Annotated in this window: 32 protein-coding genes and 1 tRNA gene (1 of these 33 running past the window's edge); 18 read left to right on the forward strand and 15 right to left on the reverse strand. The window is 52.8% G+C overall.

All coding sequences use genetic code 11. The features are described from left to right. The coding region (locus HUU59_09865) for a hypothetical protein (GenBank protein ID NUO19742.1) at positions 1 to 558 on the reverse strand (558 nt) is incomplete at its 3' end. Between the two features lie 393 nt (positions 559 to 951). On the opposite strand from HUU59_09865, the gene HUU59_09870 reads away from it, so the two are divergent. Then, positions 952 to 1,860: a PD40 domain-containing protein gene (locus HUU59_09870; GenBank protein ID NUO19743.1), complete on the forward strand. Its 909-nt coding sequence runs from the start codon at positions 952 to 954 to the stop codon at positions 1,858 to 1,860. Between the two features lie 112 nt (positions 1,861 to 1,972). Here HUU59_09870 and HUU59_09875 read toward each other — a convergent pair whose 3' ends face one another. The 6 genes from HUU59_09875 to HUU59_09900 all read right to left on the reverse strand — a co-directional run bounded on the left by HUU59_09875 (position 1,973) and on the right by HUU59_09900 (position 11,968). Further along, on the reverse strand, positions 1,973 to 3,067 hold the full coding sequence (locus HUU59_09875) for a histidinol-phosphate transaminase (protein NUO19744.1): 1,095 nt from the start codon (positions 3,065 to 3,067) through the stop codon (positions 1,973 to 1,975). 140 nt (positions 3,068 to 3,207) lie between these two features. After that, positions 3,208 to 4,989: a T9SS type A sorting domain-containing protein gene (locus HUU59_09880; GenBank protein NUO19745.1), complete on the reverse strand. Its 1,782-nt coding sequence runs from the start codon at positions 4,987 to 4,989 to the stop codon at positions 3,208 to 3,210. Positions 4,990 to 5,170: 181 nt separating this feature from the next. Continuing rightward, a complete protein-coding gene (locus HUU59_09885; GenBank protein NUO19746.1) occupies positions 5,171 to 7,102 on the reverse strand; it encodes a T9SS type A sorting domain-containing protein in 1,932 nt (643 codons plus the stop codon). A gap of 136 nt (positions 7,103 to 7,238) precedes the next feature. Beyond that, complete coding sequence (locus HUU59_09890) at positions 7,239 to 8,075, reverse strand: DUF4249 family protein (protein NUO19747.1); 837 nt, start codon at positions 8,073 to 8,075, stop codon at positions 7,239 to 7,241. Between the two features lie 3 nt (positions 8,076 to 8,078). Beyond that, complete coding sequence (locus HUU59_09895; GenBank protein NUO19748.1) at positions 8,079 to 10,334, reverse strand: TonB-dependent receptor; 2,256 nt, start codon at positions 10,332 to 10,334, stop codon at positions 8,079 to 8,081. Between the two features lie 122 nt (positions 10,335 to 10,456). Further along, positions 10,457 to 11,968 (reverse strand): carboxypeptidase M32, encoded by a 1,512-nt coding sequence (locus HUU59_09900; protein ID NUO19749.1) that lies wholly within the window; start codon positions 11,966 to 11,968, stop codon positions 10,457 to 10,459. Between the two features lie 412 nt (positions 11,969 to 12,380). On the opposite strand from HUU59_09900, the gene HUU59_09905 reads away from it, so the two are divergent. From HUU59_09905 to HUU59_09930, 6 genes are all read left to right on the forward strand, one after another. Further along, positions 12,381 to 17,270 carry a hypothetical protein gene (locus tag HUU59_09905; protein NUO19750.1) on the forward strand — a complete coding sequence of 1,630 codons (4,890 nt, stop codon included), beginning with the start codon at positions 12,381 to 12,383 and terminating at the stop codon, positions 17,268 to 17,270. Positions 17,271 to 17,318: 48 nt separating this feature from the next. Further along, entirely contained in the window at positions 17,319 to 19,199 is a 1,881-nt protein-coding gene (locus HUU59_09910; GenBank protein ID NUO19751.1) for a M14 family metallopeptidase, read from the forward strand. Between the two features lie 11 nt (positions 19,200 to 19,210). Further along, a complete protein-coding gene (locus HUU59_09915; protein NUO19752.1) occupies positions 19,211 to 20,764 on the forward strand; it encodes an aminotransferase class V-fold PLP-dependent enzyme in 1,554 nt (517 codons plus the stop codon). Positions 20,765 to 21,469: 705 nt separating this feature from the next. Continuing rightward, positions 21,470 to 22,534, forward strand: a complete 1,065-nt coding sequence (locus HUU59_09920) for a 4Fe-4S binding protein (GenBank protein ID NUO19753.1) — start codon at positions 21,470 to 21,472, stop codon at positions 22,532 to 22,534. A 428-nt stretch (positions 22,535 to 22,962) separates the two neighbouring features. Next, positions 22,963 to 25,371 carry a sodium-translocating pyrophosphatase gene (locus tag HUU59_09925; GenBank protein ID NUO19754.1) on the forward strand — a complete coding sequence of 803 codons (2,409 nt, stop codon included), beginning with the start codon at positions 22,963 to 22,965 and terminating at the stop codon, positions 25,369 to 25,371. A 170-nt stretch (positions 25,372 to 25,541) separates the two neighbouring features. Next, positions 25,542 to 27,167, forward strand: a complete 1,626-nt coding sequence (locus tag HUU59_09930) for a tetratricopeptide repeat protein (GenBank protein NUO19755.1) — start codon at positions 25,542 to 25,544, stop codon at positions 27,165 to 27,167. Positions 27,168 to 27,250: 83 nt separating this feature from the next. Here HUU59_09930 and HUU59_09935 read toward each other — a convergent pair whose 3' ends face one another. From HUU59_09935 to HUU59_09955, 5 genes are read right to left on the reverse strand one after another with little or no spacing between them, the layout of a single operon-like run. Then, on the reverse strand, positions 27,251 to 29,983 hold the full coding sequence (locus HUU59_09935; protein NUO19756.1) for a CHAT domain-containing protein: 2,733 nt from the start codon (positions 29,981 to 29,983) through the stop codon (positions 27,251 to 27,253). A gap of 15 nt (positions 29,984 to 29,998) precedes the next feature. Then, complete coding sequence (locus HUU59_09940) at positions 29,999 to 30,613, reverse strand: hypothetical protein (protein ID NUO19757.1); 615 nt, start codon at positions 30,611 to 30,613, stop codon at positions 29,999 to 30,001. A 29-nt stretch (positions 30,614 to 30,642) separates the two neighbouring features. Further along, positions 30,643 to 31,470 carry a hypothetical protein gene (locus tag HUU59_09945; protein ID NUO19758.1) on the reverse strand — a complete coding sequence of 276 codons (828 nt, stop codon included), beginning with the start codon at positions 31,468 to 31,470 and terminating at the stop codon, positions 30,643 to 30,645. Beyond that, positions 31,467 to 32,252: a sigma-70 family RNA polymerase sigma factor gene (locus HUU59_09950; GenBank protein NUO19759.1), complete on the reverse strand. Its 786-nt coding sequence runs from the start codon at positions 32,250 to 32,252 to the stop codon at positions 31,467 to 31,469. Before HUU59_09950 ends, HUU59_09945 begins: the two co-directional genes overlap by 4 nt. Positions 32,253 to 32,255: 3 nt before the next feature. Then, on the reverse strand, positions 32,256 to 32,594 hold the full coding sequence (locus tag HUU59_09955) for a hypothetical protein (GenBank protein NUO19760.1): 339 nt from the start codon (positions 32,592 to 32,594) through the stop codon (positions 32,256 to 32,258). A gap of 146 nt (positions 32,595 to 32,740) precedes the next feature. Here HUU59_09955 and HUU59_09960 point away from each other — a divergent pair, with 146 nt between their 5' ends. The 4 genes from HUU59_09960 (at position 32,741) to HUU59_09975 (ending at position 35,581) form a co-directional block, all read left to right on the forward strand. Continuing rightward, on the forward strand, positions 32,741 to 33,220 hold the full coding sequence (locus HUU59_09960; protein NUO19761.1) for a hypothetical protein: 480 nt from the start codon (positions 32,741 to 32,743) through the stop codon (positions 33,218 to 33,220). A gap of 197 nt (positions 33,221 to 33,417) precedes the next feature. Further along, positions 33,418 to 33,490: transfer RNA gene (locus HUU59_09965), tRNA-Glu, on the forward strand. A gap of 451 nt (positions 33,491 to 33,941) precedes the next feature. After that, positions 33,942 to 34,586, forward strand: a complete 645-nt coding sequence (locus HUU59_09970) for a DUF47 domain-containing protein (GenBank protein NUO19762.1) — start codon at positions 33,942 to 33,944, stop codon at positions 34,584 to 34,586. Then, a complete protein-coding gene (locus tag HUU59_09975) occupies positions 34,586 to 35,581 on the forward strand; it encodes an inorganic phosphate transporter (protein ID NUO19763.1) in 996 nt (331 codons plus the stop codon). Before HUU59_09970 ends, HUU59_09975 begins: the two co-directional genes overlap by 1 nt. Positions 35,582 to 35,655: 74 nt before the next feature. Here HUU59_09975 and HUU59_09980 read toward each other — a convergent pair whose 3' ends face one another. Next, the gene (locus tag HUU59_09980; GenBank protein ID NUO19764.1) at positions 35,656 to 37,461 is read right to left on the reverse strand and encodes a hypothetical protein; all 1,806 of its coding nucleotides are present in this window, start codon (positions 37,459 to 37,461) and stop codon (positions 35,656 to 35,658) included. 489 nt (positions 37,462 to 37,950) lie between these two features. On the opposite strand from HUU59_09980, the gene HUU59_09985 reads away from it, so the two are divergent. From HUU59_09985 to HUU59_10000, 4 genes are all read left to right on the forward strand, one after another. Beyond that, entirely contained in the window at positions 37,951 to 40,191 is a 2,241-nt protein-coding gene (locus HUU59_09985; GenBank protein ID NUO19765.1) for an OPT/YSL family transporter, read from the forward strand. Between the two features lie 34 nt (positions 40,192 to 40,225). Beyond that, positions 40,226 to 42,472 carry an OPT/YSL family transporter gene (locus HUU59_09990; protein NUO19766.1) on the forward strand — a complete coding sequence of 749 codons (2,247 nt, stop codon included), beginning with the start codon at positions 40,226 to 40,228 and terminating at the stop codon, positions 42,470 to 42,472. Between the two features lie 139 nt (positions 42,473 to 42,611). Further along, complete coding sequence (locus HUU59_09995; protein ID NUO19767.1) at positions 42,612 to 43,100, forward strand: transcriptional repressor; 489 nt, start codon at positions 42,612 to 42,614, stop codon at positions 43,098 to 43,100. 12 nt (positions 43,101 to 43,112) lie between these two features. After that, positions 43,113 to 44,621, forward strand: a complete 1,509-nt coding sequence (locus tag HUU59_10000) for a catalase (GenBank protein NUO19768.1) — start codon at positions 43,113 to 43,115, stop codon at positions 44,619 to 44,621. Positions 44,622 to 44,697: 76 nt separating this feature from the next. Here HUU59_10000 and HUU59_10005 read toward each other — a convergent pair whose 3' ends face one another. After that, positions 44,698 to 48,345 (reverse strand): fused MFS/spermidine synthase, encoded by a 3,648-nt coding sequence (locus HUU59_10005; GenBank protein NUO19769.1) that lies wholly within the window; start codon positions 48,343 to 48,345, stop codon positions 44,698 to 44,700. A gap of 225 nt (positions 48,346 to 48,570) precedes the next feature. On the opposite strand from HUU59_10005, the gene HUU59_10010 reads away from it, so the two are divergent. Then, on the forward strand, positions 48,571 to 50,772 hold the full coding sequence (locus tag HUU59_10010; protein NUO19770.1) for a T9SS type A sorting domain-containing protein: 2,202 nt from the start codon (positions 48,571 to 48,573) through the stop codon (positions 50,770 to 50,772). A 74-nt stretch (positions 50,773 to 50,846) separates the two neighbouring features. On the opposite strand, the gene HUU59_10015 is transcribed toward HUU59_10010, so the two are convergent. Continuing rightward, entirely contained in the window at positions 50,847 to 53,183 is a 2,337-nt protein-coding gene (locus HUU59_10015) for a TonB-dependent receptor (protein NUO19771.1), read from the reverse strand. 290 nt (positions 53,184 to 53,473) lie between these two features. On the opposite strand from HUU59_10015, the gene HUU59_10020 reads away from it, so the two are divergent. Together HUU59_10020 and HUU59_10025 are read left to right on the forward strand one after the other, a co-directional pair. Then, positions 53,474 to 54,607, forward strand: coding sequence for a lipopolysaccharide biosynthesis protein (locus tag HUU59_10020; GenBank protein ID NUO19772.1), 1,134 nt, complete (start codon positions 53,474 to 53,476; stop codon positions 54,605 to 54,607). Positions 54,608 to 54,810: 203 nt separating this feature from the next. Continuing rightward, on the forward strand, positions 54,811 to 57,671 hold the 5' portion of the coding sequence (locus tag HUU59_10025; GenBank protein ID NUO19773.1) for a right-handed parallel beta-helix repeat-containing protein. 850 nt of this gene lie beyond the right edge of the window; 2,861 of the gene's 3,711 nt are visible here — the first part of the coding sequence; the start codon lies at positions 54,811 to 54,813; the stop codon falls past the right edge of the window.

Genomic DNA, 57,671 nt, shown 5'->3' on the forward strand with positions numbered 1-57,671 from the left:
AGCCGTCCACGAAATCGTCACGTTGGCGCATGAATTGTCCGAAGCCAGTACACCCTGTACAGCCGGCGGAGCCTGACAGCCGCCGCACACCGTATCCTCCACGCAGGTCCAGCCGCCGATTGTGCTGATGTCATATTCATTCAAACCGTTTGCTATCGTAAAAGCAGTTGAAATCCACATGATCGAGTTGGCGTCATCGCATACTCTCAGCCAATACCGAGAAGGCAGAGGAGTTCCTGTCACGATTGTGAAGGCCGGATCTGTTAGAAATCCCCCTGCGCAACCCAACATTTCCTCACCATTGAGAAGTAGACTATTGAAGTTGCATTCATTAAATCCTTCGCCAACCACCGGCTGAACGTCATCAGCCGTCGGACCGTTGTTGTTCGCATCCCAGAAAATCTGAACGGTCTTCGTCCCGTCCGGATAACCCGTGCCGCCCACACAAGCGTCCGCCAGCTCGCAGCCCGTGTTGTAAATAATCGCATTGAATTGCGCGTTTGCCAATCCTGAAACCAGCAAGATGCATCCGGCGAAAAGCAATGTCTTAAACTTCATCACATAACCTCCAAAGCAAAAAACTTCTCACGAGATGGACACGTACGGAACTCAAGTCGAGTCGCCGGGGTATAGGAAACAGAACGGCCATTCAGCCCGGTCGGGCAATGCCAGTCCGCCTCAGGAACAGGGGAATTCCCATTCCTCCAGACGAAAAATACAAATTTCCGCGCCATGTCTTGCAAATCCTCGCTCAGGTATTTATATTCTATTGATTTAGACAAATGATATAACCCCCGGCACAGTATCGAAACCATGCAGGGCATAGAAAGATAACCAATTCTTGTGAAGCAGTCAACCCTCACGACCCCGCAAGTTCTACGAAAATCAACTGTTGAGATGTTCAAACTCCGTTTACAAGATTTCCTGGATTCCCCCGCAGGCCTGTTTCAGGTGCATCGTCTGCCACTTTGGCTGACCCTACTGTTCACATCTGTTTTTACTGTGCTTAGCGTCGCAGCACCCAAGAAGGCCGCTGACTTCACCGGACGTGGTCTCTCTGCCCCACTTTGGAGCCTGGATGACCGCTTCATCGCCTACACGACAGCCGATCAGGACGAACTCTATGTCGTTGAACTTAACGAGATAAAGGCGAAGCAAAGTTTGTACCGGGTCGCTAATCTTGAAGGCGTCGGGCGGCGCTTCGTTTTCTCCCCCGGAGAGGAGCGAATAGTCTATCGCAGCATCGCCGCTGCCATCAAGGGCCGCCCCGACCGGCTGGTCTCCTGCTCCTTCTACCAGCAGGACAACACCATGCTGACCGGAAACTCCAGCCCGATTCTTGGCCCTTATTTGATTGAAAACAAGGTTATGTACCGCGAAAATCTGACCGCCCCGCTGAAAACTTTGGACAACCAACCTTGGGACAAGGGCGTTTATCTGGATAACGGTGAACTGACCGTCACCAACACGGACGGCAAGACCGTCTTTAAGTCCGGTTCAGGTGAAGAGGTCAGAGGCTTTGAGATTTCTCCCGACGGCGAAACAGTCGCGGCCGTGTTACAGACGGGGACAAAGAAAACCGTTCGCTTGATTCAAATTTCATCGGGCAATGTAATTGACCTTGGCGAGGGCCGCTGGCCATCGTGGTCAGCCGACGGTAACCGGGTTGTAATTCTGCGCGACAAGCCTGACATCGAATACGCCGAACTGATTGTCCACGATCTCACCGTTGGCCAGTCCCGGTCCGTCATGGGAATCAACCAGTTTTGGCCGGACGAACCCGCCTTGAACCGTGACGGCACACGCGTCGCGTTTGTCCACAACGGTGAAATCTACATCACGGAAGTCACAGGATTCTGAGACTGTCTCCCGCACGGTTTTTCGAGGGTCAAACAGCCCGGCAATCACCAACAGATGATTGACATAAAAAAGCCCGCACGGATGCGGGCTTTTTCCTTTCTGACCGGGACCACTACGCGCTTTGCAGACAAATCTCCCGCAGCGCGTTTGCCAAAATCTCATTCTGTTCCGGTGTGCCGATAGTGATTCGCACACAATGCGGCAGCATGAACCCGCGCAGAGGACGAACGATGACACCGCGTTTCTCGAGTTCCTCTGAAAACTTCAGCGCTTGCGCTTCCGTCTCAAACGGCAGCATGAAGAAGTTCGCCGCCGATGGAATATACTTCAAGCCGAGCTCGTCGTAAATCTTCGGCATCAGCTCGCGTCCTTTGCGATTCGTGTCCTGAGTTAATTTCAGAAACTCGGTGTCCTCCAGCGCGCCCGCTCCGGCGGCTTGCGCCACAATGGAGGGTTCGAACGGCAGCTTGACCTTGAGCACGTTGCGGCACAAGTCTTCATGGCAAAAGCCGTAGCCGATGCGCACCGCCGCCAATCCGTACGCCTTCGAGAATGTCCGCAGCGTAATCACGTTGTCCAGCCGGTAGGTCATCGAGTCGGGGTAGTCCGGAAAATCCTCGGCGAACTCACAGTACGCTTCGTCGAGTATAACCAGCGTCTTATCGGGCACCTTCGTCATAAAGTGCTCGAATTCCTGCCTTGTAAAATACGTGCCGGTCGGATTATTCGGATTTGCAAGATAAATGATTTTCGTTTTCGGCGTAATCTCCTTGGCCATCGCCTCGAGGTCAAACGCGAAATTCTTCAGCGGAACAGTAATCATTTTCACACCGCGCGACCATGCCGCGACGTAAATGCCGATGAATGTGCCCTCCGCAGTCAGCACCTCTTCGTCGTCGCACATGAACGTGCGAACGATGTTAGCCAGAATGGATTCCGACCCGTTTCCGACAACCACATTGTCCAGCTTCACTTCATAAAGTTTGGCCAGCCTGTTCCGCAGCATCAACCCGCCATCGGGATAAATGTTGATGTCGTGATAGGAGTCCTTCGAAGCGGCAATTCCTTTCGGCGAAGACCCGATGGGATTCTCATTCGATGCAAGCTTGATAATGTCCTTGAGCCCATACTGCTCACGAATCTGCTCGGGGGATTTCCCCGGCTTGTATGGAATTAATGATTCAATGTAAGGTGGTACAAGTGTCATATTAGTATGATTTCCCCCCAGTCTTCTAGGGGGATTAAGAGGGGTAAAATGTTCAGCAACTCGACAACTCTACTCGCCGAGCGGGGATTAAGCGAAGCGGTTCCCCGCCGGAATCTGACTATTTCCTGTTTTCAAATTTCCTATTTCAACAAAACCATCTTCCGCGCCATCGCCAAGCTCCCCACCGACAACCGCGCAAAATAAACTCCGCTCGCAAACTTCTCACCGTCAAACTCCACTGAATGCGCACCCGCACTCATTCTGCCATCAACAAGCCTCGCAACTTCCTTTCCCAACACATCAAACACAGCTAACTTAACAACCCCAGCTTTCGCCAAATCAAACTGCAAAGTCGTAGCAGGATTAAACGGATTGGGGTAATTGGGATAGAGCATGAACGTGGAAGGACCAGCCACATTTCGGTCATTAACTGTGGTTTCCGTCGCTCGAAACTCCCACTCTTCTTGCAACGGAAATGCTGCTATGTCTGAAGTCGGAGTTCGCATGTACACAAGGTCATTCTCGGTTGGAAGACCTTCCTGCCAGAAGTACGTTCCGGCTGAACGGTCGTGCATATACAGAGCGTGAATCCCACCTTCATTCACATACTTGGCGATGGTAATATCGCGCTCACTTGGATGATTCGCGATTTCGGGCATGTTCGTCTCACCCGGCGTGTTACTCACGTTGGTGGGCACAGCCCAACTTCGCCCATTGTCACGTGACTTACTGCAGTAATACTCCCCCATTGCCCAACCACTCACGCTGTAAGCATGACGGTCAAATTGCTGAAAAGCGCAATATAGAAAACCTGTCGTCGTATCAATTGCAAGACTCGGTTTCTGGCACATCAAATCGGCGCTACCAATAGACATGATATCAGGCGGTTCCCAGGCTTGACCGATCAAGCTGAATTGCTCTGTCTCGTCACACCAATGCCAAATTGACGACAGAATTGTCCGGACAGGATTCGCTTCGCCGGTTTCGTCGAAATAGTAATAACCACTTGCGGAGAACGAGATATGCACGTTATCATCCTCATCGAAGAGGATTGAAAGATCGCGGTAAGGTCGAAACGTATCGCCATTGCAAATCTGCGGAGAAAGCGTGCAAGTCGTATCAATCGGCGGCAAATTCGTTACCGGAGTAATCTCACCCCAATTCAGGCCGCCGTCTTCGGATACTTGCATCACAATATTTTCTGGGTCATGACTACCCGGAGGATCAACAATCCAGGCAATTGCGACTCTCTCGGATATCCGCGAGCAGGCAATGTCCTCGGAATTGTAAACGAAGTCCCTCGAATCGAAAACCTGGTATGGAGAATCCCAATCAACGAAGAGCCCCATTCCCTCTTCGTAAAAGGGTGTGCCGCCCACGTGAAACATCTGTACTGAGTCTCCATCTGCTGTCCCGACAAGATGCAATCTACCGTGCGAATCAACATCCGACCTTCCGTACATTGTCAACTCCGTTTCAGGAAAATAGGGAGGAGTGGACTGCTGAAAGGCTCCTGTGCAGGGCAGAAACTCGATTAAGCCTTGAAGGTAAGTGCTGGTTGTTCCATTAACGTGATAAACAGCAATCGCATGTCCAAACGGCCCGGAATTAACCGTTGGAAAACCAGATCTCCACTCACCCCCCATCGCCGCACCTGTATCAAAGACCAGATTTCCAGCTTCAGTATTCCAACAATTGTAATAAGCTTCTCGAAAAGTCTGTGTTGAACCGCTTTGAGTCCAGACAAAATGTACTTGTCCGCCAATTGCAACCGCAATCAGCCTTCCGGTTGATCCGCTCGTCTGCGCATCCCACCACGTGCTCCCCACATACATCCACACCGAATTGGGCGTACCGCCCTCTTGGGCAAAGACGGCCGAAACCAACCCCAAAACTAAACTGAACAAAACCACGCGCTTCACAGGACACCTCCGGTGAAAAATGGACGCGGGACCCATGCTCTGAATTTAGACCGAAACTCCACAAAAGTCAAGCACCCCCGTTATCCGGAGGTGCTTGTGTGATATTGTTCCGAAACCGTTGTCAGGCAAATGGTTCACTTTTAGCGCAGGCGACAGCGCAATCAGTCCAGCGGCACGCCAGCTATTTAAGAAGTACCATCTTCCGCGTCATTGAAGTTCCGCCCATTTCGAGTTTCGAGAAATATACTCCGCTCGCCAGGCCGGCGCCGTCGAAACTCACCGTGTGAACTCCAGCACCAAGCGATTCACCATCCAATAACGCCGCCACTTCGCGGCCCGTTACGTCAAACACCGTCAAACTGACGTTGCCGGATTTCGCCAAATCAAATTGGATGTTTGTAGTCGGATTAAATGGATTCGGATAATTCTGATGCAGCATGAATCCCTGCGGCACCTCGGCGCGCTCATCACCAATGGCACCAATATTCGGGAAGCCTGTCGAGTCTGAACGGAATGCCCAAATCTCCTGCAGCGGAGTCGTCGGAATATCGCCCACTGGAATCCGCATGTAAATCATGTCATTGTTACTTGTCGGACCTTCAGGACCACTCGAAGCCACCGCGCTGCCCGCAGCGTAGTCATGCAAATACAGCGTGTGAATAATCCCGTCCGTCACGTACTTCGCCGTCGTAATATCCCGCTCGCTCGGATCATTGCCCGTCGGTTGGTTAGGTTCTCCCGGTGTGTTGCTGACATTCGTTGGCACCGCCCATGTCTGCCCGTTATCCGTCGAGACACTCATGTAAAATTCGCCCATCGGATAGCCTGCATCGCTGAAAGCATGCTGGTCGAATTGCTGGAACGAACAGTATAGATAATCGTTCGTCGTGTCAATGGCCAGACTCGGACGATGGCACATCAAATTGTTCACACCCAAAGCCACGGAATCATTGGCAAAATAGGCATGATTGATAAGGTTGAACTCCTGTCTGTCCTCGCCCCAGTGCCACAGAGTCGCATACACAAAGCCGAACGGTCCGTTGGCGCCCGTTTCGTCAATCGCAAAATACGCTTGCGCCGTGAAGGCAATATGCACATTGTCTTCGTCATCGAGAATAATGGACAAATCAAGCCACGGACGGAACGTGTCACCGACACACTCTTCATAGGTGCCGCCGTTCCCGAAGCATGTCGTGTCCACCGCCGGAATGTTTGTCACGGGAATCGTCTCTCCCCACGTCAAGCCACCGTCGTTGGAGATTTTGAGCATGATGTTCTCGTCATCCACGAATCCCGCCGGGTCGACTGGATCGGCAATCCACGCCACCGCCACCTTGTCTGAAATCCGCGAGCACGCCACATCAATCGTAATGAACGTTGCCTCTTCCCACGGCGTCTGGAACGACTGCTCCCAATCAATCTCCAGACCGAATCCACTGTCGTAAATGGGCACGCCGCGCGCGTAATACTCTGCGCCTGCGCCGCCGCTCTCAGTGGCCACCATGTGAATCTTGCCGTGGCGGTCCTGATCAATATGCGGCCAGATAATCTGCGGCTCACCCGCCGGATATGGTACCTCAAAACCGGTAAATGCGCCACTGCAGTTGAGGAAGTCTATGGATGCCGTGGCATGCGGCAGCGCTCCAATGATTTCATGAAAACCCGGAAATCCAAACCCGTTCGGCGCCGCGACAACATTACAGAAGCCCGCGCGCGTTCCGGCGTCCACGCGGACTCCGCCGTTAAAAATGAAGCTGTCAATGCCGGACGGCCAGCAGTTGTAATAGATGTGCCGCTCCGCCGAGCCGTCCTGCTCTCCATTCGTCCAAACGACGTGCACATTCCCTTGTGCATCGACGGCAATTTGCTTGCCATGTGTTCCGTTCGTTTGATAGTCATACCACGTTCCGCCCGCTCGCGCCCATGTCGAGTTCGGCGTCCCGCCTTCATCATCCAGCGTACCTCCCGGAACGCGTTCAATGGAACCTGCCAGGACCTGTTCAAAGGCCGTTGTCGCAACAGGGCCGACGATGAGGTCCTTCGCGCTTTTTGCCACGGCAACCGCAGCTACTGAACAAACAATCAACAATGCCAAAAAGATTCGTCGCTCCATGGGACACCTCCGCGGAGTATGATTTGGGACCCGTTTTCCAAGTTTCCAGAATGTAGAGCGAAACTTCAGGAAAGTCAAGCAAAAAAACACCCTCCGGATTTTCCGCAGGGCATTTTACATTAAGCAGACCGGAATGCTAATCTTCCAGTGTGTCGGTCACCATGATTTGAAAGGTGTCGCAATCCACAGCACAAAAGACTCCGAGGCCGCCGCTGATATTGGAGACCGGGTCGTTGCGGAAATCACCGATTAAGATGGTCGAAACGTAGTTCCACCACATTGAATCACACGAAAATACTCTGAACTGCGTCGGACCGGAGTAACAGAAGTTCAGCCATGGAATGTCCTGCGAGTTGATGAACCGCGTGCTCCAAATGGACAAATACGTTCCCGGTCCGTTGTCATCACCAAAGTCACACTCTTCACCAAATTTCCCTTCTTCCAGACTTTCCGTCAGAATCGCATATCCGAAATTCGCCGGATCTGTCGTCCAACTGAGCCTCAGCTCATCCCCGCCGTATTCGAGCGTGTCGGGTGCCGAATCGGTTATCACACCATTAACATCGACCAGCACGGTTTCCGTCAGTTCAATCGGTGCCACTGCGGTTGAATAGGCGCGCAGAGTGTCACCGTCAAGCGCCACGAGCAAGTCATACCGCTTGCCTGTCGTGACAACTTGCACCGAGTCCGCCGCCGCATAGGAACCCGGCTCCCCCGAATTTGCTTCAGTCAGTGCGTGCGTCACGCCATCGACCGTCACAAACACGTTCGCTCCGGTCACCTTGACCGAATCCGCATAGTAAGGGTCAGTCGTCGGCACAGTGTGAGTCAGTCGAATTTCCATTCTCTGCCCGATCCACATGAAACCGTCAACGACAATTTTCTCTTCGTAGACAGATGGAGCTTCATCGTCACACGCCGAAAACAGGATGGTGCTGAACAGAGTCAGCAGGATGTACGAAATGTATTTCATAGTTTAGAACTCCGCTGTAAAGCCGAATGTGGGCAGAAACGGCAACTGGCCGTTTTTCTCGATTCCGACCGGATTTGTCGTGAAGTCCGGTGACAGCGTGAGCGGGTTCTTCCGCCCCAGAACATTGATAATCTCAATGTAGGGCATAAACGTGCACCAGTTCCACTCATACTTCAGTCGATATGCCACGTCCACTCTCACATATGCGTCAAACCTCTCACCGTTGGTTCTGCCTTGCAAGAAGTAATGCGGCGGCAATTCTAATCCGGGGCTGTAGGCGCCTTCAGGCTTAGTGTAAGGCAGTCCGGACTGGTAGTTCAAACGCGCTTCCAGACTTCCGCGGTTGCGCACCTTTCTGCTCATGAAGATATTCGTATTGTGCTGGCGGTCAAAGAATGCAGGAAACGAGAGACCGTTGTCAATGGGCTCAAAGCTGCTGAAGCTCTCATAGATTCTCCGCGAGCGTCCCCAGCCATATCCCCAACTCATGTCGTACGCTCCAAAGGACCCTCCGATTGTGAAGTCCATACCGTAAGCATATCCTTTGCCCATTCGGACATAGTCCTCCAAATCGGTGTCTCCGTCGTCCTTGGCATTGAACAAATCAAGCTGCGCGATATTCTGAAAATTCTTGTAGTACGCGCCGCCCGATACTTTGAACCGTCCCAGACTGTCATCGACAAATGACACGGCGAACTGCTGTCCACGCGCGATACCGAACCTCTCGGACAACGGTACGTACGAGTCAAACAGCGAGGCGAAGTCCTCACCCACGCGCATCTGCTGCAAGTATTGAGTGTAAAGTCCCCATGCTCCGCTGACGTACATTCCGGGAGCCAAATCACGGCGCGCAGCCAATCGCGGAGTCAGTTCTTCTGAATTGTTAATGCTGTAATGCTCCAGCCTGAGCCCGGGGCTGATGGTCCACTTGTCCGTCAGTCGGTAGTCGTCGGAAACATAAACGGACAACAGATTTCCCTTGTAGTCGTTATGTCCGACAAGATAATCCGATGAAACTCCCTCCAGAAACGAATCGAAGAACTTCGCCTCGGCACCGAAATCCAAGGTGTTGCGCGCATTCGCGTAATAGGTAAAGTCGGTCTCGGCAGTGACGTCTGTGATTTCATTGTTCCACTCAAACCAGGAGTCCGTCGTCTCAAACCGCTGCCGTCCGTAAAACTTGCTTCCGGCAACGGTCGTGTGCGAATAGAGCTTGGGTGAGAAAATATGGACATAGGGCAGACTGAACGTGCGGTTTCCCCACTTCAGTCTAAGCCGGTCACCCGTCGCGGAAGACAATTGCAGAATGTCATCGCCCCAATATCCGGACGGCGAAAGTCTGTCACCGTTCGCAAAGTCGCGTGTGAGCTTGGCATTGAAGTCGTAGAAATAGTACGGGAACTCGTCTTCAATGATATCCATACTCTTGAACAATTTTGTCGCGGCATCGATGTAGGTTCTGCGTCCTGCCACAAGCCAGGAGCCGTGCGGCAACGGCCCTTCCAGCAAACCTGTCGACGACAACAACGACAGACCGACCTTGCCTTCGACCTTGTTCCGGTTTCCTTCGCGGTCTGCAACATCGACGACAGCCGATAGTCTGCCGCCGTACTTCGCGCCGAATCCACCCTTAATCAGCTTCACATCTTTGACGGCATCCATGTTGAAAATCGAGAACAATCCGCCCAAATGCGTCGGCTTGTATACGTTGATGCCATTCAATAGGATTAAGTTCTGGTCGCCGGAACCGCCCCAGATATTCAAATCTGCGGAGAAATCGCTCGATGGGAGAATTCCGGCCGTCGCCTGAAGTGCCCGGAACAAATCCGGTTCTGCAAGCTGTGGCAGCTTCAAAAGCTCGCGCGGATTCACATCAATCTGTGCAACCTTTGGCGCATACTCCGGTTCACGGTCCCGCTCTGCAAGAATCTCAACTTCCTTGAATTGCAGAGCCGCATCCTTCATTCTGACGTCAATGTTCTGATTTTCTCCGTTTCGTACCGTGATGGACCGGCGCAGCGTCTCATAACCAAGCGAGGTGAATACTAACGTGTACTCTCCGTCCTCCAGATTCGGGAGCGAGAAGAACCCTTCCACATTGGCTGCCGTCCCGCGATTGGCGCCTTCCACGACAACCGCCACAGCAGGAATGGATTCCCCCGTTGCTTCATCTTTAATCTTGCCCGAAATCGTTGCCCGGGCGAACGCTGCCGTAAACGGTACGGCTAACAGCAGCGCGATTGCAATCCACTTTCTCATTTCTCTCCGTTTAGAATGTGCCTTGTATGGCGGCCAAGTTGCTCCTCTACGAACTGCAAAGGCGGCTTTTTGTTTCCGGAATCACCTGCCGGCCGCCGCGGGCCGCGAGGATTAAATGTCAATTAAAGTTGATAAAGAGAACCGAACTTCTCAGTCAAATAGTTGAGATAGCCGTCCGTCCCGAGCGGTTTGCCCGTGGCCTTGATGAGCAGCTCGTCTCTTGAATATCTTCTTCCCAGCCGGTGCACATGGGTTCGCAGCCATTCGAGAATCTCGGCGAAATTCCCCGTTTCAATCTGCTTGTTCATCGCCGGCATGTCCTGATTCATCTTCTTCCAGAGCTGCCCCGCCGCAATATTCCCCACGCTGTAGGACGGGAAGTAGCCGAAAGCTCCGCTGCTCCAATGCACGTCCTGCATTACACCCTGCTTTCCATCGTCCGGCGGCGTTACGCCGAGATAAGTCTCAACCTTTTTGTTCCAAACCTTTGGCAAGTCTGAAACCGAAATGACTCCAGCGAACAAGTCGCGCTCAATTTCGAATCTAAGAATAATATGTAAGTCGTATGTGAGCTCGTCCGCTTCAACCCGCACAAGACTCCGCTCGACGTGATTCACGGCAAGCACCCAGTCTTCTACCGACATGCCGTCAAGCTCTTTGGCAAACTGCTGCAGCAAAACGGGATAGAATTGCTTCCAGAACGGAAGACTGCGGCCGATGTAGTTCTCCCACATTCTGCTCTGGGATTCATGCAGGCCGTAGCTCAGCGCTTCAGACAGCGGAGTGCCGTAAGTCTCCGGTGCGACTCCCTGTTCATACAATCCGTGCCCCATTTCGTGAATGATTCCGAATATCGCCTGCTGTGGAGCGTGCTCGTTATAGCGGGTCGTGAGCCTTACATCTCCCAATCCGCCCGAGCAAAACGGATGAATTGAGGTGTCAAGTCGTCCTGCCTGTTTGTCAAAACCGATTTTCTCAATCAGTGTTTCTCCGAAAGCTTTCTGCTTCTCGGCGGCAAAGCGGTTCTTCTCAAACTCAAACTTCGCCTTCACTGGTGAAGAAATGACCTTTTCAGCCAGCGGCACCGTCACCGCCTTTACTTCATCGAACAGTCTGGTCAGCGAATCCACCGTCGCTCCCGGCTCAAACCCTTCAATCAGAGCATTCAGCGGCGTCCCCTGCCAGCCATATGCGTCGGCAAGCTGCTTGCTAAGTTTCACGAGCTTCTCGAGCTCAGGTGCGAACATGGCAAAGTCCGCTTTTTCGCGCGCCCGTCCCCAGACTTCGTGCGCGAGCGATTCCTGCCGGGAAAGTTCCTCAACAAGTTCCTGCGGCACTTTGGTCGCACGCTCATAATCCCTTGCCATCTCCCGCACATTGGCTCGTTCCGCTTCGTTAAGCTCACCGTTTGCATTCTTCAAAGCGGCAATCATTTCGCCGACTTTCGGCGACGTCAACCGTTCATGTGCCAGACCGCTGATCATGGCAATCTGGTCTGCCCGCTTCGGCGCTCCCTTCGGCGGCATGTTCACCTGCATGTCCCAACCCAGCACTCCGCTGATGCCGGACAGGGTTGAATACTGCTTGAAGTGCGTCTCAAGCTCGGCATAAGTCTTTCTGATATCTGCTGCCATATGTTTTCCTTTCCTGAACAACCGGGCGGGACCGCCTCTTCCCGGCCATAAAAAACTCTGATTTCGGTTTGCCTCCGATTTTGCTCCGGCCAGCCCGGTCATTACGATGTATTCATGCAGAATCGATTGGTTTCGATGCGATTTTGCGCGATACCGCTAAAAGGCGATTCGATAGACAAACCCTTTTGAATTACTGAAAATACAGAACTAAGCGACAAAAATACGTAAATTTGACCAGATTCTCAACTATTTAATCCACCTAAATTAGGGTCAGTTGTAGTGAATCGGCAACTCTCGCGAAATGTGGATATTTTTCTAAAATTTTCCCGCACCTCTTGTCCCGAGATACTTCATGTATTACTTTATGGTGTGTAAAAGATTTCGCAGTTTTGATGACTACCAGAGATATCGCATGATACGTTGGCTATCGCCTGCTTGCCTGTTCTGCATCCTCAACTTTTCCCACACCCCGCCTGCTTGGGCAACTTTGTCCGGCACGTTTGTCGTTGGTCGCGACGGCGATTTTCCCACCCTTTCTGCCGCCCTTGATACCATCAATTCCAGTGGTATCGGGGGCGATGTCCTGTTGAAAATCGAACCCGGTCAGCAAACCGGCCCCTTCAGTTTGGGGGCTTTCCCCGGCACGGTCTCACACACACTCTCCATATCCGCAATTGAGGACGGTTCTGTCATTTTGGCCACGGATGATTCCTCAATTCCGTTGTTTAGTGTTCACGGTGCGCAAAATGTCTTGCTGGAAGGCCTGATACTCCGTGGCGCAACCTCCTCCGCACCTCTCTTTCGCATCGACAGCACAAGTTCCAACATTAGCCTCTCCGCCTGCACACATGAGGGGGGCGGCTCAGGCCGTTTGGTGGAAGTGCTGGGCTCATCCGTCCGCGCAATTCGTTGGAACAACTCTTCATTCCGCAAGGCCGCCTACGGTGTTTATTTCGACGGAATGGAAAGTTCCGCTTCGGACAACAGAGTTTCAAGCTGCGTGTTTGACAGCGTGCAGCACGGAATATATGTCAGCCGTCAGACAAATTTTTCCGTTGTAAATTGCGAAATTCGGCCAAACCTCGGCACAGGCAGTGATGGTGCATCGGGGGTTACCATTGCCGCACAGAACCCCGCCGACAGCGTTTTTGTCAGCGGCAATGAATTCTCCGGCATACGCACGTCCACGGGCTACGCGGTGGCGATTCGCCACAACCCTCTGAACTCGACGGCATTCCTGCGCGCATCAAACAATTTTATTTTCGGGTTCCAAAATACAGGTTCCTCGCAGGTGCGCGCCATCTACGTTTCCGGCGGACAGAACCGGATTTTGAATAATAGCATTCTGGTCAATGATGTCGCCGCGACCGGAGCCGCCTACTCACTCTATAACGGTCTGGTGGCTGCCGATTCCCGTTTGACCTTTGTGAACAATATCTTGGTCAATCTCGAAGCGACTCGCCCGGCCTACAATGCATTTATGCTGACACAGGCTGCCGCAGTCGATTGCGACAACAACATCTACTATGGCACCGGCACGGGCTACCGGCTTGGCTGGCTCTACCAAGCGTTCCAAACCCTGGCATCATGGCAGAGTGGAACCGGGCATGATGCCAATAGTTACTCGGGCGATCCACAATTTGCTTCTTCTGCCGATTTGCACTTACAGGAAACTTCGGCAATCGCACACCAGAACGGCGCGGTCGTGCTGGACGTTCCCGTGGACATAGACGGTGAATTTCGCTTTCAGCCGCCGGATATCGGGGCGGACGAATTCACCTATCTGGCTCCTCCGGTTGACGCAGCCATCCTGAACGTCATAGATCTGCCGACGGCCTTCCCGGAACACTCTCTGCTCCGGATTGAGGTCGTTGTGCAAAATCGCGGTAGGGAACGGCTCTCCGGGCTGCCGTTGCGACTTTCCTATGCCGACACGGCGCGGGCGGAAGTGATGATTTCACTTTCTCCGTCGGAGGCGGACACATTTTCACTGCTGTGGAGCACGGTCGGTGCGCATGAATCAGCCGAACTCATCATTGAGGCCGTGCTTGGCGCGGACGCAAACCCTTCCGATAACGCGCGTGCGTTTCAGTTTGCAGTCGTGGACCAGCCTTTGCAGGGCACCTACCGCGTTGGTGGATTCGATGCGCACTTCAATTCACTCCTCGAAGCATCGACTGCACTCTCGTCACAAGGTGTTTCAGGTCCGGTGACCCTTGAGCTGGCGCCCGGCATATATAATGACAATCTCGTGCTCGAGTCTGTCATCGGACTATCCGCGGAATCTCCGCTGCACGTCAAGCCTTCACCTTTGGATGAAGGAATCGTGCAGCTCTCGCCGATTTCGGGACAGCGCGTGATACTTCTGTCCGATGTTTCATATGTAACCATCGAAGGCTTGATTCTGCAGGGCAGCTCGGGCACCCTCGAAGGAATCGCCATTATTAACGGCAGCCACAATAATACCATTCGCAACTGCCGCATTCTCTGCACGTCGCAAGAGCAGTCCAATGCGTCGGGAGTGTATATCGGACAGAATTGCCGCGATAACACGCTGTCCGAGCTTGACATCAGCTATTCATACTCGGGCATACGCCTTGACGGCAGCAGCAGCGGTGACCAGCGAAACAATGTCATCCGCGAGTGCAGAGTGTACAACGTACGCTCTTGCATCACCGCATCTTGGCAGCGCAGCCTGCAAATTCAGGAATGTGAACTTCGCGCGGGGTACTCCGGTGCACCCGCCCCTTGTTACGGGATAAGAATTTCCAGCCTTTCACCGCAAGACACTGTGACGTTGGAGCGCAACAGCATCATTGGAGCACTCGCTTCAGGTTCGCTGACGGCTCTCTCCTGTGAAGCGGGGAACGGAGTCTTGCTCGCCGTGAACAATTGGATTGGCAACTTCGACTCCGCGAACTTGGGACCGCTCACGGCGGTGTCTGTGATAAGCGGAACGGCGATGCTCTACTTCAATACGATTCGTCTTGGCGATGTCAATGCCCAAACCGTCACCGGAATCGCAGTGTCAGGAACTCAAACGTATGCGAGCTTGGTTAACAATATCGTGGAGATTTCCGACCCGGACGCCACTGCGCGCTTCATAGAATGGAATTCGGGCTCCATCACCGCAAATCATAATCTCTATGACGCTCCGGGAACTAACACAGCTTTCCGCTTTGCTTCCGGCTCGCTCGACAACGAATACCAAACGCTCGCCGCGTGGATTGCCTCCACTGCACAGGACAGCAACAGCGTTTCGGCCACGGCGGGATTTGAATCAAGCACGGGGTTTCATGTTCGGCCGGATGCTTCCGGTCCGTCCAATCGCGGCCTGGGTATACCATCGTTCATCTATGATTTAGACGGCGAACCGCGGGACTCCCTGCCTGACATTGGCGCGGACGAATACACATTCCTGCCTGCCGTGACGGACTTGGCGGCCGAATCGGTTGAGCTGGCAAACATGCCCGCGCCGGCAGGAGAAATTGCTCAGGTGTTGACAGTCGTTTCCAACATCGGACAGACCGCCGTGACCGATGCGGAAGTTACGCTGCTCTACAACGAAGTGCCGCTTGAGTCACGGACAGTTACACTGGAACCCGGAGCGCAAACAGAGCAGATATGGAATTGGGTCGCGCCGCAGACTTTGCTGGCTTTTGGCACACTAAGACTTCAGGTGAATGCTGTTTCCGACGTCGTCAACGCCAACAATTCCCTTTCCCAATCGATTGTCATCGCCGGTGAACCGCTTGCCGACACGGTTTATGTTGGCATGAGCCGCTCCGAGCTTTCCACGCTTGACGAATTGACAAACCACTTGAAATGGCGGGGCGTCAGCTCGCGGGTAACGGTATTCCTTGCACCCGTTCTTCACGTTGGCCCGCTTGTCTTGTACAATATTCCCGGCGCGGATTCTGTTAACCGGGTAACGATATCGCCCGCAGCAGAATCCGGAGCGGCCATAACGGCCGGGAACAGCACAGCGGTGATTGAATTTCGCGACGCTGACTTTGTCACAATTGACGGTGTTGAAATACTTGCCGGTCCGGGAACGGCAGCGGCCGTTCTCATGGACAACATGTCCTGCCACAATGTTGTCACCAACTGTCAAGTCTCCGGCAGCGGTTCAGAGATTCTGAACACGTTCGGGATCAGAGTCTCAGGCACGTCATCACATGGAAATGAGATTTCCGGCAACACCATTTCCGGCTGCTATATCGGAGCCGCGTTGAGCAACAGTGAGAACATCAACTCGCTCGGCAATGTCGTAATTGATAACAACATATCGGACGTCTATTACGGAGTTTGGGTTGACCATCAGCATAACGCGCTGGTCAAAGGAAACGACATAATTCCCGGCTCGTCAGCGGGTCCGGCAGGAGGCTGCTACGGCGTCTACATACTTCAGCTCGGAGACGAGGGCTCAGTTCGTGTCGAAGGAAACAAGATTCACGGCTTTCTCGATTCACCCGGTCCGCGCACAAACCGCGCGTGCGGAGTCTATTCCGCTCCAGGAATCACCTCGTATGTGGAAATCGTGAACAACTTCATTTACGGATACTCGCAATTGACCTCGCTGCGCTCGCGCGGGGTGTATCTGTCAAGCGGCAATCATCTCGTCGCCAATAACAGCATTCGCATCGGCGATTCACCCGCCGACAATGACCACGCGGGAATCTACGTTTCCACCGGAACGCAGCACGAAATTTACAATAATTGCGTAATGGGTTATGAGAATGATATCGTGGGTTACGGCATAGACGTTGAGACGGGCGCGAGTATCCTCTCTGATTACAACTGCATGTGGGGAAGTTCGCCGAGCTTTAAATTCGCGGCATTGGGAACTCAGGACTTCTCTTCGCTTTCAGAGTGGCAATCCACCGGTCAGGACCTGCATAGTCTCAGCGCGCATGCCCGCTATGTGTCATCGTCGGACTTGCACATACAGACTACGGACACAGTGCTCTACGCACGCGGTTTGCAGTTACCGGAAATCCCGCAGGACATTGACGGCGACATGCGGGCGGCAGTGCCGTGTATTGGCGCCGACGAGTATACGCTCTTGACTCAGCTTCAACCTCCGGCAGGACTGACCGTAGTTGTCACAAGTGACTCAGAAGTTGTACTGAACTGGCAGCCGGTGGCCGGTGCATCGCAGTATCGAATCTATGGCGCGACCACGAACAATGAACTTGAGACGTCACCGCAGGAGCTGGGAACCAGCACGACAGCCTCATGGATTTGGGATTTCTCCGCCGACCCGACCGGTTTCCGTTTCTTTCAGGTCAGAGCAGAATAAGTCTGACCGGGAAGTAATTCAAAGGCTGTCTGCTCCAGGCAGCTTTTTTTGTTTAAGAACTTGACTTGGCTAAGTTTAGAAAAACGTGATTCCGGTCTTGCCGCTCCGCAGGAGAATATGTATCTTAGGATTATGCACATTCGCCCACTTTCGTACCTACTGGGAGTCCTGACTCTCATTGGACTGACGCATTCGCAAACGGTTGCTCCGCAGTGGCAAACCCGCTTTGAGCTTTCGGACAGTCTTGAAACATCCGGTTATGCCGAGTGTTTGACCTACTGCCGCAGGCTCGACGGAGCAAGCGAACAGATTGAGTGCCGCATTTTTGGCATCAGCGCCGAGGGGCGCGGCATGCCACTCCTGCTCTTTGGTGGCAGTGATGAAGCAAAGCCTCTGGTATTAATTGTAGCGGGAATTCACCCCGGCGAAATTGACGGCAAGGAAGCGGGATTGATGTTTCTGCGTGACCTCGTGCTGACTTCGAGATTTCAGTCGGTCGAGGAGAATTTGCGCATCGCGTTTGTGCCGATTTTCAATGTGGATGGCCATGAACGAACAGGCGAGTTTCATCGAATCAATCAGATAGGCCCGAAGGTTCAGGGACGGCGAACCACTTCACAGAATCTGGATTTGAATCGCGATTGGCTTAAAGCCGATGCTCCGGAAATGCGGGCCATGCTGAAACTGATTGATGAGCTTGACCCGGATTTTCTGATGGACATCCATGTCACCAACGGTGCGGAATACGAATATGTGATCACATGGGGACTGGGTACCGAGTCGGGCGAAGTTCCGGCGGTTCAGGACTATTCGACTCAGGTCTATTTGCCTGAAATCACAAGCCGCATGGCAAAGCGTGGTTACGATTTTGTTCCCTATGTGACATTCTCGAACTATACCGATCCGAACAGCGGATGGACGCGGGAGGTCTATCCGCCGCGTTATTCAACAGGTTTTGGAACTCTCCTTGGCCGGCCGTTTCTGCTGATTGAAACACACAGCCGCAAACCTTTTGCGGAGCGGGTTGTCGCGACCAAAGTGTTTCTCGAAGAGACGTTGGAGCAGTTTGCGCAAGAGAAGGATGCCCTGCTCACGATGTCGCGTGAGGCCGATTTACAGATACAGACTCTGGTGGACACCTTGCGCGCGACCGGCAGAGAATATCCGCTCGACTTTGAGATTTCCAATGATACGTCGTGGGTGGACTTCAAGGGACACCGTTCCGAATTGCGAGATTCAGAAATTGCCGGAGCGACTATCCGCTACTGGACACAGGAGCCGGAAGCACAGAAGATGATGACTCTTTTCAGCAACCGGGTCAAGCACTCCGTTGTTCCCCCGCTTGCGTATGTGATTCCTCGTCCGTATTATTTGAAGGTCAGGGACGTGCTTGAGGCGCATCAGATTCCGGTGCTGGAGTTTGACACGACGCTCACGCTGCTCGTGGAAACAATGTACTTGGACAGCGTGAAGTTCGCCGGAAAGCCCTATGAAGGGAGATTCCGTGTGAACTACAGGACGGAGCCTCCCGTTGAACAGGAATGGACAATAAACAAGGGTTCGGTATTCGTGCCGCTGAATCATCGAAAAGCTTTGCGCGTAATGCATTTGCTGGAAGCCAACGGGCCGGACAGCTTTTGCAAGTGGGGGTTCTTTCCGCAGATTTTTGAGCAAAAAGAGGGTGGCGACGGGGACATCATTGATACGATGGCGCAGCGGCTGATGAAAGAGGACACGCTGGCGGCGAGTGAATTCTGGAGCAGAGTGAAGTCGGATTCGGTGTTTGCCAGGTCGGCAAACGAGCGGCTGAACTACTGGTACAAGCATTCTCCGTATTGGGACGAGCGAACGAACCTCTATCCAATCGGCAGAATCATTCACAAAGACATATTCAGGCGGGCTGCTCAGGCTTGCGGAATTCAACTCTAAGGAACGGTCACATGCAGACGGAATTACCAGCAGCGCCATTTTCGCACAGGCTTTGCGACTGTACGTCGGCTTCGCCGCGCGGTCCGGTGGTTACTCGCGACGAGGCAGACGAGCGCAGGTTTCTGGAGCGGCTTCGAGCCGGAGTTTACGGCAGCGGCGCGGAAATCGAGACACCTTATGGCCGCAAGCCGCTCAGGTATTTTGATTTCATCGCATCGGGCAGATTTCACCGCGATGTGGAAGAAGAGATATCCGAGCGTGTGCTGCCGTACATGGCCAATACACACACAGAGAGTTCATTCACCGGGCGGCACATGACACGGCTGTTCGAGAACGCGTTTCAGAGAATTGCCAAGTACATGAACGCGAGCGAAGACGATGTGGTGATCCCGGTGGGTTCGGGTTCGACGGGTACAATCAACCGGCTGATTCACGTGATGGGGCTCAGGCTTCCGGATCAATTGGACGAGAAGTATCATTTGCGGGAACGCATACCGGCGGACGAGCGGCCGGTGGTATTCCGCTCGATGATGGAGCATCATTCGAATGATATCTGCTGGCGCGAGACAATCGCGGAAACGGTTTATGTCGAGCTGAACGAGCACGGCTGTATTTGTCCGAATGACCTGGCAGAGAAGATGCGAGCCTACAAGCATCGCAGAGTCAAGTACGGGACCTTCAGCGCGGCTTCAAACGTGACGGGGATTCTGAACGATTGTCATGCGCTGGCGCGCGTTCTGCACGAGAACGGCGCTTACGCCTTTTTCGATTATGCGGCGGCGGGACCGTATGTGGACATAGATATGCATCCGGAAAACGATCCGCTGGGATATTATGACGCGGTCTTCTTGTCGGTACACAAGTTTCTGGGCGGTCCGAGAACTCCGGGAGTTCTGGTGGCGAACAAGCATCTGTTTACCAACCGAGTTCCGGCGGAGCCGGGCGGGGGCACGGTGCTGTATACGTCACCGTGGGATCATCGCTATCTGTCGTCCATTGCGCACCGCGAGACGGGCGGCACACCGCCGATTGTGCAGAGCATTCAAGCAGGGCTGGCGTTCGATATGAAAGCAGCCATCGGCAGTGCACGCATCGAGCGGATTGAGCACGACTACATGACGCGCGCGCTCAAAGAGTGGATCCGGAATGACAAGATTCTCATTCTGGGACTCACGGACGCGAAACGACTGGGAGTGTTCAGTGTCATTTTCAAAGACCTCCATCACAATTTGGCGGCTGTGTTATTCAATGATTTGTTCGGCATTCAAGTACGCGGCGGCTGTATGTGCGCGGGGCCGTACGGACATCTGCTTTTGCACATCGAGCAATCGCACTCAGCAGAAATCCGGGAACGGCTTGATTCAGGACACATCGGCGAAAAGCCGGGCTGGGTGCGCATCTCGCTCTCCCCTACTGTCAGCGAAGACGAATTCCAAGCCCTGCTCGAAGCGGTGGATCACATCAGCAAACACGGCAAAAAATACGAATCGCAGTACAAACTTGTGGATGATACGGGGGAATGGATGTGCTCTGATTGTGGCCAGCATGTCGAGCTGGACAATTGACACCGGCGCGAGGGCTCCGAGGCGGTGCCCAGATCGAACGTGCGTAATATAAGCTTGATTGGAACGTTTGTCAAACTGTTTTGTGTTATTTATAAAATTATTACGTAACCATTTGTTCAATATTTGATTGTGATGGCAACTGCGGAATTTTTTATTGGAGTTAGGTGGGTCAGTTGAGATTTTGGAGAGGCATTGAGGGGGTTTCCGGCGGGGAACCGCTTCGCTTAATCCCCGCTCGGCGGAGTTTTGGACACGCTTGGGAGTGTTACCTTTGTTGACAAGCTCCTTCACGTTGTTCAGGATGACAAAGTGTTTGGGATTGGTGGTTTGAGCTTGAAATGGTTTGTTGGCTTGAGTAGATCCTGACAGAGGATGACAGAAGGGAGAACGGATTCCGGCCGGGTTGCGGAGGACCTTAACCCGGCTCGGCGGGAATTGAGGGGGTTTCCGTCGGGGAACCGCTTCGCTTAATCCCCGCTCGGCGGAAGCAGACGGGTCCTTCATTCCACCGAGCCTACATTCAGGATGACGACGCGCTGTAGATCGTGGAGTTGTTTGACATTTTACCCCCTTTTTATCCCCCGAGAGGACTGGGGGGAAAACTGAGATGACAATTCTGTGACACTCTGGCTTGTGGATTTTGTATACTATGTTTGGATTATGGATTAAATAGTCCAAAATATGTCAGAATATGGGTATTAGGTTATGGATATTGTAGAGTTAGCACGAGCTCCGAAGCGGCCGGTGCCGGGGACGGCGAAGGGGAGGATGTACAAAGGGTTCTGGACGACGAGGCATATCGTCCAGCTCGGCTTTGCCGGACTAAACGTTTTACTTGGGATACAGTTCTGGTTTTTTGTGCGTGCATTGCAGGAAGGCGGAACGGGGCCGCTTCCTCCCCGCCCTGCCGGAGTAGAGGGGTGGCTGCCGATTTCGGGGCTCATGGGAGTAATAGATTGGTTTGCCCGCGGGGAACTCAATCTAATTCATCCGGCCTCGGCGATATTGACGCTGTGTTTCATCGCGATTGCTTTTCTGATGCGGAAGTCATTCTGCTCGTGGCTGTGCCCGGTGGGAACCATCAGCGAAGGCCTGGCCATGCTGGGGCGCAAGTTGTTCGGCAAGACATGGCTGCTGCCGCGCTGGCTGGACTATGCTCTAATGAGTATCAAATACATCCTGCTGGGACTGTTTCTGTATGCATTCTTCATGATGGGCGCGGCGGGTATTGCGGCCTTCATGAGCAGTCCGTACAATCAACTGGCGGATGTGAAGATGCTGCTGTTCTTCGTCGAGATCGGAATTGTGGGAGTATCGGTCATCGCCATCCTGATGATCGGGAGTGTGTTCGTGGAAGGGTTCTGGTGCAGGTATCTTTGTCCCTACGGAGCGATGTTGGGGCTCGTATCGTGGGCGAGCCCGATGAAGATACGGCGCAATGTTGAAACGTGCATTGATTGCGACCGCTGCACGAAAGCGTGTCCGTCGCGGCTGCCGGTGGCGACAAAGCTCAGAATCATTTCACCGGAATGCACGGGCTGCCTGAAGTGCGAGTCCGTTTGTCCCATCAAGGATTGTATCACCATGGCACCGACGCCGAAGACGAAGGTGAACCCGCGTCAGTTCGCCTTGACGGTCTTGGGGATCTGGCTGGCATTTGTGATTGTGGCCAAGGCTGCCGGAGTATGGGATACGACCATCTCGGACGAGGAGTACCGATATCACTATGAGCGGCGGGATCTGCCGAGTTACGGGCACCCGGGGCAATAAGGCGCTTAAATCCACCGGATTCGTGAACAGCCTATGCCCTGCTGCGGGAGTTTGCCAAGTTAATGTTCCTGCTCTGTTTCCATTGCCTCAGGTTATAAGATTGATTATCTTTGTGTAAGATTTCGCAAGGTTCGACATATCTGACTTGCTGCCCTGTCGCAGACTTTGTAAGCCCCGAATCGTAGGTAATGCGTTTTGGGGTTCTTACTTCCTTCCCCTGTCCTCTGGTTTTGTAATTCATTTTTTACAGATAGTTAAGCAACTAACAACCCCAAAGGGAGTCCATGAAGAACAAGCAGAACATTGGGCGGCGCCGGCCATTGCCAATTTGGCTGATCGCCGGAGTCGTGTTTGTCAGTGCGGCGTTTTTGACATTCGGGCCGTCATTACTTGCCTCTCCGAATCAGGTATTGGAGACAGCACCGGTGATGTCACCAAACCATGATCATGTCGGACATGGTCATGGCGGCGGCGGTCACGGCGAAGCGATTCAATTGCCGTTTGGTCCGGACGCATGGTTACCGCTTTACATTGTGCTGGCAGGCGCAATATTGGCGTTAGCGTTCGGTTTTTACTGGTGGCAACAGACGAAGAAGCAGAGTCCGGGCAGCGAGCGGATGCAAGGAGTCGGTAAGGCGATTCAAGAGGGCGCCTTGGCCTATCTTGCGCGGCAGGTTCGGACGATGATTCCGCTGGTGATACTGATAACAATCGGTTTGTTCTTCCTTTACAAGTCGCAGTACTCTTCGATATTGCCTGAGGAGGCGACTTCGCTTGGACTGGGTGTGGCAATCGCGTTCCTGCTGGGTGTGACGGCATCCTATCTGGCAGGCTATGTCGGAATGGGCGTGGCGGTCATCGCGAACATGCGAGTTGCACATGCTGCGTTGTCGAGCTTCAAGCAGGCGCTTGAAATCGCGTTCCGCGCGGGCGCGGTTTCGGGAATGTTCACGGTCGGATTGGGTCTGCTGGGTGCGACCATCACGTTCATGATTTATCAGGAGAACGCGATGTTCGTGCTGGTGGGCTTCGGATTCGGCGGCTCGCTGGCGGCGCTGTTCATGCGTGTCGGCGGCGGAATTTTCACGAAGGCGGCTGACGTCGGCGCTGACCTTGTCGGTAAAGTCGAAGCAGGAATTCCCGAAGACGATCCGCGAAATGCTGCGACGATCGCTGACAACGTTGGCGACAACGTCGGTGACTGCGCAGGTATGGCGGCGGACGTATTCGAGTCTTATGAAGTAACGCTTGTGGCGGCAATTATTCTGGCCGCGGCAGTCGGCGGTACGCTGGCAGCGAACGGATTCGGCGGATTGATGGCCGCGGGATCATTCACGGCGGTGTTCACGCTGAAACTTGTCATATTTGCTTTGCTCGTGCGCGCAGTTGGAGTGGTAGCCTCGATTGTCGGCGTTTTGGCAGTAACGGGCAAGGATGATCCGAACATGAATCCGATGCAGCCCATTAATCGGGGCGCGACTGTTTCGATCATCGTGGCCTCGCTGGGTTTCTTCGGAGTAGCCCACTGGGTATTTGGCTCGGGATTGCCGGGAGTTCCTGCCGGGGCGAATCGCGAACTTGCAGATATCGTGAGCAATTTTGCGAATTACGCATTTTTGGCAACGTTCTTCGGAATTGTGCTGACATATGTCATCGGCAAGGTAACGGAATATTTCACGGCTGCAGAGAAGAAGCCAGTTACGGAAATAGCGACCGCGGCAAAGACGGGACCGGCGACGCTGATACTTTCCGGCTTATCGGAAGGCCTGGAGTCCTCAGTTTGGTCGGCGGTTTCGATTGCGGCGACGATTTACGGCGCGTATGCACTGTTCCATGATCCGGCTTTGGCGGCCTATGCAATCGCTTTGGCAGGTCTCGGACTTTTGGCAACGACGGGTTACGTTCTGGCGGAGGACACGTTCGGACCGATATCGGATAATGCAAACGGTGTGTTTGAAATGTCGGGTGCGCTTATCAATCCCGACGGTTCAAAGAATCATGCCGCGCACAACATCGTGGCACGTTTGGACATGGTCGGCAATACGACGAAAGCCCTAACTAAGGGTTTCGCGATTGCGACGGCAGTGATTGCGGCGGTCGCCTTGTATCGTTCGTACATTGACACGGTCGCGGTGCAGGACCCGGATATTCTCAATAAGGGAATTCAGGTCAACCTGCCGGAGATATTCATCGGTTTGTTAATCGGCGGCGCAGTTCCGTTTCTGTTTTCGAGTTTTGCAATTCGGGCAGTGTCACGCGCCGCAGTGCTGTTGGTCGAAGAAGTACGCCGTCAATTCCGGGAGATACCGGGAATTATGGAATACAAAGGCGTGGGCGAGAAGGGGAAGCCGGATTACGCGCGATGCGTGGCGATTTCCACGGCGGCTGCACAGAAAGAGCTCTTGGGACCGGGATTGCTGGCGATTTTCGCTCCGATTTTGACGGGCTTTTGGCTTGGGCCGTATGCGTTGGGCGGCTTCCTGGCGGGATGTATTCTCGCGGGACAATTGATGGCGGTGTTCATGTCCAATGCCGGTGGTGCATGGGATAACGCGAAGAAGAAGATTGAAGACGGTTATCTCGGGGGCAAGGGTACTGACGCTCACAAGGCGGGCGTGATTGGCGACACGGTCGGCGATCCTTTGAAGGATACGGCAGGTCCGGCTCTGAACCCGATGATCAAGGTGATGAATCTGGTGTCGATTCTGATTGCTCCGAGTACGGTGGTCATGTACGGCACGGGCGGCGGTATCGCAGTGGTGGTTGTATCGCTTGCAGTTCTGGCGGGAGCCATCATGTTCTCGAAGCGCGGTGGCCTTGCAGTTGACGCCAAATAACTGTTGATTCTTGAGATATGTTGGCATGAAAGCCTCCTCGACCGCGGGGAGGCTTTCTTTTCTTGATAATCATTATATATTAGGTGCAACCATAGACGATTGGGTTTTTTCGTCAACAGGGGCACAAGTGTGCCAAGTAGTACATTCACAAAGAACCGGGGAGGTTTGAAATGAACGGTGCAGGAAAAATGTTCTTTATGTTGAGCGCATTGCTGATGATTGCCATGTCAGGCGAAGCGCAGGAGTTACGAGAGGAACTGGGAGGCTTCGGCCGGAAAGTAACGTGCGGGAGCGCTGAAGCTCAAAAGTGGTTTGACCAAGGGTTTACGCTGTATTTCTCGTATCATCAGGATGCGGCGATACCGAGCTTTAACAAGGCTTTCGAGCTGGATTCGAGCTGCACGATGGCCTTATGGGGCGCGGCGCTGACAGCTGGGCCGCACATCAATAATCCGGCAATGGACAGCGCATCAGCCAGGCTCGCGTATGATATGGTGACGAAAGCGAAGTCGCGGACAGGTCATTTGACGGCGGTGGAGAAGGACTTAATCGAGGCGTTGACGCATCGTTACTCGTGGCCAATGCCTGCCGACCAGATGGTGAACAATCTGGCTTACGCCAACGCAATGCGCGAGGTTTGGAAGAAGTATCCGAACGACGTGGACGTCTGCGTGCTGTTCGCGGACGCGATGATGAATCTTCGTCCGTGGGATTTGTGGACATATGAAGGTCAGCCGCAGCCGGGGACAGAAGAGATTGTCGTAACCTTGCAGCGGGCTTTGGAGATGAATCCAAGACATCCGGGAGCCTGTCACTTTTACATTCACACGATGGAGGCTTCGCCTACGCCTCAGGCGGCGCTGGCGGCGGCGGACACATTGCGTGATTTGATACCGGGAGCAGGCCATCTTGTGCACATGCCGTCACACATTGATTTGCGGTTGGGGCGTTACGACGAGGCGATACAGGCGAATCAGAGAGCGATAGAAGCTTCTCTGCCGTACGCCAACGAGCAGAACTTCTTCACGATCTATCGCATTCACAACTATCATTTTCTGTCATTCGCGGCAATGTTTGAAGGACGGAAACAATTAGCCTTGCAATCGGCACGCGACGCGGTCGCGCAATTGGATATCAACTTTGTTCGCGCGGTACCGGATTTTCTTGACGGCTTTCTGACTGTACCGGTGCACGTGATGGTCCGATTCGGGATGTGGAATGAGATACTAGCGGAGCCCGCTCCACCCGCAGATATGCAGGTGGCAACGTCATTCTGGCGGTACGGCAGAACGGTCGCCCTGTCGGCACTTGGCAGGACGGAAGAGGCTGCGCAGGAGTTCGAATTGATGAAGGCGGCGGCAGCGAGCATGCCATCGACACGCAATGTCGGGAATAATCCGGCGGCGGTGGTAATGGAGATAGGGTTAGCGATTGCAGAAGGCGAGTTGGAGTACCGCAAGGGGAATTACGACCGCGCATTTGAGTTGCTTCGGACTGCTGTGGCAAAGGATGAGCGTCTGAAGTATGATGAGCCGTGGGACTGGATGATGCCACCTGCGCACGCACTTGGCGCTCTGCTGCTTGAACAAAAGCGGTATGACGAAGCGGAAGCAGTTTATCTGGCGGACTTGAAACGTCATCCTGAAAACGGCTGGGCACTATTGGGACTCAAGGAGTGCCAGCTGCAAACCGGTCGCGGAGAAGAGGCGAATATGACGGCGGCGAGATTTGAGAAGTCATGGGAGCGATCGGACATTACGATTAAAGCGTCCTGCTTTTGCAGCCGCGGCAGTTGATTCAGGATACTGAGAGAGAAAACACGAACCGGGTCAGGCGCAAGCCTGACCCGTTCAATTTCTAAAGCTGCCGTGTGAATCGTTTAGTTCAGTCTCAATTCCCAGTTGCCGCTGCTAAAGAAACCCGCCCAGAGATATGGGTGGTCGGCCAGTTGATTGCCTGAGATCCGCAACTGATTCAAGCGATGCACGGTTGCCGATTGAAGAGCGAGCGGGATGTTATGACGGTGGGAAGTCAAGAGGTTTGCCATTAAGTCCGCCGTTGAACGATCGTCCACACGCCAAAGTGTGGAGATAACGCATTCCGCTCCGGCCAATTGGAAAGCTCGTCTCAGGCTGAAGCTTCCTTCGCCATCGAATTGCATCCCTCGCGCGGATTCGCAAGCGGAGAGGACAACCAAATTCACACCGGAGAGATCAAGCTGAGAAATTTCGGCGGCAGTCAGGATGCCGTCGTTTTCACCTGCGCTGTCACCAGCAAGAATGAGAGACTGCCCGGCAAGCAGCAATTCGTGTTCAAGTTCGGGGGACAGGCTGCCTTTATCGGCATGGCTTGCGATGTAGATTGCCTGTGTGTTTGAAGCTTCCGCAAGCAACACCGATTCGGTTGCCCGAGCGCCGGAGTAGAGATGTGATACACCTTGCAATTGTTCGTTCCAGAGAGCGGCGAAGCGGACTGCCTCCATAGCTGCGAAAGGCAGAGTCTGCGGTGCGCGCTGGAGCCGGGTATGCGTGTACTCGGGGTCCGCGAGAGCGAGCAGAAGGGGATTTCGCGCTACGGCTTGCCCGTTGCTCTTGCGTCTGACATCACGCGCGGCGGAGAGATAGTGAAGCGGATGTTCTTCAATGAGGAAGCGACCGGACTCAAGTGTGAGTGCATGAAAAGCGACACCCGATAGGGCAGCGTCCGGAGAAATCAGGAGTAAGTTTGCCTCAGTTGTGTAGGATTCAAGCGGGTCCCAGATGAGTTTTCGAAGTTGAACCGTGAGCTTCCGATTTCGTTCGAGATTCAGCATTTCCGGCACGGCCAAATCATCGCTCCAGCGCAAAGCAGCAGCATCAATGGGTGCGGCATCGCCGAGGTCGATATTTGTCAGAAGCCCCGCAGTTCCGAGAATCACTGCCGCATAGCGGGGGCTGCGGCTGTCTTCCCGATTGGTATGTGTGTAGCGATAGTATTCGACCAAAATGGCACCCGGCGGTATCGCCTGGCTGACGTCATTCAAGCCGAAGTCCAGCAGGTCCCGGCCTGAGCGGTAGCGTGCGCTCATTTCAGCAAGTTGCCGTTGGATTTTCTCGATATTGGAAATGACATCTCCCGATTCTGCGCCAGCGGGGGCGCGGACGGGCTGCAGTTCCTTGCGCCTTTCTGCGAGAGAATTAAGCAAAGTTCGGGCAAGCGGATCGTGAAGTTCGCGCAAGATGCCGGAGCGAATCATGAGCGCATCTGTAACAACCGACTTGCCCGTTACAACGGCTTCGGCAAACTCGGTGCTGTGCAAAAACATATCCGGCGGCTGCTCGCGAAGCAGCGAAAGGTAGAAGTCTGACAGGTCGCGAAGTTGTCTCGAATAGGAGTAAGCTTCGGTATCTGAGAGATTGTCAAAGAGTTCCAGAAAGTTCGCCCGGGCGATATTGAGGCTTTGCCGTCCCAAAGCAAGCGCGGCGGGAATGTCGCCACGTTTTTGTTCCAGTTGTGCCAATGCCTGCAGGCAATCGGCACGGTCGCGGCTAAGAGGGGCGGCAAACTGTTCATAAAGATTAAGAGCACGTCGCAGCAGACGGTCCGCCTCAGTCAGTTCATTCAGGTTTAGATAGAAGCTGCCGCAAATCCTGCATGCATCGGCAATGGCGGACGAATTGGAGGTTACCAGATTGAGATCATCGCGCAATCTATTGAGTTCGCGGCGCAGCGAGGTCAAATCCTCCAGAGAAGAATAGGACACGAGAAGATTTGCCCGGGTAAGCAACGACAGAGGATGGCGCGAGCCGTATGCCTGCTCGAGAAAGGAAACGGAGAGTATCTGATGCTCAAGTCCCTCGTGAAGGTCGCCAATGCGATCGAAATAGAGTGACAGAGCGTTGTGCGCCAACGAGCGTGTCAACGGACTGACTTGTCTTTTCGACTCCAACAACTCCTGTACTTTGGTCATCGCAGACTGTTCGCCGGCGAAATCACCGAGTTCGGCGCGGACAGTCGCAAAGTTTATCCATGCCTGCAGAAGAAGCGAATCGGCAGCAGTGCCTGACTGTTGATAGATTGGGATTGCCGATTCCAGGAGACTGCTTGCCGCGGACCAAGATTGGCCGCGCATGTCAGCCAATGCGAGCGCGGAGAGTCCGATCGCATAGCGCCAGTGATTTTCAGAGTAGAGTGATTCTCGAAGTGTCAGGGCACTGTCGAGAAGCACTTTGCCGATTGAATCGTCGCCGATTTCACAGCAAAGCAGTCCGAATTCCTGCAGCACTGCGATGTGCCCTGCAATGGCCGAACTGTCGGCGGGAAGTCCTTGTCGGAGCAGATGTTCGTAGAGTTGTGCGGCTTCGGAAAAATGTCCGACGCGCGCATTGGCATTCGCCAGATTCAGGATTACATTGAACGTGTTTGAATGAAGTGAATCGGCGGCGGGCTTGTCGTGCAGTAATTTCTCGCCCAATTCAAGTGCAGCGAGCGTGTCTCCGGCTGTGAGCAGGGAGTCTACAGAAACAGCAATCGCCCGCACATCTGCAGGCGATTGACGTGAACATGAAACTGCAATCACAGCCGCGAATACGGCACAGAGAAGATTCGCTACCGTAAGGACGCGCGAAGACAAGGTGGCACTCGCTTCTTACAGGATTACCGCGCCGACGGCAACGCCGGCCAGAAAGGCACCGGCAAGAGGAAGCAGGATCGAGGAAGCATGTCCTGTACCTGGAGGCACGGGGATACGCTTCTTGCGGACGACCACATCGACGGGAAGGACTTCATCATCCTCTTTGGAATCGAAGCTGTCCGAACCGGACGTCGCGGTTTCATCAGTGCTCTCACTTGATACCGAATACATTACTGAAGATTCAAGCGGTTTGCCGGAATCATCGGTCGAATCCGGTTCGAGTCCCATGATTCCGACAAATTCGGAACTCAGCGACGGATCAACGGAAACTGAGAATTCAGTTGCAGTGCCCAAGCTTGGTATTTCATCTCCGGTGTCATAAGCGAGCACGACGGCATACACTTGAGCGGGTCCTGACACGGTGGTGTCACTATCTACGAAGGCATCATCGTAACCAATCGGAAGCAATCGAATCGCCAAGCCGGCATGGCGGGGATCGAGTTCGATGTTGACGGTGGCGGATTTGTCGCCTGTGCGTCTGACAGATGCATTGCGAAACGGCGCCAATCTCAGAGAGAGATCGTACGCGGCAAGACTATCGGCAGTTCCGGTCTCAGTAACGACTGGCATGTGCTTCTCCCTTGCGGTAAGTTATGTCGCTATTCGAGTCTTTTCATTAAGTCCCGTGCCTCATCGGCACGAGCAGACTGAGTTGACACGAGAGTTTCAAGAATTTTCGCCGCACTCTTTTGCTCGCCTTGCTGCAAGAGAATGAGTGCGCGATAGAATTCGGCTTCCTCGAAGACGATGCGGTTCGTGGAATCAACGCGGCCCAGCGCCTTTGCGGCCAGGTCAAACTTCTTGGTTTGATAGTAACAGACAGCAAGATACAGTGCAGCCTGCGCGTCTTCGCGAAGAGATAGGTATGCAGACAGGTCACGAGCGGAGGCCTCGAAATCCTGCCGTACATAGTACTCCCGGGCGCGCAACAAGATTGAATCGGGGGCTTCCTGGCCGCGGCTTTGCCATCCGTACCACGCAGGAGGCTCGTATTCCCCGATAGCTGCCGGCCGGTCGCCTCTGAAGATGCCTAAACCGATCACGAGCAGAAAGGCCGCTGCGGCCGCGAATGCTAAAGCCGCTTTGGGGCCGAACAGGCTTTCCCAACTGAACAAACGAGGTTTAGACAACTCTCCTCGAATATCGAGAGGCTTGAGTTTCGGCTTGTTCGTTTCGAGTTCGAGGAGGGAATTTATCGAGATTCCTTCGCTTGCAAATGCGGAAACGATTTCCTGACGATTGGCCCTTAACGAATCCGCAAGTTGTCTCATTTGTGCGGCTTCGTGCAGGCAGAAGTCGCAATCCATCAGATGCTTTTCAAAGGCCGAGCGCTGTTCGGGAGAAAGTGTACCGAGTTCGAATTGCATGAGCAGTGCGCCAAGCTCGGGTGCACAACACTCGCTATGATGATCAGAAGAGTGTGTCATGCCAATTGCCCCGCGGTGATGTCTCTGAGCTTGCGGCGGCAGTCAAAGAGCCGTTTATCAAATGCATTGCGGCTGAGTCTGGGTTCGCGCTGTTGATAGGCCTCCCAAACGTCGGCCACCGAACTAAGCTGCAGCAAAGCGAGAAAAATGGCCTGGCAAAGCGGCGAAAGTTTTTTCAGCGCCGTCTGCAGTTTAACGGCGATTTCGGAACCATGAAGATGATCAAGCATTTCATCATGGCTGTCGGAGGGCAGCTGCAATTCCGAGTTTGCCTCGTCCTGCTCGTTTATGGAGCCGGTGGGATTCAAGGAGATCATGGTGCGGCGCTTCCGCTGTCTGAGCAATCCCCCGATCTTGTTCTCCAGCACGGTGAGCGAGAAGTAGTGCGGGTTGTCGTTTATGGAGTCCAGCTTGATGAAGACCACGGCAAGAGAGTCCTGTACGACATCTTCAATTTCCTCGGCGGGCCAACCACGCAGGCGAAACCCGCAAATGGTAAGAAGGCGTTCACGCAACAGTTCAAAGAGTCGATTGCGGTCAGCCTCAATCCCGTTCTTGGCATTGTTTAACAATAAGTTCCAATCGGGAGTCATAGTCAGTTTACGTGGACTAAGGTGAGAGGTCGCGGCCACACCGTTTGCGTAATGAACCTCGACATTCTCCGCGGGGTTTGTTTCAAGAACAGGAGTGGTTCTTTCTGACCGGGGGACTTGGCAGATGCCTGGCCAAAAGGGCCGGCACTCAGTCTCGGTCACCGGCAATACAGCAGCTACTGAGTTCATAATTTACCCTTTGCGTTGACCGGAGTCAAGCAGAATGACCCGGTTTGTGTTTTCGGTCCAGCTCACGGGCTTCGTGCGCAGGACGGTTATTATCGACCTGTTCCCCTGCCAGATTAGTCCTGCACGCCCTGAAGGGGGGCGGCCGGTAATCAGACGCCGGTTGTCCATGGCAATGAAGCGGTCTATCTCCTTGTTGATGCGCCTGCGCTCGACCAGGATACAGGTGAGCCAGCAGCCGAAGAAGAATGCCGTAGCCCCGATCATTTTCCATTCGATGCTTCCCAAGGTGAAGAGTACGCCGCCGCTGGTCAAGCAAGTAAAGATGGTAAGTCCGCATTTCATTGGTGTTTCCTTCCACACTATTATGTCAGCCGTTTTCAAGATTTCCGCCGCGGCAGATTTCTTACTTTTCGGAGGGAAAGTAAGATCGCCGGAGGTCTCGCAATCCTTGTGGCGAGAGCGGAAACAAACCCATTAGGAGAACAGAAATGAAAAGCACCCATCTTCAATTCAACAAGTCCGCAAGCCTGGTACTATTAATTGCGGTTAGCCTGCTGTTTGCGGTAGGCTGCGGCGAGAACGGCACATCAAACCCACTTTCATCGCAGAGTAACGCCGCAGTGGGCGATGCCGAGGCCACGTTCAGCGCCAAGTTCCCTCCACAGAGTGTGGAACCAATGAGCGGAGAGTATAAGAAGGAATACTGCGAACTGAAGCAGATTGCCTATGTGGATCTGAAGAATGAACTCCGCTGTGATGCAGTCACCGTTCACGTTGACGGTGCCTACTTCACGACGCTGGAACCGAAGGCGGCAATCAGCACATTTATTCCGGCCGGGAAGCACAATATCAGCTTCTCACGTGTGAAGGAAACACGGGTATTGACGTCCTTTCAAGCGCTTCTGGCAGCGTGTGAGCAAGTTGAGTTCAAGACCGGAACGGATCTGTGTGCGGACGCCATTCAGTAGCAGCTTCGGGAGGCATCGGACGCGCCATCCAGCGCTTCCGGTGACAGAAAGGCCGGCACTGCCAAGGTGCCGGCCTTTTTTCTCGGGCGAAGGGTAGAATCAGGAAGGTCTGACCAGTAAGAGTCTGGCGTACCACAGGAGGAAGTCGAATAGAGCTTGACTTACATTGAGGAGAATCTTATATTTGCGCTTCCCTTGGCGCGTTCGTCTAGGGGTCTAGGACGCTGGCCTCTCACGCCGGTAACACGGGTTCGAATCCCGTACGCGCTACTAAAAATCAACGGGTTAGCCAATATGGCTGACCCGTTGTTTGTTTTCAGGAAGATTGAGCTGCTTTTTGGCAGTCAAGCAAGAATGGTAGTTTTTAAGTTACTTTCAATAAAATAAATAATTTAAATATTATTGCCGAGTTAGGTGCAAGTGTCAAGTTGGGGCAAATTATTAGAATTTGATGAGCTTTGTGGTTGACATTGCGGGTGAAGTTGAGCAATTTTAGGAACCTCAGACACCAGTCGAGATTCGCGACTTCGTAAAACGGACTTCAGACTGGACATCCATCCATCTTCAGGTAATCCATCCATCCATCTTCAGGTAATCCATCCATCCACAGCGAAACGACCGGTGGCGAAGGCCATTGAGATGCGCCTACTGCAGGTGAAGATCATGCACCGGAGCCATGTGAAGGCGGACAGACGCGCTTATCAGAACGGCGAATTCCATTATGAGACTTGACAGAATATTGCAGGCATTGCTGCCTCACGACGAGCACTTTTTCAGTTTGTTTGAGGAATCCGCAGCCAACATCCTGCAAGCAACGGACACATTGCGGCAACTTCCTCATGCTTCTCAGGAGGAGCGAATCAAGGTGGTCGAGCGCATCAAGCTGCTTGAACATCAGGGGGATACCGTCACACACAAGATTTTCAACGAGCTTAACGGCACGTTCGTGACCCCGTTTGATCCAGAGGATATCCATGTGCTGGCGTCGGCCTTGGACGACATCCTAGACAACATAGACGGCGGTGCAGGGAGGTTTTTGCTTTACAAGATCAAGAGCTGTCCTCCGGAAATGGCGAGACTGATAGAATGCCTGCATTCATCCGTTCAGGAACTTCAGCACGGCGTCACGCTGCTTCGCAAGCTTACTAAGCCGAACGAACTTCGCACGGTAATTGAGCGGGTAAACGAGCTTGAGAACGTGGCCGACAACATTTTTGAATCGGCCATCGCGAATCTCTTTGAAGAGATCAAAGATCCGGTGGAGATAATCAAACTTAAAGAGATATATGTCGCGCTGGAAACCGCGACAGACCGCTGCGAGGACGCGGCGAACGTATTGGAAACGATTCTTATCAAGCACTCCTGATGGGCGAATTTACCTGGCTGGTTGCGTTCATCATTTTCGTCGCACTGGCCTTTGACTTTCTGAACGGATTTCACGATTCGGCGAATTCCATCGCGACGATCGTTTCAACGCGCGTATTGACGCCTCGCAAGGCGGTGATGTGGGCGGCATTTTTCAATTTAATCGCGGCGTTTTTGTTTGACGTTCACGTGGCGAAGACGATTGGCAAGGGGTTAATTGAATTATCCGCGGTTACAGAGTATGTAATCTTGGCCGGGCTGATCGGAGCAATCACGTGGAATTTAATCACGTGGTATTTCGGCATTCCGTCGAGTTCATCGCACGCATTGATGGGTGGCTATGCCGGGGCGGCGATTGCTCATGCGGGTTTCGGTGCCGTCATCTACTCAGGCTGGACGAAGACCGTGTTGTTCATAGCCATCGCCCCGTTGATGGGCATGCTGATGGGGTTCGTATTAATGGCCACAGTAATGTGGATGTTTCACGATCGGCGGGGATCAAACGTGAATCGTGGATTCCGGCGGCTGCAATTGGTCTCAGCGGCTGCCTACAGCATTGGTCACGGCACAAACGACGCGCAGAAGACGATGGGCGTCATTACCGGGTTGCTGGTCACGTCGGGAGTATTGAGTAGTTTTGAGGTGCCTTATTGGGTGATTATCTCGTCGCACCTTGCCATAGCTGCCGGGACTTTGTTCGGAGGCTGGCGGATTGTGCGAACGGTTGGCCAAAAGATCACAAAGCTGAAGCCATCGGGCGGTTTCTGCGCGGAAACGGCCGGCGCCATTACTCTTCTTGTGACAGCATTTTCAGGGATAGCTGTCAGTACAACGCATACGATAAGCGGAGCCATCATGGGGGTGGGCGCAACACGCCGCGCGTCCGCGGTGCGGTGGGGACTTGCTGGAAACATCGTCATTGCATGGATTCTGACGATTCCGGCATCTGCACTCGTTGGAGCAATAGTTTACTATTTCATAGAAATTTTCGTCTAGTCCCTTTTTGAAATCAAAAAGAGAACGGGTTAACCGGAGCCGGTTAACCCGTTTGCAATTAGAAAACGGAAGGGTCAATCAAGCAGTCTGGCAGAGTAACGCGGCTGCTTGATAAACGAGTCCGGATACTCAAGTTCGCGAAGATAGGTGCCGCCCGATTTCTTCAGTCTTGGAAACAGGAGTCCCCGTCCCAGCGGAAAGGCCGACATACGCTGCTCGACGTCCTCGCGCATTGGATCGGTAAAGCAATAGGTTTCGCGCAGCTTGACGGCACCGGCTTTATCTCCCGCAGCTTTTGTGTTCCCGATGATTCCCAGCAAATCGGCCACAAGCTCATCAATGCGGGACATTCTAAGACGGAACTTCTTCTTGCCGTCTTCCATGACTTCCTCGATACCGCCGTTCATCGAGAAATAGTGCCACATAAGATTACGTGCTTTGACATGGGCTTGTGCGGGCTCGAAGCGAAGGCCACCGACCATGCTGATGACCATGCCATAGTGTCCCGCCTCGGCAGTCTTCATTGAGAAGATTCCCTGCTTGGCCATTTGGGGCATTGCCCACATTCCGAAGAGTTCAGCTCTAGCCTCTTCAAGCGGAGAGTACTCCGCTTCAAGAAGTTCACGAGCTTCCTTTCCCGCATGTTCCGGAGCCATCGCACCGGTGGTGTGACCGAGTTCGTGCAGCGCAGAGTGAATCTGAGTGGCTTCGAACAATGTTGCGCCATATTCTTCAAAGACACCCTTGGGAAGGAACTCGCGGGCGATCATTTCGCCGGAGAGCGCGTGAATCGCCTTACCGGTGTTGCGATAGACGACGTTTACCGACCCGACGTTGTTTACGACCCAATGATCATTGGGAAGAGACTGTGCGACAATGGTCATGGGACTGTTAACATAATCACCGCTCCAGTTCAAAACGTCCACAAATCGCAAATGCGGGAGTTTGTCCTTGTCGATTTGCATTTTGCGATGCTTCCACGGAGCGGTCGCTTCAAGTGCGGGCAGGCGTTCGACCAGTTTTTCAAGCATTCCCTGAGCTTCGTTGTTTGCAACGAGCACGGCGGCGGCGGCTTCACCACGCGCATTTTTCCAGTTATCGAGATAGACTTCGAGTGCTGAGCTGATAATGATGTCAATCGGAGCGCTGCTCTTAATCCACATGTAGTCAGCGATGCGTCTGGATTCGGCAGTGCCGTGGCGCATTTCCTCGATTTTCGCATCAAGATAGAGCTGGAGGCCGATGTGAGAGGTCAATTCGCGGGCCTTCAAGAGGTGGTCAATCGCAGGTTTCAGCGTAGCCCGATACTTCTCTTCGTTAATGCGCATTTCAAGCTTTCCGTTCTTGCGTTCAAAACTTGCATTAACCACATTCGCGTTTTCACCGAGGCCTTTCCACTCGTCCTCGGTCATATCATGGGGATAGAAGCCGGCCTTATCCGGCAGGGCGAGTCCGTCAAAAAAGTAGGGAGCCGCCACGGAGAAGTCCGCTTCCAAGGAGCCGCCTCCAGCTTTTTTCACCAGGTCGCTTACTTCGGCTTTTGACAATCCGAGCAGATGATTCTTGCGCGGAAGCAGACTGTACGGGCTATTCTGGAGATTCAGTATAGTCAGGTAGTTCTTAAGCTGAACATTTTGCTCGACTGAAGCAACATCCAGCAATCGGGTCACAAGACGTTCAATGACAACGGTATTCGAGTCGTACTGATCCCGATATATTGGATTGATGAGGTCGGCAGCTTCGGATAGGTGTCCAAGGACTTGGAGGTCTGCATCAGACAATCCGTTAAGGGAAAACTCAACATGTGCGATAGCTGCGCGGCGCGGCGATTCCCCGGCTTGCTGGTAGGGGACGAAGGTGACAGGTCTAGTGGTTGACAAGGTAGGCTCCGACAGGAAAATGGGGAAAGTTAGTAGGTCAGGAAGTTCAAGATAGCTTTTCTTGGGGAGGCAATCAAGCACGAATCCGTGCAGGATTTCTGTGATTGCAGTTTACTCCTCCGCTCAGCAGCATTTCGCAAAGTAATCAGTGCGCGATGACAGGTCAATTGAAGGAAATACAATTGCTTCTTTATCAGACGAGAAGTGGACGGCGATAGTCTAATTTGGACAGGGAATTTGGTCATTTTGTGTGCCTCTCTTGCTAATGCAATCAGAAGAATGTAGATTTACGAATTCAGTATACTCTTTTCTTTCAAAGAATTGCCGCGTCCGAATAGAGGGATAACTGGCGGCATTCCTTCCACTGATACCACAGCCTTCGGTCCCCACCCTAGACCTACACGGAGAGCCTCGGGGCAGGTTGGCAAGCAGGCCTCCGAATCAATCGTTACCCACCACATTACAATACTCGCATTGCAGAGGTGAATTATGGCTGAGCAGACCCAGATCAAGTCTGTCGAAGAACGGGACCGGGAATGGTACGATCATGTCTATCAGAAAGACGTGCCACAATTAACAGCCCGCGCGGTCATATCGGGCATGCTGTTCGGCGGGTTGATGTCCCTGTCGAATCTTTATGTCGGTCTGAAGTCGGGCTGGGGTTTGGGTGTTGACATCGTCGCAGTCATCCTAATTTTCTCGATCTTCAAGGGCCTCAAGGGGGCTGGACTGGTCAGGCGCGACTTCGGGATGATGGAGAATACCATCATGATGACCGTGGCGGTTGCGGCCAGCTGGATTTCTTCTGCAGGATTGGTTTCAGCGGTGCCCGCTTTGTCCATGCTGACAGGGTATGAGTTTGTGTGGTGGCAGTTGGCGATTTTCATCGGGGGCATTCTCTATCTTGGGTTATTCATGGCGATACCGCTGAAGCGGCAGATGATCCAAGTGGACAATTTGAGATTTCCGGCGAATATTCCGACCGGCGAAACGCTGAAGGCAATGTACTCGAAAGGAACGGAGGCGGTTCAGAAGGCGAAGGCGCTGGGAATTTCCGGCGGATTGGGAATACTGATAGCGGGCTTGCGGGACGGTTTGGGCTGGATACCCGCACAGTTTGCGCTTCCGGTTTCAATTGCAAAGGTTAGTTTAAGCAAGCTTACGTTGACCTTTGAACCGAGCTTAATTTTCATCGGAATCGGTGCGCTGTTCGGAATTAAGATTGGTTTGAGCATGCTGTTTGGTCTGCTCCTGAACTACGGGGTGCTGGCGCCGAATCTTATCAACGACAAAATTATCAAGCACCCTGCGCCTCAGGTCACGGCAGCAACGCTGCTTGCGGCTCCGTTGGTCATTGAACCGGGACAAAGTATCAGCGTGACTTTAGAGGAGGCAAATGCAGGTCCGGAGATGGCAACCGGCAACTCCACAAAACAGCTCAGATACACCTGGTATGAGCAGAAGAACTATACGGCGAATGATCAGATAATCAAAGATCTCAATTCACCGACTTTGGGCAACGGCGAAAAAAACCCGTTTTACGGAGTCATCAGCTTACGGGATACGATAAGCAAGGTGAATGGTGCGGGGGCAAAGGCGCTGTTTTTGGAAGCCACGGCGGCGGTGTTTTGGGAGGCACGGCTGACGATTGACAAGGAGCAATCTTCACCGCAGATCGTGAAGGCGATGGGATTCGAACCGGGACAGACAAGATTTCAGGCGGTCGGCGGATTCCGGAACATCAGCGCCTGGTCATTGTGGCCGGGAGCCACGGTTCTTGTAGTCGGCGGATTGCTTGCTCTGGCATTTCAGTGGCGCACACTTGGGAGAACCTTTGGGAGCATCTTCAGCAGCTTCGGCCGGAGAAAGAATGGTAACGTGAAAGGCGTCTTGGACGATATTGAGATACCGATGAGCTGGTTCGTGCCGGGGTTTGTCCTTACGGGATTGATTTGCATTATTACTCTGACGTTGATGTTTGGTGACTTTGGCGTGGCGTGGTACATGGGATTGATTGCAGTTCTGTTGACGTTCATTCTTGCTGCTGTGGCGGCCCGTGCGGGAGCGGAGGTTGGAATCAATCCGATTGGCGCACTCGGTAAAGTGACACAGTTAACGTTTGGTGTTATATCGGCTGGCAACGTAACCTCGAACTTGATGACGGCCGGCATTACCGCGGGTGCTGCGGCGAGCTGCAGCGACACGATTGGCAATTTGAAGGTCGGTCATATGGTGGGTGCGAATCCTCGCAAGCAGTTCATTGCGCAGCTGTTTGGCGTGCTTGCAGGGGCCATGCTTGCTGTGCCGGCGTACTTTATTCTCGTTCCGGATGTGAGCGCATTGGGCGGGGACAAATTCCCCGCGCCGTCGGCACTTGTATGGATGGGTGTGGCGAAAGTCTTGGCACAGGGATTGAGCACGTTACCACCCAGCGCAGTGATGGCAATGGTGATTGCATTTATCCTGGCGGTTGTGATTGTTGTCGCCGAGAAGATTTGGCCGAAGATAAAGCCCTACACTCCGAATCCGACCGCTCTTGGAATTGCAATGACGATTCCGGCCTATACGAGCTTTGCCATGTTTCTGGGTGCGTTAATCGCTTGGTTCATGGAAAAGAAGGCGCCGAAGGCCAATGACATGTACACGATTCCAACTGCGTCAGGACTCATCGGCGGAGAAAGCATAATGGGTGTGCTTATCGCAGCGTTGATTGCATTTGGGATTCTCTAGGCCGTGAAACCACACTCTTTCAACCGGACACATCATGTCTGACGAACTTCCGATTAAGAAAATGACTCCCGAGGAGCTTGAACGGGAGTGGTACGAAAACGTCTATCGCGGCGACGACATGCCGCAGTTGACGGTACGATCAATCATCATGGGCTCGATATTGGGCGCATTTCTGTCGCTGCAGAATTTATATGTCGGGCTGAAGACGGGCTGGGGTTTGGGAGTGGCGATAACGTCCTGCATATTGAGTTTCACGATTTGGAAATCGCTGCGCAAAGCCTTTCCGCGCTGGATCAGGACGGATATGTCGATTCTTGAGAACAATGCGATGCAGAGCACGGCGTCCTCGGCGGGCTACTCGACAGGCGGCACGATCGTCTCGGCCATAAGCGCCTATTTGCTTGTCAACGGGGTGCATATCGGTTACGGATTGCTGTCTGCGTGGATATTCTTCCTTGCCGTGCTTGGTGTGACAATGGCCATACCGATGAAGCGCCAGATGATCAACATTGAAAGGCTGAAGTTCCCGTCGGGGATCGCTGCGGCTGAAACACTGAAGAGTCTTCACGGAGTAGGCAGTAACGGTGGCGAGTCCAAGTCGGCGAAACTGCTATTCACTTTCGGCGGTACAGGCATCGCGATTGCGGCGATCCGTGACTGGTTCGCGTGGATTCCAGCTTTGTACAATACGTTTGGTTCGCGTCTTGGAATGTACACGATTCAATTTGACGCAAGCATGATATTAGTCGGCGCCGGAGCACTAATGGGAATGAAAGTGTGTGTGAGCATTCTCATTGGCGGCCTTCTCAATTGGGGCGTTCTTGCGCCAATGATGATGGACAAGCAGGTCATAGGTCATCCGTTACCATACATTCGTTCCACACAGGATGTGGCGTTTCCTCTCACAATTCCTGCCGGAAGTGCCCTGAGTCTTGAGATTGTCAAGGCTAAGGGCGATTACTTAATTGAAGACGGGTCGGAGTCGATGGTACTTACGTATCCTTGGACTCAGCAGACGACTTATCCGGAATTGAGCGCACTGGCTGCGGCATTGAACAGCCCGACACTTCCCGACGGCGGTTCGAATCCGTTTTTCGGCAAAGTGAAAGTCATGGAGCCGGAGGACGCATATTTGCGGCGACGCTTTGAGATGCGCATTGACAGCGCATTACGTGATGCGATTTTTGTCGAGTCTTCGCTTGCGTTAAAGGATACGATTCCAAGTTTTGTTTCGGCGGCGCCACTGCTTACACTTGAGCCGGGTTCAAGCAGCACGATGTCTCCGGGAGGATTCAGAAACATCGTGTCATGGAGTCTTTGGGGCGGCGCAGCGTGCATGGTCACGAGCGGTTTGCTCTCATTCGCGTTTGAATGGCGGACGGCTTTGCGCGCATTCTCGGGATTGAAGAGTATTTTCCGACGCTCCAAGCGCAAGGATGAGGAGGATCCGCTGGAACGAATTGAAGTACCCGGAACATGGTTTGCGGGTGGCATGGTAATTGGAACCATTGGAATTGTGCTGCTGGCGTCCGTGTACTTTCTGGTGCCATGGTGGATGGCGCTGCTTGCGGTATTCCTCTCATTCTTCCTTGCGCTCGTGGCCTGCCGTGCCTGCGGAGAAACGGATACCACACCGGTCGGCGCGATGGGAAAAATCACTCAGCTCACGTTCGGAGCAATTGCTCCGAAGCAGATGAACACGAACCTGATGTCGGCATGTATCACGGCAGGCGTCGCGGACTCGGCATCGGACCTGCTGACAGACTTGAAGAGCGGTTACGTTTTGGGTGCCAACGCTCGTAAACAGTTTTTGGCACAGTTCGCAGGTATATTCATCGGAACGGCAGTCACCGTACCGGCGTTTTTTCTTGTCGTGCCAGATGTTTCGATCCTTGGTTCGACGAAATTTCCCGCTCCGGCGGCACAAGTTTGGGCATCCGTCGCTCGACTTCTCTCGAACGGATTGGAATCCCTCCACCCTACCGCCCGAGCAGCACTGGTGATTGGCGGCATCGTCGGTCTCATGATTCCGATGGCTGAGCGGCTGTTTCCTAAATGGCGGCAGTGGATACCCTCGGCAATGGGTTTGGGGCTAGCGTTTGTCTTACCTTTTTACAACGCACTCTCGATGTTTATCGGAGGTGTGATTGCACTAGTATACTCAAGGATGCGTCCCGACAACGCCGAACAGTTTACCGTGGCTTCCGCGTCGGGTATCATTGCCGGCGAGAGCTTGATGGGAATATTCATCACCCTTATGGGTGCCATCGGGCTAATATAGATTCACTTGCTTCATGAAAACCCCTGTCATTTGACAGGGGTTTTTTGTTTATCGTTTTATTTACAAATGTTTACGAGGAATTGATTGTTATGCAATGAATATGTATATTTAATTAAGAATAATTCTTATTTAGTAACCAATGGCAGGTAATGACTTGGCCAAGTCGGAACAAGAGCTAACGCGGTATGCGAACCGATTGAAGCTCGCAGGTGTGAAACTGACACATCAGCGGCTTGAGGTACTGAAAGAGGTGGCTGGCCGGATGGACCACCCGGACGCTTCGTCCGTATATGAACAGGTACGAAAGCGGGTTCCGACAATTTCATTGGACACAGTATATCGCACACTGTGGATGCTGAAGGAAGCAGGGCTCATCACCACTTTGGGTCCAACCCACGACCGGGTGCGATTTGACACAAACACGTCACCACACCATCACTTTGTATGTACGAAGTGCGGCAAGACTGAGGATTTCTATTGTGAAAAGTTTAATGCCTTGGATGTGCCAGAGTCGGTATTGGCGATGGGAGTTGTGACGGCAACGCAAGTGGAGCTGCGCGGTTTATGCGCAGCATGCGCGAAAAACACAGATGATGACCTTAAAGGTCGGAATAGTTTTCAAGAATAAAGGGAAAGAGAAATGTCGGAGACAAAGAAGACCTTGACGACCAGTCAAGGCGCACCGGTTCGCGACGATTTGAACTCCATGACAGCCGGAGAACGCGGCCCCGTGCTTGCACAGGATATTCATTTGTTTGACAAACTTGCGCATTTCGATCGCGAGCGGATCCCGGAACGAGTCGTACATGCCAAGGGCGCAGGCGCCTGGGGTTACTTTGAAGTAACTCATGACGTAACCAAGTACACACGGGCAAAGTTTCTATCGAACATTGGCAAGAAGACGGAGGTATTTGCAAGATTCTCGACGGTAGGAGGAGAAAAGGGCTCGGCGGACACGGAACGCGATCCGCGCGGATTCGCGGTAAAATTCTTTACGGAGGAGGGAAACTATGATTTTGTGGGCAATAACACTCCGGTTTTCTTCATACGCGACCCTCTGAAATTCCCGGACTTCATTCACACACAGAAGCGCAATCCTGCGACCAATTTGAAGGATGCGGACATGTTTTGGGACTTTCTGTCGTTGACTCCGGAGTCAGTTCATCAGGTAACCGTACTATTTTCGGATCGCGGCACACCGTACGGTTATCGCAACATGAACGGCTACAGCGGACACACGTTCATGTGGTACAATGAGAAGAACGAATACGTTTGGGTCAAAATTCACTTCAAGACCGCGCAAGGCAACAAGACCTTGACGCGCGAAGAAGCGACCAAGTTCGCCGGAGAGGATCCTGACTTTGCGACACGAGACTTGTACAATGCCATTGACAAGGGCGACTTTCCGGCATGGAACGTGTATGTGCAGATAATGACTCCCGGGCAAGTCGAGAAGTACCGCTACAATTCATTCGATATAACAAAGGTTTGGCCGCATGCCGATGCACCACTGATTCCGGTTGGGAAGATGGTCTTGAATCGCAACCCCAAGAACTACTTTGCCGACACCGAGCAAGCAGCCTTCTCGCCTGGAACTGTCGTGCCGGGAATCGCACCGTCACCGGACAAAATGCTGCAAGGACGTCTATTCAGTTATCATGACACACATCGTCATCGTCTCGGCGCAAACTATCATTTGATTCCGGTCAATGCGCCGAGAGTGAGCGGCGAGCATAACAATCAACGCGACGGTGCTATGCGGACGGATGACAATGGCGGTGGCGCACCGAATTATTGGCCGAACAGCTTCGGCGGACCGTCTCCCGATGCATCGTACAGCGAACCTCCTGTTCCACTGACGGGTGTCATAGACCGATTTGGCTTCGAACTAACCGAAGACGACTTTGTGCAGCCGGGTGAACTCTTCCGCAACGTAATGACGGACACCGACCGCGCACACTTGATTGGAAACATTGTCGCACACTTGAAGAACGCGCAGGTACGGATTCAGAAGAGGCAAACCGCTCTGTTCTATAAGGTGGACAAGAAGTATGGTGAAGGAGTGGCCAAAGGACTTGGTTTGCGGATTGATGAGGTTGCCGAGTTGGCAGCAATGACTCAAGCCGACCGAGTGAAGGCGACTTTATAGATTCTGTCCTCTTTGGGGCAAACAGAAAGGGGCTTGCCAATACGGCAAGCCCCTTTTTCAATTACTTGTCGGTTGTTCATTCAGTTGCTACGGTACCTGAAGCGACCGGTTTTTCATGGAAGATACCTGATTCCATACGCGCAGTACTTAGTTCATTTGCGTACTTTTCGCTCCCGGGACACAGTTTTGTTGCTTCGCGCAGATACACAACCGCCTGTTCCGGTTCATTAAGCTGCCTATAGTTCAAGGCAAGCTGACTTAGCTGCTCCGCCCTTTCACATCCACTGAAATTGCTTTTTGCCAGCAAGGATGTTGCGCGGAGAATGTTTGCTCTTTGCGAAAGATAAGGCAAGTCGGGACGTTTGCGAGAAGCCACTGTCCATAGGCCGGCGGCGCGATCAATGTCGCCAAGTAATTCATAGATTGCGGCTGCATCGATATAGGCATGAACATCGTCCGGATTAATTTCCGTCGATTGTACATAAAGTTCCGCTGCACGTCGCAGCCTAGCCTCCTCAACCGCTCCGGACGGATCGGCGTCGTTCCAAATTGCCAATGCCTCATCGCAAGTGTGCGGATGTGTGTCATCTGACTTTGCAGGATGATCCATTACAGGAATGACCAGCCGGCTGCTCTCCCAAGTGCGTAACGCACTTGAATCGAGAGCAAGCTTGCTGAACTGCCGATATTTACTCTCGACAGTCAGGTCTCGCGACGTAATTTGAAGAAGCCGCGAGTAGGCCCATGCGGCATCCGCGACAAATTCGTGCCGCTCGCAGAGCATGGCGAAGTTGTTCAGAAGTATTGCGTTTGCAGAATCCATGCTGATTGCCCGCCGCAGCGTATTCACGGCGGCGACTATGTCTCCGTCCGCATATTCTGCGGAAGCGAGACCAACAAGCAGGTTGACGGAATCCGGGAAAGCCGCGGATTTCCGCATAGCTCGAACGCGATTCATTTGAACGGGAATTGCGTCGTAGATACTCTTGGTCGGTTTCAGGTATTTGGCTTGCAGCAGATTCTCAACCGCATCATCGAACTTACCCAGCCTGGCCTGGGCACGGGCGAGATTCAGTCGCGCCACAGTGTGATCCGGGGACAACTGTAACGCGCGGCCGAACTCCGCTTCAGCATCTTGCGGCCGATTAGAGTTCAGGTAGAAAACTCCGAGTGAATTCCTTACAGTCAAGTCATCAGGATTTCTTCCAAGATACAACTCGAAGTGTCTGATTTTCTCGGGACAGGCGTTTATGTGATGTTCAACATTCGCGTCGTACAGCGCAGATTGCTGGGCAACGTAGACTGCTTCGCTGAACTTAGACTGATCTCCGGTCAAGAAACCAGTGTTTAATCTGCGTGCGAGGTCTTCATAGACCGACATTTTGGCCGGGAAATCCCCGGGCACTCCCGAACCGGGATCGATGTAATTGCGAATGGACTCCTGATAGCGGACAATATCCAAGCAATTGTCGATTCCCCGACTATCCTGTGAAACGATGAATTGAGCATACGGCAAATTATCAGTACTTACTTTTTCGAATCCATCGAGCATTCGCGCAACACCGTCTTCACCCAATGCAAAGAAGCTGAGAAACTTCTCGGGACTGTCAATCCCGAACTCGGCGAGGCCCGATTTCTCGTAAAGAGGTTCAAGCCTTTCGCTGAGTTCGGCATAATCTATGTTCAATCTCTCAGGAGTTCCAAGCATGAGGATCTGCGAAGAGCCGTGAATCACCCATACACTCATGTGCGGGAAAGCCGAGCGAAAAGTGTTAAAGATTGTCTTAATAGCGTCGGCAGGCAGCGGAATCAATGCCCATTGACAGAAGATTCCGCCGGGCTTCAGCCGGGACTTCACCAATTCATAAAATTCCTGAGAATAAAGCGTCCACGAATCAAACATTTTGGGATTCGTCGCATCGGAAATGATCATTGAGTATTCCCGATCAGACAAAAGTAAGGCGTTTCGACCGTCATTTACAACTTGATGAAAATTCGGCTGATTGTAAACGTCAAGATTCTCTCTCGTGTAGGCTTCGGCAATGCCTTTGATGTCCGGATTTAGATCGACGCAATCCAGCGACTTTATGTTGGACGCGGTTGCTCCGGCGGACATTCCGGCTCCGAATGCAATCATGAGAGCGTCATCGGGCTCCTCGTGCAATACCGTGGGAAGTAATCCAAGCAGTTTGAACAGTTGAACGTGCCAGAGTCGCGAAGACGCTTCGTTTACTGCGTTGAGGTGAAAGTCCTTGTATCCGAGGTTCTTAAAGTCATACACAACGACATTGGCAATCCTCCCTTCCTGATAATAGACAATATCGGCATAGGGATGCGCCGCCTGGAACAGACTCTTGAATAAATGTTGCGGTGCGGTAATAAAGAGAAGGGCGATAATGCCAACGGCGCCCGCAGCCCAAACTGGCCTCAGCGTGCTTCGTGATACGGCGATAAGCGGCAGGACTGCTGCAATCAGATTTAAGGATGCAACGATCAACACACCTTTATGAAGGCCTGTCAGCGGAAGAAGCACAAACCCGGCGAGAAACGCGCCCAGGATCGCACCGATGGTATTGACTGCGTATACCGTTCCAACACTTGTACCCTCCTTGTTTACTCCTTTTCGGCAAATCTGAATTGCGAGCGGCACAGCAATGCCCATCATAATCGTCGGTGGGAGCATGACCAGTGCGGTCTTGACAAGTGTGAGTGTCTCGTCAAATCGGTTGAAAATCGTTGAGTGGAACAGGCGGAAGATAAACGGTGTGGCAAAGGAGATGATTCCTATGCCGAGCTGCAATATGACGAAAACCGGGATTTGGTGCTTTGAGCGTGCGAGAACACGTGCGTAAAACAAGCTCCCGACAGCAATGCCAATCAGAAAAGTCCCGAGGATTGCTGTAAATGAGTAAATGTTATTGTGCAGGAACATGTTCAGCATCCGGGTCCAGAAGACTTCATAGGCGAGTCCGCAGAAACCGGAAATGGCAATTCCCACGAGCACCATTTTAATAACAAATGGGCTGTAGGGCGATTGCGTGCCCGGTTCGTGCGCAGATGCAGATTCCGCTGCAGATACCAGTGACTTCTCATTGGCACTTTTAGCGAGCAGCCATGCGGCACCCGCGACTCCCAGATTGATAGCCACCGCAATCCACGTCGTGTGCTGCATTCCCAGAAACCGAAGCAGGAAATAGCCACAAGAAAATGTCCCCAGCACGGCGCCAACAGTATTCAGACCATACAGGAATCCGGTTTCACTGCCAATTGTGTCCTCGGATCTCGTGAAGCGCTTGATAAGCACGGGCAGTGTACCGCCCATCATAAACGTCGGTACTCCTATGATGAGGAAGCAAACAAAAAAGCGGATTAGATTGAGACTGACGATGCTGCCTTCGACGGCACGAAATAGATACGTGTACAACGGCATAGCCGCATCAATCACGAACGGAAAGAGCAATGCGAAGATGCCGATTCCTGCTTCGAGAACCGCATAGACCTGCAGCAGTGATCGTGGCTTGCGGTCAATATATCTGCCAAGTATGTAGCTTCCGGCCGCCAGTCCCCCCATGAATGCGGACAACACTGTTGCGGTGGCAAGCATCGTGTTTCCGAACACCAGAACGAGCATTCGAGTCCAGACGATTTGGTAGATAAGGCCGGATACACCCGACAACAGGAAGAGCGAGTAAACCAGTAGTTTGTAGTTTCTATATTCAGTCATATTTAGGACTAATACCACATTTCATTAGAGTGAACGCTCCAAAATAACAAATTGACGTGCAGATAGCAATTTTTGTGGATATTGGCAGCGGAAGTCAGACTATTGTGTTTACTGAGCAAGGAGGTCTGTGCTTTTGTGCGATTGTCACAGAAGCTTGATTAACGCCACTTGAAGCAGTATTTTGAGGTTGATACGATGCCGGGTCATCAGAAATTCGAGGCGGCTATGCGTCACATCGTCTGGGGATTGCTTTCTTTGATGCTCATTTGCTCCGGGGTTAGCGGGCAAACATGGGAATGGCGGACACCGCGACCAACGGGCATGCAGATTTGGGGAATTTCAGCGGTAACCGCGGATACGCTTTGGATGGGTGACCAAGCGGGAATAGTCCACCGGAGCTATAATGGCGGGCGTAATTGGGAGCGGTTGTTTGCACCTGTCCGGGTGCCACGGCCGCTTATTTTTTTTGTGGACAGTGAATACGGCTGGGTTGTTGGAGGTGTCGCCAATGCGGGTCAAATGGGGCTGATCTTGCACACCGAGAACGGGGGCACTACGTGGGTGCAGCAGGCGGCAAACGTATCACATTTTATCAACGACGTCGATTTCATTGACAGGAATTACGGCTGGGTGCTGGCTCGCGCAAGGGCTAACGGTCCAGACATGATTTTGGGAACTGTGGACGGCGGTGACACTTGGGATACGCTATCCGTGTTCACGGGTGCGTGGATTTCGGGCATTGATTTTGTCTCCCCGGATTTAGGGTGGGCTCTTGCCCATGGATCGATTGGAGATACTTGTCAAGTCCTCGTCACATTTAATGGTGGCATAAGCTGGTACAATCAGTACTTTTTCCGCGACACCTACTTTAGCGATGTATGTTTCCTTGACGAGGACAACGGCTGGGCAGTTTCATCAAGCGGAACTCTTCACCAGACAACCGATGGAGGACATAACTGGACCACTCAAAGGCCAGACACGACCGCGTTCGGCTATGCGAAACTCACCTTTGCGGACGCGCGGCACGGCTGGATTGCGTTTGGAGGCAATCACCGTAAAATTCTCTCGACGGATGACGGCGGTGAAAGCTGGTCAACCTATCAAGCAAACTCGGGTATCGGATTAAATATGATGGACTCAGGCGATTCAAGTCACGTATGGGTTGGCGGCAGTTACGGACACATACTGCACTCCGAGAATAGCGGGGGAAACTGGGAGAATCTGAGCCAGAGACTTGATTTAGGGGGTATCGTGGACGGAGTCTTCGTAGATTCCTTACGAGGCTGGCTGTTCGGTTCGCGGACAGTTGATGGAGTTCAGCGTGACGTAATATGGCGGACAAGTGACGGTACGCAGACTTGGGACGATTTGTCGCGCGGGACGAACGACCGCTATAACCTTGGAGACTTTGTGAGCCGTGACACTGGCTGGCTATTGGCGAATACCGGCACGCTTCTTCGCACATACAATGGCGGTGAAAATTGGGAGGCGACGAATGGTCTTGCAGGCTGGAACGTGAGCGCGCTGGACTTTTGGGACAGTTCACATGGAGTCGCAGTCGCAGGACAGACAATCTTAACAACCACCGACGGCGGCAACACGTGGAGCGATTTCTCACTCCTTGACTCTGTCGGATTCAGTGATATTGATTTTGCCGACGCAGATAATATCTGGGCCGTGGGATTCAGGCATATCAGCGATTGGCCGGAACCTGAGAATTACTTGAACGTTCGAGCACACAGCTCCGATGGCGGACAGAACTGGGACATTGAGGTGTTTGAAGATGCGACGCTTGCTTTCACCGAAGTGGAGTTTGCGTCCCAACAATTAGGGTTCATTGTCAATGCCGTGAACAATTCTGTTCTTCGAACAGAGGACGAAGGGGACAACTGGGAAGTTGTTGCGGTCCCGGTCAGCAATGAAGTTAAGAAGCTCATCGCGACGAGCGTGGATAACATCTGGGCTGTCTGGAACTTCAATGAAATCATACAAAGCCGTGACGGTGGTGACACGTGGCAACGTCATCCGGTTATTAACACGGATTGGATTCGCACAATGATGGCAACTGATTCAAGCCATTGCTGGGCAGTTACCATTTACAACTCACTATTCCGTTACGGTTCAAGTGTCTTGGGGGTAGACGATAAGTTAACACCGGTTTCCCCGAATGACTTCAACTTCTCTGTCTGGCCGAATCCGTTTAACCCGACGACGAATGTAGCTTTTGACATACGAGAAAGTGGCCGGGGAACGATTCGGGTCTATGATGTCACAGGAAGGCTTGTCGAAGTACTTGCGGATGACTATTTCCTGGCAGGCCGGCATAGCTTGCTATTCAATGCGCAGAGACTGGCCAGCGGAAGTTACTTTTTAGGATTGTCGATGCCGTCAGGACATAGTGTTACAAGAGTTGTGCTGGTTCGCTAGTCAATGCGTTTCGCTTCAAATCAAGAGGGCTCGCGACGTGCGAGCCCTCTTCTTGTATTTGCTTTCAAGCCGATTTAGAAATCATCGCCGTTACCGTCGCTGCGGGAGTCCTGCTTCTTCTTGAAATTGTTAAATGTATAGCTCAGACTCAATGTTACGATTGGCGAATCGTTTTTGGAATAGTCATAGCTGTACAATAAAGGCGTGTCAATCGTAGATTCCCGTTTGGCAGTCGCGAAGATATCGCGCGCTTGAAGCGAGACACTGAGGGCCTTCTTCATGAAGTCCTGCCTGACGGCGAGATTGGCGGAAAAGAACGGTTCGGTTTCGCCTTGCGAAGTGACCGATGGACCGTTATAATTGGCGTCAACTTGCAGCCTGGTGTTCTTTGAGAGCGCAGTGATGCTGTTGAGTTTCCCGTCATAGGTAAACGTATGCTCGTCAAACGAGCGCCCGTCGGTCTCGCCATTGACCCGCATGTCATAGAGATTGCCTGATAGCCCAATCGACCAGCCTTTGCGGACGATTATATCTGAACGCAACTCCGTTCCCAGCGAAAATTGACGGCCGACGTTTTCGGGTCGTGTCAGGGTTACATTTTCCGAGTAGACACTGCGCAGCATTTCGACATTGTTGTGCTTGACCCGATAGAAGCCTTCGACAGAAGCGAATTGTTTGAAGATGTTCGTCTGATATCCCAGTTCATAGGAGTCGATAAATTCGGGCAGAATTCCGGGATTTCCCTGCCGCACATTGAATCTGTTTTCCCAAGTGATAAACGGTTCAAGGAACCAGGGGCGTGAATGCTCCACCCTCCGTGTGTAGCTCAGAGAGAGTTCCTTCGTTCCGCCGAGGTGTGTTGCAGTGTGCACGCTCGGATATAGATCGAATCGAGACAGAGAGATTGCCTGTGTCGTTTGAGTTTCTTCTACGGTCCTGTCCAGATACTCGCCTCGAAGTCCGAGTTGATACTCAAACCACTTCAAGTCACCGGAAATCATGCTGTATCCGGCAGGCATGAAACGTCTGAATTTCGTGCCATTGCTGAACTGAGTTTGCTCTACGTAACTGCCGCTGGTCGTGTCAAGCTCGCTGTTGCTGTTGTCGCTGTTGAAGCGATTGAACTGCGATGACAATCCAGCTTCAAATTTTCTCTTTCCTCCCAATGGCCGCACATAGTCGGTTTTGAATTCAAGCCTTCGTCCCGGTCCGTCTTCGCGAGAGAGGATCCCGGACATCATGGACCCCGATTCTGCAATCTGTTCGGTGAGCACCTCTTCATCCCCGTCTCGGCCGCCGAAACTCAAGTCAAGGGTCAACTCGTGATCCTTATCATCAAACCGATGCTTCCAATTGGCGAATCCGTGCATGTGCTGGAACGCTCGTTCCGTATTGTTTCGCGAAATCGAACGAAGCACGTCCGCGGAGCCATTGACCGATTCAGTTGTCAGCTGATTTGAAACGCGGCCAAATGCATGCTCTCCAAAACGACCCCCGAACACAAAGCTGTTGCGGTCATTAACAGGCACATCGAGTTCGGCGCGGAGGCTGTAGTTGTCACGTACACCTACTGAACTGCCGTTGCTCGTTACGGTGGTGGTAACGTCTTCAAACGTTGTTCGCGTCAGACTTTCGGATTCGCCGGGATCCCGTCCAATGCCCACATTCCCTCCGATCGTCAATGCAGACTTGCCTACCGGCTGCGAGAGCGTGAAATCAGCACCACGCCTTTCATCAATGCTCGACCGTGCATTAATTTGACCGGAAACACCGTTTGCTCCGCGCTTCAGTGGAATGACATTGATTATACCGGTTGTTCCTTCGGCGCTGTATCGTGAGGAGGGATTGGTGATTATTTCAATTCTGTCAATAGTTCCGGACGGAATCTGCTGCAGCGCGTCGTTTGCATCCAACACGGACGGTCGGCCGTCAATCATCACCGTGAAATTCGAGCTGCCTCGCAGTTTGACATTGCCTTCGATGTCAACAGTGACTGATGGTGCTTGTGCAAGAATATCTGCGGCACTGCCCGTCGGAGCTATGTTCTGTTTGGCGACATTGATGACCTTCTTTTCGACGTGATATTCAACAGAAAGCCGTTCTCCTTCCACCACGACTTCGTCTGCCGTTAACCCTGAGGGTGCAAGCAGAATCCGTCCCAGGTCGAGTCGAGGCTTCTCCCGGTTAAGCTTCAGGTCCGCAAGCGTCTTCAGGTCGTATCCGAGAAAGCTCACTCTGGCGAAGTAGCGTCCCGGGCGAAGGCTGTCCAGTCGAAAGTGACCGTTCTCTTTTGATGCAATGCCGGTTACTTGAGTACTGTCCTGTTCACGATGCAAGATGAACGTCGCGTATTCGAGGGGTTCGCCGGTCAGTGAATCTGCAACGATGCCTGTGATAGAGAAATTGGGCATTTGAGCTTCCGCTCGAATTGACCCAAGAATGACGAAAAGTAAGATAAGAAGATGCAAAGAGAAACTCCGGGTTAGCGATACCCCTGTTAGACGCCTAAACAGTCCAAAAGGTTCGCGCGCTGCGCTACCATATTATCACAAAATTAGCTAAATTGCAGTTCTTGAACAAGTAGCGAGGAATTCTGAAGAGGCTGGTTACAAAGGCAGGCGGGTCTGGCGCCCTTCTTAAGGCTGGCTGGGCACTCGCCATAAAAGGGCTTCCGGCACTTTATGGACTGGGCGTCATCTTTGTGCTGCTGCGCGCCCTACCTGTCGACGAATATGGTTCGTATGGAGTGGCGTGGGCATTCCTTAATGTCGCGGCAATGTGTACACGCGGGTTGTGGGCCCTGACTCTTGTTCAACGATGGGCATCCGGCTCCGGTGACCGAGTCCTGGGGGCAATTGTCGGACTATCGCTGGGTACAACTCTAATTGGAATCGCATTGGGCGCAGCAGTCATGCCGGCATTGGGGCTATCCACTGTGGAAACCGGCTTAACCTGCTTTGCGCTTTTGATATTGGTTCCGCGCGATCTGGCCATTGCTTTAGGTCAAGCCGAAAGCCGGCTCAGACGAGTCTTCGTGATCGAAGCCTGCTATTTTTTTGGCAGCCTTGCCGGTTTTATCGTCTTTGCAAAGTTCGGGTGGCTGGTGGACGCTGAAACGGCATTGGCAGTGAATACCGGTGCCATCGTCCTCTCGTCCTTAGCGGGGGTTATCCGTTACCCGATCGTGCTCAGGCCGACTTTTACCATGTCTGATTACCGCGAGGCCACTCACTTCGGAAAGTGGACCGGGATGCTCGCCATTGGTGACATCTATTTCCAGCAAGGCGACCTCCTCGTTTTGAGTACAATTCAGAATCCGGCACAGCTTGCACCTTATATTGCCGCGAAGACATTCTTACGCTTGTTTGCCTTAGCTTCGCAGGCAATGAACTTCTTGTTATACCCAATGGCTGCACGATTGGCTGCAGAGGGTGACCTCCCCAAGCTCGCAAGCAAGCTGAAGTTTGCCCTCGCCGGGGTCTGGGCAGTGGGCATACCTTCGGCAATTGTCCTGTGGTTTTACGCTGACCCGGTTATTCCATGGATGCTTGGGCAAAAATATAAGGATGCAATCCCATTCGTCATCGCGCTCCTCCCCGCCGCACTGCTTGAGCCCCTGTTCAGCACCGGAGCAAACATACTGGTTGGGTTGGGTCGTCCACGTTTTGCAATTCCATGGATTGCTGTGGTCATTTGTCTGAATGCCGCTGCAAATCTGTGGCTCGTGTCAAGGTTATCCCTTGAAGCGGCTCCCTGGATACTAACCGCAAGTTACGCGGTTCTTGGTATTGTCCTGCAAATGCGGCTCTCAAAAGCACTTAGGGGAAAGAAATAGGTCAAAAGACTCGAATCTACTGGACCCGGCTTACTGCCGGGTTCTTTTGCCTGGAATAATCTGACATAACTTTATTTAGTATAGCTTGAGGTCTTGACTCGACACAGTTCTGTGCTTAACATTGGTAATTGTGGCCATTTCGAGCTTGATGCGTGCGTGTACTGCGGCCTGGATTTGAAACTGAATGAAAATGTGGAGTTTCTGTGGCCATTGGTGGTTGGTGCAGGCTTTGTGTCCTGATGTTTGTCGTGGTGCTTTGCGAGTCCGGCAGCTTTGCCCGGACTCTTGTGCCTCCCGGCAATGTCTCCGGCACATGGACGGCAGCCAACAGCCCTTACGTCATTAAGACCGGTAATATCACGGTTCCGAATGGGAGCAGCTTGATCATTGAGCCGGGTGTGGTCGTTAATTTCGCAGGCCACCACAAGTTCATAATCAACGGTCACTTACGCGCAATTGGCACAGAAACTGATTCGATCCGATTTCTTTCAGATGGCAGAGAAGGCCTTGTCCGCGGCTGGAAAGGACTTCGTCTCATCGGCGCAGACAGCTCGATTTTTGATTACTGCGTTATTGAGGACGGGAATGCGATCCTGAGTAATTCCAGTGACAGCACAGGGGGGGCGGCGTTCATCAGCGGCGCGGGTACGCTGGTCGTATTTCGTCACACTTCATTTCGAAATAACTATGCAGGCGGAAACGGCGGTGCACTTTTTGTAAGCGGAGGGACGAGTGCGCACTGTTTTGACTGCTGTTTTTCCGACAATTATTCAGCCAAGGACGGTGGAGCGGCATTCATAAACAATTCGAGCGGAACACGGTTTGAGCGGTGCAGATTTGACCGCAATAGTTCGGGTAAGGAAGCCGGGGCAATACACACTCGATTTGGCGCGCCTACTTACATAGACTGCGAATTCAGTCATAATATCAGTTTCAACAGCGGCGGAGCGGTCATGGCCTCGGGTCAACCAAGCTTCCGCCGCTGTCTTTTTCAGCGTAACGTCTCGGAGTCATCACAAGGCGGCGCTCTCTACTTCTACGACAGCCTGACGACTGCTACCCTTGATTCATGCCTTATCCTTGAAAACCGCACCCTGTTACGCGACGGCGGCGGGGCTTATTGCTGGGAAGCTTCGCCAAGATTCACGGATTGTCAGTTCATTGGCAACGTATCGGCCGATGACGGTGGCGGCATTCACTGCTACAGGTTGGGTGCAAATCCGATATTCACACGGTGTTTGTTTGAAGGCAATTCTTCGGCAGATCGTGGCGGCGGGATCAAGATTAGCCGCTACTCACGGGCTACACTGACCGATTGCATCATCAGGAATAACCGTTCGAATGGCACAGGTGGCGGAGGGGTATTCTGTCGACTCCAGTGTGAACCGGTGTTTACGAATTGCGTAATTGAGAATAATAGCTCGACCGGGACGGGGGGCGGCCTCTGTACCATTGAAAGCAACCCGCGATTCTACAATTGTCGATTCTCGAACAATGTCACAGATTCATCCGGAGGCGGAATCTTCGCAACGGACGCAGACGTCGATTTGACGGATTGCGAAGTCCGGGGGAACTATGCCCGAATGAACGGCGGCGGTATCTACCTGACACTTTCGAGCCCGGACATCATTCGAACTCGCGTCTCCGAGAATCATGCCGACAGTCTGGGCGGCGGACTGTTCATGAATGAATCCGTATCCCGGGTTGTCAATGGACTGATCTGCGGAAACAACTCCGGTCGCGCAGGCGGCGGCGTCTGGATCGGCAACTCCAACCCGCTCTATGAGCACTGTACAATCGCTGATAATGTCTCCACTGTGGGACACGCGTTCTTTGTCAATAACACACCGGGCACGCTGCTGAATTCAATTATCGCGAATCGCGTAACGGAGACTGGAAACGGGGCAACACCCGGTACGGGGTTCGCGGCCGGCAGCGTGGCTTGGACGATACGGAATACGCTTTTTCACGCAGTTGGAAATCCTCAATTCGGAGGTTCATTCCCGTCGGGCTTCGGACTAATTACAACCGAGAATGCCAACGGCACACAGACGGATGGATTCGGGAACATATTTGAAAATCCGCGATTCAATGAAGATTCCGCAGAGCCATACTCACTTCAGACCGAGAACCCGGCGAGCCCGGCGCTCAATGCAACGAATTCCGGTTTCGCAATCGATTTAAGCTTGTCATCCAGACCAAGTCCGGCCTTGAGCCTCGCTGACTTGGGGTGTTTTGAAGCAACACAAACAGAGATCGGGTCGGGAGTATGGGGAGTTCAAACAGGTGAGCTCTCGGGAGAGTATCACCGTGTATTCGGTGACATAATTGTCCCTGAGAATCAAACTTGGACGATTGCGGCAGGGACTGAACTGGAGTTTATGGGTCCTTATGCGATTATTGTCTATGGAACGTTGACGGTCGACGGAACAGAGAGCGAGCAAGTACGCTTTACTGCGGATTCAATCTCAAATTTGACATTGTGGCGCGGAATTCGATTTGCAGGCGCTGGATCATCAAATTCCGAGGTTTCACACGCAATCATTGAGCGTGCTCAATCGTGGCCAATAGATAGCGCAGGCGGTGCAGTCAGCTTCTTTCACGGTTCATCTCCAAGACTCCAGTCCTGTCAGATACGCGAATCCAATGCAACCACGGCTGGCGGAGGAATTCTTGTCGTATCCGGCAATCCTGAGTTGTTAAACTGCGTGATTGAGAATTGCAGTTCACCGTCCGGAGGCGCGGTTCGGCTCCAAGCAGGTCAGTCGATTTCAATACAGAACTCTATCCTTCGGAATTGCAGTTCTGAAATCGGAGGAGCGATATCCGGAGAAGGATCGACCATTGACATCAGTGGCTCAATACTGGAGGATAATGTCGCAGAGGATGGAGGGGCGATCCATTTGCGAAATTCAAGTTTGAACCTTCAAAGTTGCCGAATGGAGGACAATCAAGCAAGTCGATTCGGAGGCGCAGTATACAGTTCCAATTCCGAGTTTAACTGCGACAGTATGGTGATTGTTCGAAGCACAGCCGCGCAAGGAGGAGCATCTTACCTGTCCGC

It is taken from the genome of bacterium, assembly GCA_013360195.1.
In the GTDB taxonomy this organism is placed as follows: Bacteria; Electryoneota; RPQS01; order RPQS01; family RPQS01; genus JABWCQ01.

What these genes read in the sequence shown, in the direction of transcription:
- HUU59_09875 (NUO19744.1), bottom strand. Translation starts at nt 3,067, where the DNA reads ATGACACTTGTACCACCTTACATTGAATCATTAATTCCATACAAGCCG.
- HUU59_09885 (NUO19746.1), bottom strand. Translation starts at nt 7,102, where the DNA reads ATGGAGCGACGAATCTTTTTGGCATTGTTGATTGTTTGTTCAGTAGCT.
- HUU59_09890 (NUO19747.1), bottom strand. Translation starts at nt 8,075, where the DNA reads ATGAAATACATTTCGTACATCCTGCTGACTCTGTTCAGCACCATCCTG.
- HUU59_09895 (NUO19748.1), bottom strand. Translation starts at nt 10,334, where the DNA reads ATGAGAAAGTGGATTGCAATCGCGCTGCTGTTAGCCGTACCGTTTACG.
- HUU59_09900 (NUO19749.1), bottom strand. Translation starts at nt 11,968, where the DNA reads ATGGCAGCAGATATCAGAAAGACTTATGCCGAGCTTGAGACGCACTTC.
- HUU59_09905 (NUO19750.1), top strand. Translation starts at nt 12,381, where the DNA reads ATGATACGTTGGCTATCGCCTGCTTGCCTGTTCTGCATCCTCAACTTT.
- HUU59_09915 (NUO19752.1), top strand. Translation starts at nt 19,211, where the DNA reads ATGCAGACGGAATTACCAGCAGCGCCATTTTCGCACAGGCTTTGCGAC.
- HUU59_09920 (NUO19753.1), top strand. Translation starts at nt 21,470, where the DNA reads ATGGATATTGTAGAGTTAGCACGAGCTCCGAAGCGGCCGGTGCCGGGG.
- HUU59_09925 (NUO19754.1), top strand. Translation starts at nt 22,963, where the DNA reads ATGTCACCAAACCATGATCATGTCGGACATGGTCATGGCGGCGGCGGT.
- HUU59_09930 (NUO19755.1), top strand. Translation starts at nt 25,542, where the DNA reads ATGAACGGTGCAGGAAAAATGTTCTTTATGTTGAGCGCATTGCTGATG.
- HUU59_09940 (NUO19757.1), bottom strand. Translation starts at nt 30,613, where the DNA reads ATGCCAGTCGTTACTGAGACCGGAACTGCCGATAGTCTTGCCGCGTAC.
- HUU59_09945 (NUO19758.1), bottom strand. Translation starts at nt 31,470, where the DNA reads ATGACACACTCTTCTGATCATCATAGCGAGTGTTGTGCACCCGAGCTT.
- HUU59_09950 (NUO19759.1), bottom strand. Translation starts at nt 32,252, where the DNA reads ATGAACTCAGTAGCTGCTGTATTGCCGGTGACCGAGACTGAGTGCCGG.
- HUU59_09955 (NUO19760.1), bottom strand. Translation starts at nt 32,594, where the DNA reads ATGAAATGCGGACTTACCATCTTTACTTGCTTGACCAGCGGCGGCGTA.
- HUU59_09960 (NUO19761.1), top strand. Translation starts at nt 32,741, where the DNA reads ATGAAAAGCACCCATCTTCAATTCAACAAGTCCGCAAGCCTGGTACTA.
- HUU59_09970 (NUO19762.1), top strand. Translation starts at nt 33,942, where the DNA reads ATGAGACTTGACAGAATATTGCAGGCATTGCTGCCTCACGACGAGCAC.
- HUU59_09975 (NUO19763.1), top strand. Translation starts at nt 34,586, where the DNA reads ATGGGCGAATTTACCTGGCTGGTTGCGTTCATCATTTTCGTCGCACTG.
- HUU59_09985 (NUO19765.1), top strand. Translation starts at nt 37,951, where the DNA reads ATGGCTGAGCAGACCCAGATCAAGTCTGTCGAAGAACGGGACCGGGAA.
- HUU59_09990 (NUO19766.1), top strand. Translation starts at nt 40,226, where the DNA reads ATGTCTGACGAACTTCCGATTAAGAAAATGACTCCCGAGGAGCTTGAA.
- HUU59_09995 (NUO19767.1), top strand. Translation starts at nt 42,612, where the DNA reads ATGGCAGGTAATGACTTGGCCAAGTCGGAACAAGAGCTAACGCGGTAT.
- HUU59_10000 (NUO19768.1), top strand. Translation starts at nt 43,113, where the DNA reads ATGTCGGAGACAAAGAAGACCTTGACGACCAGTCAAGGCGCACCGGTT.
- HUU59_10005 (NUO19769.1), bottom strand. Translation starts at nt 48,345, where the DNA reads ATGACTGAATATAGAAACTACAAACTACTGGTTTACTCGCTCTTCCTG.
- HUU59_10010 (NUO19770.1), top strand. Translation starts at nt 48,571, where the DNA reads ATGCGTCACATCGTCTGGGGATTGCTTTCTTTGATGCTCATTTGCTCC.
- HUU59_10015 (NUO19771.1), bottom strand. Translation starts at nt 53,183, where the DNA reads ATGCCCAATTTCTCTATCACAGGCATCGTTGCAGATTCACTGACCGGC.